Genomic DNA, 44,422 nt, shown 5'->3' with positions numbered 1-44,422 from the left:
GTGCCGGGGTGCGAGGGGCGTGGGGCAGGCTCATGCGTCTCCCGTCGACGGTGTGTGCCCACCAGGGAACCGTCCCCGTCTGGCCGCGGCGTGGCCTGGGGGTGAACGCCTGCGGAAGGCGCGGGCCACAGTCGGTGGCCCGCGCGCCCGGCCGCGCGGTGGAATCGGGGCCGCGAAACCGGTATGCTCGTCAGCCGTGGCCGTTCACGGTCACGTGCCTCCTTAGCTCAGCTGGCCAGAGCAGCTCCCTCGTAAAGAGCAGGTCGCCGGTTCGAATCCGGCAGGGGGCTCCCCCGGACCCCGCCGCGTGATCACGCGGCGGGGTCCTCTCGTCTTCGGGCCGGCCGTCCGGGGCGCGCCGCCGTCAGAGCCCGGCTCCCAGCTCCTCCGCCCGGTCCAGGTGGCCGAGGGTGCGTTCGGCGTGCCGGCCGACCGACTCCGCCGAGCCCTGGCCGAGCCGGTACAGGGCGAGGGCCTGGGCGGTGGCGGCCAGCTCGTGTGCGGCGCGGGAGAGCTCACGGTGGACGTCGGCGGCCTCGGCCGGGATGTGCTCGCCGTCGCCCTCGTGGTCCCGGTGCAGGCGGACGCACAGGGCACGGACCGCGGGGAGCCGTTCCGTGAGGACGTTGCCGGCGTGGACCACGCCGTTGCGCTCCTCGTGGCTCAGCACGTCCGTGCCCCGCTGGCCCTCCAGCACCTGCCAGTAGCGGTCCAGGGCCCGGCCGAGGCGGTCGTGGGCACGGCGCCACAGCCCTGTGCCGAGCTCGCGGTCGTCGGCACGCTCCTGACGGAAGCGTGCGAAGGGCCCCCTCATGCGCGGTCGCCGGACGGCCGGCGCGCATCGGCGGGGTCGGTGACGAGCACGACCTTGCCCGTGCGGGTGGCGGAATCGAACCAGTCGAACGCCTCGGCGGCCTCGGCGAGCGGGAAGCACGCCCCGACGCTCGCGTCGATGCGGCCCGCCGCCACCAGGGGCCACACGGCACGTTCGGCCGCGGCCACGATCCCGGCCTTGTCCACGACCGAGCGGGAGCGGAGCGTCGCCCCCGTGAGCCAGCCGCGCTTGACCACCAGCTTCATGATGTTGAAGTCCTCCGGGACGGCGCCGCCCTGGACCGCGAGCGTCACGATGCGTCCCTCGGGGGCGAGCGCGGACACGTTGGGCGCCAGGTACGGGGCGCCGACGACGTCGAGGATGACGTCCGCGCCGTGGCCGTCCGTGACCTCCTTGACCCACGGGGCGAAGGCACCGGACTCGGCGGCGCGGTGGTCGAACATGTGCTCGGCGCCCAGCCGCCGGCCGAGCGCCACCTTCTCCGGGCCGCCGGCGGTGCCCAGCACCCGTGCACCGAGCGCGGCGAGGAACTGGACGGCGAAGGAGCCGATGCCGCCGGTGGCGCCGTGCACGAGCACCCGGTCCCCGGCCTGCACGCCCGCACGGCCCACGAGCGCCGAGTGCACCGTGCAGGCGACCTCCGGCAGGGCCGCCGCCTCGACGAGGCCGACGCCGTCGGGGACGGCCATGAGCTGGCCCGCCGGCACGGCGACGTACTCGGCGAAGCCCCCGCCGGCCAGGAGCGCGCACACCCGGTCACCGACGGCGAAGCGCCCCTCACCCGGCATCCCGGCCTCGGGTCCCAGCGCCGCCACGGTGCCGGAGACCTCGAGCCCGGGGATCTCGGAGGCGCCGCGCGGCGGCGGATAGCGGCCCTCGCGCTGCGCGATGTCCGCGCGGTTGAGACCCGCGGCGGCCACGTGCACCAGCACCTCGCCCGGGCCGGGGTCCGGCACGGGCTCGTGGCCCACGCGGACGACGCCGTTGTCGCCGGCGCCGGTGAATCGCACGGCGCGCATCTGTGCGGGGACGTCCATGGGGGTCTCCTCCTCTGGTCGGGGGTCGAGGGTCCATCCTCGCGCGCGGGGGGCCGGACTCGCCACCGGTCGCCCGCCGGGCCACGGGCTAGAGTGGGTCCTCGACGCGGCGGCCCACGCCGTCGCGGTCAGGCCCGGGATGGTTGTCCGAGCGGCCGAAGGAGCCGGTCTTGAAAACCGGTGTGCGGTGACCCCGTGCCGAGGGTTCGAATCCCTCACCATCCGCGTGCACACGACGAGAGGCGGCGGGCCGGACGGCCCGCCGCCTCTCGTTCACCTGGGGGCCACCTGGATGTGGTGGACTCGGCGCGTCACCCCGCCGTCCACCGGCGGCGCACCTCTGTCATCACGCATCCCGGGGAGAGCCATGCCCAGCCTGTTCCGCCGCCGTGCCGTCACCACGGCCGCCTGCACCGTCCTCGTCCTCGCGCCCGCGAGCGCGGCGCCCGCCCTGGCCGTCGAGACGGCCGCCGCGGACGAGACCACCATCTCGATCCTGTCCTTCAACGACTTCCACGGCGCGCTGTCCGCGGACTACATCGGCACGCAGTTCGCGGACACCGTGGAGGACTACCGCACCGCGTTCGAGGCCGAGCACGGCGCCGGCTCCACGCTGCTGACCAGCGCCGGCGACCTGATCGGTGGCTCGAAGTCCGTGTCCAACGTGCAGCAGGACAACCCGACGATCGACGTGATGAACGCGCTCGGCCTGGCCTCGCTGACCGCCGGCAACCACGAGTTCGACAAGGGCCTGGACGACCTGCAGGGCCGTGTGGAGTCCCGGGCCCAGTTCCCGGTGCTCTCCGCCAACCTGGTGGACCCGACGAGCAAGGAGCCCGTCCTCACCTCGCACGCCGTCTTCGACGTCGACGGCGTGCGCGTCGCGGTCATCGGCGCCTCCCCCAACGAGCTGTACGCGACCACCACCGGCGCGGGCCTGAAGGGCAACGAGGTCCTCGACGAGGTCGCCGCCGTGAACGCGGTCGCGGACGAGCTGGAGGCCCAGGACGCCGCCGACGTGATCGTGGCCTCGTACCACGACGGCGCCGCCGGCGCGGGCGAGCTGGCCGCCGAGCGGGCGGCCCGGGCCGAGTTCGACCGCATCGTCGGCGAGACCTCCTCCGCCGTGGACCTCATCTTCAACGCCCACACCCACCAGCTCTACCAGTACGACACCGTGGCCGGCGGCGCCCACCGCCCCGTGATCCAGGCGGGCGCCTCCGGCAGCCACCTGACCGCCGTCGAGCTGACCGTGGGCGCCGACGGCGAGGTCACCGGGCTCACCCCGCGCCTGCTGGCCCGGTCCACGCAGGCCCCCGCCGAGGCCGCCGCGGAATCCCCCGTCACCGCCCAGGTGTACGCGATCGAGCAGGAGGCCGTCGCGGTCTTCGAGGACCTGCAGGGCGAGGTCGTGGCCGACCTGTCCGCCTCCATCACCACCGACTACCAGAAGCTCATCGACGCCGGCGGCTCCTGGAAGGCCGGCGGCACGCGCGCCGCCGAGACCACCCTGGGCACCTGGGTGGGCGACGCCGTCAAGCACGCCGCCGAGCAGGCGAACCCCGAGGTGGACCTCGGCGTGACCAACCCCGGCGGCCTGCGCTCCGAGCTGCTGACGGACCGCTTCACCGACGGCGGCGCGTTCCCGGCCAAGCCGGCCGACCTCGTCGGTCGCCTCACCCTGGGCGAGCTGCTCGACATGGCGCCGTTCGGCAACACCATCACCTACTTCGACATCCCGGGCTCCTCCATCAAGCTGGCCCTCGAGGAGAACTGGCGGAACGACGTGCGCAAGTTCACCCTCGGCTGGTCCGAGGAGCTGACCTGGACCTACGACGAGTCCCGCCCGCAGGGGGACAAGGTGACCGGCGTGTGGATCGACGGCGAGCCGCTCCAGGCGGACCGCATGTACACGGTGGCCAGCCAGTCGTTCCTGGCCGACGACACCTGGACGACGCTCGGGGACCCGACCAAGGCCCCCGACGGCTACACCGCCTTCGCGACCGGCCGCCAGAACTTCGTGAACATGGGCCTGTTGGACTCCCAGGCGATCACGGACTACGCCCGCGCCCAGGACGCGGCCCACGGCGCCGTCGCCCCGGACTTCGGCAAGAACGGCGTGCCGGTCACCGACGCCCCCGCCTCGGTCGAGGCCGGGCAGGCCGTCGGCCTGACCCTCGGGGACCTCGTGGTGGACTCCGACGGCGCCCCCGCGGCGACCGCGGTCGACGTCGCCTTCCGCACGGCCGACGGCACCGAGACCGCCCTGGGCACCGTGGCCGTCCCCGCGGGCTCCGAGACCGTCACGCTCTCCGGGATCACCGCCCCCGCCGCGGCGGGCACGGGCGAGCTCGTGATGACCGTGCGCTACGCCGACGGCAGCACGACCGTGGTGCGCCATGCCCTCGAGGTCACCGCGGCCCCGTCCCCCACCGAGCCGGAGCAGCCCGCCCCGACCCACCCGGGCAAGGGTCATGGCAAGGGCCATGACAAGGGCGCCGACCACCCGGGCAAGGGCCGCGTGAAGGGCGAGGACCACCCGGGCAAGGGCCGCGGCGTGCAGCGCGGCGCCGCCACGCACCCCGTCTTCTCCGCCCATGCCTGGCTGACCGCCGCGGGCCTGCCGCGCTGACCCATCGAGAACGAGACCGAGGACGACATGACCCCCCTGCCCCGCTTCGCCGCGCGCACCGCGGTGACCACCGCCGCCCTGGCCCTGCTCGCCCCCGCCGTGGCCCTGCCCTCCCAGGCCAGCCCGGCCGGCGACTCCCTCGTCATCAACGAGGCATACACCAACGGCGGCTCCGCGAACGCCGTGTACACCCACAAGTTCGTGGAGCTCTACAACCCCACCGACCAGCCGATCAACCTCGACGGCTGGTCCCTGCAGTACCGCTCCGCCGCCGGCACGGCCGCGACCCAGGGCACGGTCGCGCTGTCCGGCACGGTGCCCGCGAAGGGCCACTTCCTGGTCTCCGGCGGCTCCAACGGCACCGCGGGCGCGGCCCTGCCGCAGGCAGACCTCGTGGCCGGCGGGGCGTTCAACCCCGCGGGCACCAAGGGCACGATCGTGCTCGCGCGCCAGGCGGGCACCGTGACGGACCTGCCGGTCGGCTCCGTGGTGACCGGCCAGGTGCCGGGCGTCGCGGACGTGCTCGGCTACGGAGCCACGAACACCTTCGAAACAGCGGCTGCCGGCGCCCCCTCGGCCAACTCGGACCCGAAGTCCCTCACCCGCACGAACGGCGTGGACACGGACGACAACAGCGCCGACTTCACCGTCACCGACCAGGTCACCCCGACCAACGCCGCCGCCACCGGCGGCGAGCCGACCCCGGAGCCCGAGCCGCAGCCGACCCCGGCCGAGCGGATCACCATCGCCCAGCTCCAGGGCACCGGCACGGCCACCCCGTACGCCGGGCGCCAGGTGACCACCACCGGCGTCGTCACCGCCGTGTACTCCACGGGCGGCTACGACGGCTACTACATCCAGACCGCCGGCACCGGCGGCGACACCCCCGACGCCACCCCGGGCGCCTCCGACGGCGTGTTCGTGTACTCGCCGGACACGGTCGGCTCCGTGACGCTCGGCGACCACGTCCAGGTCACGGGCGAAGCGGCCGAGCACTACGGCCTCACGCAGATCAAGGTCGCCGCCGGCGGCGTGCTGCCGGTCGCCGAGCCCGGCGCCGTGGCCCCCAAGCCCGTGAAGTTCCCGTTGGAGGAGGCCGACCGTGAGGCGCTCGAGGGCATGGTCCTCGCCCCGCAGGGCGACTGGACGGTCACGGACAACCACCCCCTCAACCAGTACGGCTCCCTCGGCATCGTCCCCGGCACGAAGCCGCTGGACAACCCGACGTCGGTGGCCCGGCCCGGCGCCGAGGCGCAGGCCGTCGCGGCCGCCAACGCGCAGCAGCTGATCGTCCTCGACGACGGGGCCACCACGAACTTCATGCGCTCGCCGGGCAACCAGAACCCGCTGCCGTACCTGGACGCGGACCAGCCGGTGCGCGTGGGCGCGGGCCTGGAGTTCACCACCGGAGTCATCCTCGACTGGCGCTTCGACGCGTGGTCCTTCCAGCCGCTGGGCCACCTCACCGACGCCACGGCGGCCGCCGTCCAGCCCGTGACGATCGAGGACACCCGCCCGGCCGAGGCCGCCCCCGAGACGGTCGGCGGCAACGTCACCGTCGGCAGCTTCAACGTGCTCAACTACTTCACGACCCTGGGCCAGGACGTGGCCGGCTGCAGCGCCTACCGCGACCGCGCCGGCACCCCCGTCACCACGAACGGCTGCCTGCCGCGCGGCGCCTACACCCCCGAGGCGTTCGCCCGCCAGCAGGAGAAGATCGCGGCCGCGATCAACGGCCTCGGCACCTCGGTGGTCGCGCTCGAGGAGATCGAGAACTCCGAGAAGTTCGGCCTCGACCGGGACCACGCGCTGGCCCACCTCGTGGAGGCCCTCAACGCCCAGGCCGGCGAACAGCGCTGGGCCTACGTGGCCTCCCCGGCTACGCGTCCCGCGCTCGCGGACGAGGACGTCATCCGCTCCGCGTTCATCTACCAGCCGGCCGAGGTCACCCCGGTGGGCGAGTCGGTGATCCTGGACGACCAGACGAACTTCGACAACGCCCGTGAGCCGATGGCGCAGCTGTTCCGCGCCGCCGACGGCACGTCCGAGGGGGCGGCCGGCACCGAGTTCGTGGCGATCACCAACCACTTCAAGTCCAAGGGCGGCTCCGGTGCGACCGGGGGCAACGTGGACACGGGCGACGGCCAGGGCGCGTACAACGCGGACCGCGTGGGCCAGGCCGAGGCCCTCGTGGCCTTCGCCGAGCGCATGAAGGCTGAGACCGGCACCGACCGCGTCCTGCTCATGGGCGACTTCAACTCCTACGAGAAGGAGGACCCGATCCGGGTGCTCGAGGCGGCCGGGTACGTCTCGCAGGGGGCGCTCACGGGCGAGTACTCGTACGCGTTCGGCGGCGCCGTCGGCAGCCTGGACGGGATCTACGCCTCCCCGTCGGCGGCGGCGGCGATCACCGGCCAGGACATCTGGATGATCAACGCGAACGAATCCGTGGCACTGGAGTACTCGCGCCACAACTACGTGGCCGAGGACCTGCACTCCGCGGACCAGTGGCGGTCCTCGGACCACAACCCGATCCTGGTGGGCCTCCAGCTCGACGCGCCCGTGACCGAGCCGACCCCGGAGCCGGAGCCCTCCCCGGGCGAGACCTGCGAGGGTGTGACCGATCCGCGCGGCGTGCCGGGCAAGCCCGCGAACTCCGTGCGCGAGTGGCTGCGCTGCGTGGGCGCGACCCCGAGCCACGGCGGCGACCACCCGGGCAAGGGCCACGGTCCGGAGCACCCCGGCAAGGGACGCGGGCCGGTCCGTCCCTGACGGGAGGCGGGGCGTCACCCCCGGCATGACGACGGCGGGGCCGTCCGGGATCCACCCGGGCGGCCCCGCCGTCGTCGTGGAGGCTCAGCCGGCGAGCACGGCCGCTGCGGCGGCGTCGGCGTCGGCGAGGAAGAGGGCACGTCTGGCCGGATCGGCCCCGGCCTCGGCCGCGATCGCGGTGCCCCACTGCACGCCCGAGAGCTGCAGGCCCAGCACGAACACGTCCGCGTGGACCGTGCCGTCCGCGGCCCGCAGCCGGTACGGGCGGGCCGTGACGTCGAAGCCGGTGGCGGGCACGCGCACACCCTCCTCGTCCTCCCACGTCCCGGCCGCGGCGACGCCGTCCGCCAGCATCTGACGGACCAGCGGGGAGGCGGCGGCCTGCACGCGGTTGGGCGGCATCATCGCCTCCACCAGCCAGGCCCCCTCGACGACGGCGGGCCCCAGTGAACCCTGCGCACCCACCTGGGGGCTGCGGGCGGTGAACGCGTGTTCCTCGGCCTCGACCACGGGCGCGGGGCCGGCCCAGGTGAGCAGGCCGGCCCGGTGCACCGCGAGCATCTGCTCGACGCGCCACAGGGGCGGGCCGGAGGCGAGGCCCTCGACGAGCGGCTCGAACCAGCCCTGGACGTCCCGGATGCGGGAGGCCTCGGCGATCCGGCCCTCGGCGATCCACGCCTTGATCCGCAGTCGGCCGGCATGGAGCGCACCGACGGCCATCATGAACGGGGACTCCTCCCCGAGGGCTGCCTCGACGCAGGCCTGCTCCATGAGGTCAGCGACGGCCCGCTGATAGTCCTCATGGGAGGCGAACACGGCGTCCTCGAACGGGGACGCGTAGGCCAGGATGTCGAGGAAGCGGCGCCCGGGGGCGTACCGCTGGAGGAGCTCCTCGGCGTGCGCGGAGGTCACGGGGGCGCCGCGGCCGGCCTCCTCGAGCTGGCCGACGAGCTCCCCGAGGAACCGGCGCGCCTCGACGGGCCCGCCGAGGATCTCGGGCTGGGCTCGGACGAGCGTGGCGTAGTAGTGCCGGACCACGTCGCGGTGCAGCAGCGGCCAGAGGTGCTCGGCGAGGTCCAGGGCCCCGTGCCGGGCGGCCAGGGCGTCGACGGCGGCGTCGGACAGGTAGCTGAGGGTGACGCCGCGGGGCACGAAGGCGTCCACCTCGGCCTTGGGCAGGTACGGGATGCCGCGGCGGGACATCAGGTGCAGGCGCGGCTCGTCCCCCGACGGCTCGTACCGCAGGGCCCGGCCGGGTCCGTCGCCGGTGCGGCGGTACACCCCGCCCCGGCCCTGGGTGAGCTGGGCCAGCAGGTCGAACGCGTTCAGGCCCATGCCCCGCACGAGGACGTCCGCCCCGGCCTCCACGGTCTCCCAGTCCACGTCCGAGGGGATCTGCGGGCCCTGGTAGTGCAGCTCGTCCCGGCTGCGCGCGGCGGCGGCCATCCGGTTCTGGCCGGGGCTGAGCTCCGCCGGCTGATGGCCCAGGCAGAGCACGACGGCGTCCGCGTCGAGCGCGGCGACCGCGCCGTCGGCGTCCCGCAGCTCCAGGCGGGCACCGCCGTCGGGCCGGGGGTGCAGGGCGGTCGCCTCCGCACGGTGCTCGACGACCTCGACGACCTCGGGACGGGCGCGCAGCCCCGCGACGACGTCCTTGTACAGGTGCCGGAGGTAGCGCCCGTAGACCGCCCGGGCCGGGTACTGGTGGCGGCGCACGCCGAGGCTGGCCTCCGGGTGCACGCGACGCCACTGGTCGAAGGTCTGGGCGGCGGTGGAAGGGCGCAGACCGGGGTTGTCGGCGGCGCACGCGGTCGGGAAGAACGCGGGGGTGTTCATGAGGTACAGCTCGGACTGGTCCGTGCGCCACACCCGCCCTGGCCCGGGCGGGTAGGGGTCCACGACGTCGATGCGCAGCCGTCGGGAGTGTGCGTCCGGGGCCGCACCCTCGAGTCGGGCGAGGATCCGCTCCAGCAGCATGACGCCGCGGGGGCCGGCCCCCACCACTGCGAGGCGGCGATCGGCCACCAGGGGCTCGGACATGGGGCCTCCACTCTCCTCGGGATCGTTTTCACGCCGGCGGCGCACTTATTCCACAGAATATCGGGGGTCGTCAAGAGTCGCGGACCGCATGCGCCACACTCCCACCGATCCCCCAGGATCCACAGCAGGCCCGGACGAAGAATCCGCGGAATCATGCGGATCACACCGAGATTCTGGGAGAAGTCTGGGAATTGGGAATCTGGGGGGCCGATGGTTGACGCCACTCGGGCCCATGGGGAATTGTGAATGAGCGTAAGGCAACAAAACACCAATTCAGAAGGAGAATTCCTCATGGACCGCAACGCTCTCGACCAGCTGCAGAACTCCACCGTCTTCGCCACCGACGGCGACAAGATCGGCTCCGTCGGTCAGGTCTACCTCGACGACGTCACCAACGAGCCCACCTTCGTCACGGTGAAGACCGGCCTGTTCGGCGCCCGCGAGACCTTCGTGCCGCTGCAGCAGGCCCAGACCACCGCCGACGGCATCACGGTGCCCTTCGAGAAGTCCTTCGTGAAGGACGCCCCGAACGTGGACGCGGACGGCTCGCTGACCCCCGAGGAGGAGCAGCGCATCTACGAGTACTACTCCATGGAGTACTCCGCCGCGGATCACGACGGCGACGTGCGTCGTGACGACGTGCGCACCGACGCCGGCGCCGCCGGCGTGGCCGGCACCGCGGGTGTGGCCGGCGTGGCCGACCGCCGCGACGAGGCCGTCGTGGACGGCGACCGCCGCGACGTGACCGACCGTGACCGCCGCGACGTGACCGACGCCGACTCCGTCGTCGTCAAGGACGAGCACCTGAACGTCGGCACCGAGCGCCGCGCCTCCGGCCGCGTCCGTCTGCGCAAGCAGGCCTACACCACCACCGAGACCGTCGAGGTGCCCGTCACCCGCGAGGAGGTCGTGGTGGAGCGCGAGTCCGTCGACCCGAACTCCGCCGAGGCCCGCACCGCCGGCCGCGACGGCGACGTCGAGGTCACCACCTACGAGGAGACCCCGGTCGTCAACAAGACCGTGGACGCCGAGAAGGTCTCCCTGGGCAAGCGCCAGGTGCAGGACACCGAGACGGTGACCGAGGAGGTCCGCCACGAGGACGTCAAGGTCGACGGCGACGCCACCGATCGCGACCTCGACGGCCGCAACGACCGCAAGGATCGCATCTGATCTGAACGGACGCGTCGGCCTCAGGCCGGACGGCTGACAGATCACGCGGGGCCCCGGATCCATGGATCCGGGGCCCCGCTCGTGCGCGATGGTGATCCGTCCGTGAGCACGCCGCTCCTTTGCCCTGCCCTGGCCTGGCGCGCTAAACTGAACCGGTCTGACCGCGCGTCGCCCCGTGCGAGGCGCGCCGGATGGAGGAGACGTGCCAGAGCGGCCGAATGGACTTCACTGCTAATGAAGGGCTCGACGAAAGTTGGGCCGGGGGTTCAAATCCCCCCGTCTCCGCCAGAGAGGGCCGGAATCCACGCGATTCCGGCCCTCTTCGCGTCTGTACGCGGGGACCTGACATACCGACCGGCTGGTGACTAGTTGTAAGAGGGCATGACGTTGTTGACTCGGGCCGGGGCCAACGAGGCCGGAGGGGCGTCCCCGCAGGAGGTATGAGGCCGATGGTAGTTGTAGTGGTTCACCCACACGGCCAGCGCCTCACGCCGAGCTGTCTCTGAGGTATACGGGCGGGCGTAGAGGACCTCATCGACCATCAGCCGGTTGTACCGTTCGACCTTCCCGTTATGGCGCGGGGTGTAGGGGCGGATCCGGTGGTGCCGGCCCCCGAGCGAGACCACCTTGGCGGTGAAGTCCACGGCCCGGTAGTTGTTCCCGTTGTCCGTGACCACCCGGTCCACGGTGATGCCGTGGGCGGCGAAGAACGCCCTCGCCCGGCAGAAGAACCCGATCGTGGTCACCGCCTTCTCATCCTCCAACGCTTCGGTGTACGCCAGGCGGGTGTACCCGTCGATCGCCGAGTGCAGGTAGGTGTACCCGACCCGCCGGCCGGCACCACGCTTGGAAGCACGGCCTGCTTCACTTTCACGTCCGTGGGTGCGCCAGCCGCCCCCGTCTGGGATCTTCCCGATCTTCTTCACATCCAGGTGCACCATGTGCCCCGGCCCTCTCGCGGTGATCTTCTGGGGTCGTTGGCGCAGGTCTTCCCCGGCCGGGGTCAGGTCCCGTAACCGGGAGAGCCCGGCCCGGTGCAGCCACCGTCCCACGGTACGAAGACACACCCGGTGGCCCTCGGAGACGAGGTGGTGATGGATCCGGCGGGCCGACCACTTCTCCCTGCGACGCAGGGTCTGGATCTGAGCCACCACCTCGGGATCGAGCTGGGCAGGTGAACGGTGCGGCCGGCTGGGCAGGTCCTGAAGGCCGGCTTCTCCCTGGGCGCGGTAGCGGGCCACCCAGGTGGCCACCGTGGGCCGGCTCACCCGGAACTCGGCGGCGACATGGGCTTGCGGGATGCCGTCGTGCAGGTGGCGGTGGACCATCCTGAGACGGCCGGTGGGAGTCAGGGGTGCATTAGCGTGAGTCATGAGTGGGTCTCTTTGCGCGGATGGGTGGTGTAGGAACTTCCATCCTGCGGGAGAGGCCCACTCGTCTCATCTCAGTCCGGCCCTCGTGCCAAGAACCTCATGACCCGCAACAACTAGCCCTCCCCGCGACGCTCGCGCATGCGGCGCAGCAGCTCGTACGCCTCCGGCACGGAGAGCTCCGAGTGGCTGGACAGCTGGACGGCGGCGGACTCGAGGTTGCCGTCCCGCACCATGGCGGCGAGCTGGTCGCGCAGCCACGGCGGCAGGTCCCGCGAGGAGAGCCGGACGGACTCCGTCCCCCGCATCACCTCGACCTCGAAGGGGAGCTCCTCCTCAGCGGGGGCGGCGGTCCACTCGGCCGGGACGGTCAGGGTCGTCAACTCGTCGGCGGACGGCGCCGTCGGACGCGGCGCGGCCGAGGCGTGGTCGCTGTCCTGCCGGGCGTCGTCCTCGGCCACGGCGTCAGAGGTCTCGCGATCGGGCGTCTGGGCGTCCGGCTCCCCCCGCCCGCTCGAATCCTGTCCGGGCCGCTTCGGCCCGGGGGTGTCGGCCGGGGCCGCGTCGTCCCGATGGGGCTCCCCATGGCCGCCGGGAACGGGCCCCGCGACTCCGGCGGACGTGGCGTCCGGTTCCTGCACCGGCTCGGAGTAGACCTGCGGATGCACGGCGAGGGACTGCACGTCCATGACGGCGTCCTTCAGGCCGCGTCCCGTGTGGGCGCGGTAGTCGCGCACGGCCTCCATCACGCGGCTCTGGGCGATGTGCCCGTACACGCGCCGATGGGCGTCCTCGTCCAGCAGCCCCGCTGCCAGACGCGCCCGCTCCGGTCCGATGTCCAGCCCGCGACCGGACGGCGTGCGCTGGTCCGCCGCCTGACGCGCTCGACCGGCCGACATCCACCGGGCGGCGGCGAACGCGAGGGCGCCGATGACGACCACCGCGAGGACAGGGACGAGATATTCCATGCCTCCAGTCTAGGTGTGGCCCGCGAGGGCCATGTCGGCAGCCGCGGCGCCACATCACAACCTGGTCACAGTTCTGCCGGGGCTCCAGAGTCACCGAGGGCCTCCCCTACGGTGGAACGTGGAGTCCTCCGTGTCTGGTCACGGCGGCCATGGAGGAGACACTCCGCCCGCCACTCGACCGAGCCAGGAGACCGCATGTCCTTCCCCCGCCGGTCCGCCCGCACCGTCGACACCCCCTCGCCCCGGCGACGCCGCTGGTGGGGGACGTCGGTGGCCCTGGCCCTCGTGCTGGCCGGCTGTGCCGCCCCGCAGGGGGACGAGGGGACGGCGGCCGGGTCCTCCGGCGCCACGGACGCGGCCGTCTCGTCGCCCGCATCTGCGGACGGATCGGAGGCCTCGTCGTCGCAGGGACGGTCCTCGGATGCGGCGTCGTCCGGTGAGGGCTCGCCGTCGGCCGCCGCGGACCCCGCGGTCCCCCTGGCCGCCCGCTCCCACGAGGACGTGCCGATGCGGGCCTTCACGGCGGAGGAGCGCCCGCCGCAGTTCGTCCTCTTCTCCTTCGACGGCGGCCGTCAGGATGCTCGCTGGAAGACCTTCCTGGACGCGGCGGCGGACTCCGACGCGAAGTTCACGGTGTTCCAGTCCGCGATCAACCTCATCGAGACCGCCAACCGGGAGAACTACACGGCGCCCGGCAACGAGCCCGGCTACGTGGGCACGGAGTTCGGCGGCGACGAGGCCGAGGTGGCGCAGCGCATCGAGAACATCAACACGGCACACGCCGCCGGCCACGAGATCGGCACCCACTACGCGGGTCACCTGTGCGCGCCCACGAGGTACGGCGCAGACCAGTGGTCCACGGCCGAATGGAAGCAGGAGTACGGCTCGTTCACGGACATCCTCTCCGACCCCGGCGCCTACAACCCGGGCAGCTCCCTGCCGGCGCTGGAGGTCACCCCCGACGACGTCAAGGGCGGACGTCTGCCCTGCCTCGACGGGGAGTGGGACCAGCTCGTCCCGATGTGGAAGGACAACGGACTCGAGTACGACACGTCGCGTGCCGCGGCCGCCTCCGGCGTCGCCTGGCCCTACCAGGAGGACGGGATCTGGGAGTTCGAGATGCCGATGACCTGGTCCCCCGTGCTCGCCGAGAAGGACGCGGCCAGCCCGTTCGTGATGGCGATGGACTACAACTTCTGGATCTCCGGCAACGGCGGCAAGGACATCCCGGAGGACGTCGCCCGACTCACCGACTTCCAGTACCGCACCTACCGCTACATGTACGACTCGGCGTTCGCGGGCAACCGCGCCCCGCTGGTCTTCGGCAACCACTTCAACGACTGGGGTCTCAACGCGTTCAACCCGGCTGTGGAGAAGGTCATGCGCGAGGTCTGCGTCGAGGAGGACACCTACTGCGTGACCTACCAGCAGATGATCGCGTGGCTCGAGCTGCAGGACCCGGAGGTCCTCGCCGCCTGGCGCGACCAGGCCCGGTCCGCCACCGGCACGGATGCCGAGGCCCTCGGCTGGTGACCCGCGGGTCGGCCCGCTGACACCCGCCCCCACGACGGCCCCGGCTCAGCGCGCCGGGGCCGTCCCGCGTCCGCGCAGCACGACGACGGCGCTCACCAGGGCGGTCAGCACCAGGGCCAGGACCATCAGCACCGTCCCCGGCCACCCGTGGGACTCGTGGAACACGCCGCCCAGCCAGCCGAAGAGACTCGAGCCGGCGTAGTACGCGAAGTTGTACAGGGAGGTCGACTGGGCGCGGCCCGTGGGGGCGGCCGTCCCGGACCATGCGGAGGCCACGGCGTGGGCGGCGAAGAACGCGCCCGTCACGAGCACGAGGGCGGGCACCAGCACCGCCGGATGCGGGACCGACGTGAGGGCGACGCCTGCCGCCATGGCCGCCGTCGCACCGGCCAGGACGGGCAGCCGGCCCACCCGCGCGGCCAGCCGACCCGCGCGCGGCGACGACCACGTGCCCGCGAGATAGGCGAGGAAGACGAGGCCGGCCGCCGTCGGCGTCCAGGAGAACGGCGGGTCGAGCAGGCGGTACCCCACGAAGTTGTACAGCGCCACGAACCCGCCCATCAGCAGCGCCCCCTGCAGGTAGACGGCGACGAGCTCCGGCGAGCGCAGGTGACCGCGCACGATGCGCACGAGCGTCGCCGGGGAGGTGGGCGACGGCGTGAAACGCCGGGCGCGCGGCGTGATCGCCAGGAAGCCGACCGTGCACAGCACCCCGACCACGGTGACGGTCAGCATCCCGCCGCGCCACGAGGACGCCTCCGCGACGGGCAGGGCGAGGAGCCGGCCGGAGAGCCCGCCGAGGGTGGTGCCGGCGATGTAGGTGCCGGCGGCAGCCGCGACCGCGTGCGGGACCACCTCCTCCGCCAGCAGCGCCACGGCGAGTCCCGCGACGCCCCCATGCGCCATGCCCTCGAGCAGGCGCAGGCCCAGCATGGCCTCGAACGTGGGTGCGAGGACGCCCGTGAGCGCGCACGCACTGGCGGAGACCATCGAGACCACCATGGCGCGTCGGCGGCCCCACCGGTCCCCGGCCACGGACCACGGCACCACCGACACGGCGAGGCCGAGTGTGCTGGCGGAGACGAGCAGGGCGGCACGGTCCGCGGGGACGCCCAGGTCGTCGCTGACGAGCGGCAGCAGGCCCTGCGGGGAGTAGAGCTGGGCGAACGTGGCCACCCCCGCCAGGAACAGCCCGATCAGCAGCCTGCGGTACGCGGGCTCCCCGGGAGCGGCCGGCGCGGGTCCCGACGGCGGGACGGCCGGGGGCCCCGCGCTCGGGGGCGGAGTGGTCGGGGGCACGCCCTCACTGTATCCAGGCTGTCCACTACGATCGGTCGGGTGACTACCTCGACCCCCTCCCTCGACCTGCACGACTCCTTCAAGGCGTACGACGTCCGCGGCATCGTGGGCGAGTCCATCACGGCGGAGAGCGTCCGCGCGGTGGGCGCGGCCTTCGTGGACGTGCTGGGCCTGGCCGGTCACACCGTGCTGGTCGGCGGGGACATGCGCCCCTCCTCGCCCGCGTTCATGACGGCCTTCGCCGAGGGTGCCACGCGCCGCGGCGCCGACGTCGTCACCCTGGGGCTGATCTCCACGGACATGCTCTACTACGCGGCGGGCGTGAAGCAGGCCGCGGGCGTGGTGTTCACCGCCTCGCACAACCCGGCCGAGTACAACGGCATGAAGATGGCCCAGGCCGGCGCCGTGCCGGTCTCCTCGGACACCGGGCTGTTCGAGATCCGCGACGCGGCCCAGGCCTACCTCGACGCCGGTGAGATCCCCGCCGCCGAGACCGCCGGCACCGTGACGGAGGAGGACATCCTCCCCGGCTACGCCGCATACCTGCGCTCGCTCGTGGACCTGACGGGGGTGCGCCGCCTGAAGGTCGTGGTGGACGCGGGCAACGGCATGGCGGGCAAGACCACCCCGGCCGTCCTCGGCGACGCCGAGCTGGCCGCCCTGCCGCTGGAGATCGAGCCGCTCTACTTCGAGCTGGACGGCACCTTCCCGAACCACCCGGCCAACCCGCTGGAACCGGAGAACCTGCGGGACCTGCAGGCCGCCGTCGTGGAGCACGGCGCGGACATCGGCCTGGCCTTCGACGGCGACGCCGACCGCTGCTTCGTGATCGACGAGCAGGGCGCCCCGGTCTCCCCCTCCGCGGTCACCGCCCTGGTGGCCCGCCGCGAGATCGCCCGCGCGAAGGCCGACGGCGAGCAGACCCCCGTGGTCATCCACAACCTGATCACCTCCCGCGCCGTCCCCGAGCTCGTGGCGGCCGACGGGGGCCGGGCCGTGGAGACCCGCGTGGGCCACTCCTTCATCAAGGCGGTCATGGCCGCCGAGTCCGCCGTCTTCGGCGGCGAACACTCCGCGCACTACTACTTCCGCGACTTCTTCAACGCGGACACCGGCATGCTCGCGGCCATGCACGTGCTGGCGGCCCTGGGCGGCCAGGAGCAGCCGCTGTCCGAGCTGGCCGAGGAGTACGAGCCGTACGTGGCCTCCGGAGAGATCAACTCGCAGGTCGCGGACAAGGACGCCGCCGTGGCCGCGGTGGTGGCGCAGTTCGCCCCCGCCGTGGGCGAGGGCGTCGGCGAGGGCCAGGCCGTGCACGAGGACTTCGCCGGGGTGGCCACCACGGTGACCCGCATGGACGGCACCACGGTCGCCGCCCAGGACGGCACGTGGTGGTTCAACCTCCGCCCGTCCAACACGGAGCCGTTCCTGCGCTACAACGGCGAGGCCCGCACGGCCGCCACCATGGAGGCGCTCCGCGACGCCGTGCTGGCGATCGTCCGCGCGGAGCGCTGACCTCGGCGGCTCATCCGGCCTGGGCCAGGACGAGCGGCAGCACCCCCTGGGCGCCGGCCTCGCGCAGCACCCGCGCAGCCTCGGCGAGCGACCACCGCGAGTCGACGAGGTCGTCGACCAGCAGCACGGGGCCGTGGCGGCCGGCGTCCGGGGCGGTGCGCAACATCTGCGCCATCGCCTCGGGGACGGCGAACCGGCCGTAGACGGACCCGAGCCGGTAGGCGCTGTTGCCGCCCGGCCCGGCCGTGGGGCCGCCGCGCGCGTGCTCGAGCGAGCCGAGGAACGGAAGCCGGCCGATCCGGGCGATCCCCTCGGCGAACGACCCCACCAGCTGCGGGCGGGTGCGCGAGGGCATCGCGACGACGGCGATCGGCCGCGTCCGCCACCCCCAGCCGGCCAGGACGTCGACGGCGCCCCGCAGGACCTCCTCCGGCACCGGGGCGTCCTCCCGGTCCAGCAGGTCCCGCAGGACGGTGCCCCACCCGAGGTCCGTCAGGCGGGCGAGCGCGCGACCCTCCTCGGCCTGTGACTCGGGCGCGATGCGCCCCTTCACGGGCACGCCCAGCCGGTCCATGCCCGAGGGCCACATGCGACGGGGCTCGATCGGCACACCGGTGCGGCGCAGGGCGGCCTCCGCGCGCTCCCGCGCCGCCCCGTCCGATCCCGTCGGGTACCAGGGGCTGGCACAGACGTCGCAGCGGCCGCACGGCGCGGCGGTGGGGTCGTCCAGGGTGCGGGCCAGGAACTCCATGCGGCACCGGTCCGTGGTCTGGTAGTCGAGCATGAGCCGCTCCTCGGCCCGGCGCGCCTCGGCCACGCGGGCGTACCGCTCGGCGTCGTACGTCCACTCCCGCCCGGTGGCGCGCCAGCCGCCGCCCACCCGCTCGACCGCCCCGTCCACGGCGAGGACCTTGAGCAGCAGCTCCAGGGTGGTGCGCTTGATCCGCACGGCCGGCTCGAGCGCCGCCACGGAGAGGGCCCCGCCGTGGTCCGCGAGCGCCCCCAGCACGGCGCGCGCCTGCTCCTCGTCCGGCATGGAGGCGGTGGCGAAGTACTCCCAGATGCGACGGTCCTCGGGCCCGGGCAGCAGGAGCACGTCCGCGTGGTCCGTCCCGCGGCCGGCACGGCCGACCTGCTGGTAGTACGCCACGGGCGAGCCCGGCGCGCCGAAGTGCACCACGAACGTCAGGTCCGGCTTGTCGAAGCCCATGCCGAGCGCCGAGGTGGCCACGACGGCCTTCACCCGGTTGGCCTTGAGGTCCTCCTCGATCTCGGCGCGCCGCTCCGGGTCCGTGCGGCCCGTGTAGGCGACCACCTCGTGCCCCGCCTCGCGCAGGGCGCGCGCCGTGTCCTCGGCGGCGGAGACGGTGAGGGCGTAGACGATCCCGGAGCCCGGCAGGTCCCCGAGGTGGTCGAGGAGCCAGGCCAGGCGCGCGGCCGGGCTGGGCAGGCGCAGCACGCCCAGGCGCAGCGAGGCGCGGGCCAGGGGGCCGCGGAGCACGAACACATCCTGCTCGGAGGCAACGCCGAGCTGCTCCACCACATCCGCCACCACACGGGCGTTGGCCGTGGCGGTGGTGGCCAGCACGGGCACCGCGCGCGGCCCCTCGGCGGGAAGCAGCCCGATCAGGTCCCGGATGCGGCGGTAGTCCGGCCGGAAGTCGTGGCCCCAGTCGGAGATGCAGTGGGCCTCGTCCACCACGAGCAGGCCCATGCGCGCCACGAGGTCCGGCAGCTGCTCGTCCCGGAACCGGGGGTTCGTGAGGCGCTCGGGCGAGATCAGCAGCACGTCCACCTCGTCCGCCGCGAGCCGGGCCCGGACCTCGTCCCACTCCGTGGCGTTCGCCGAGCTCACGGACACCGCGCGCACGCCCGCCCGGGCCGCGGCCGCGACCTGGTCCCGCATGAGCGCGAGCAGCGGGGAGACGATCAGCGTGGGCCCCGCGCCGCGGGCGCGCAGCAGCAGGGAGGCCACGAAGTACACGGCGGACTTGCCCCAGCCGGTGCGCTGCACCACCAGGGCGCGGCGGCGGTGGGCCACGAGCGCCTCGATCGCCTCGAACTGCCCGTCCTTGAATCGCGCGTCCGGCCGGTCCACGAGCCGACGCAGGACGGCCAGGGCCTCCTCGTGCAGCGCGGCGTCGCCCCCCGGTGCGGAGGTCTCGGGGAGGCGGGGGCCGGCGTCGGGGTGCGAGGTGGCGTCCATGGCGTCAGTATGCCAACCGGCCCGGACACCGCAGGCGCGGCGGCGCCGTGCACCGGTGGGATGATGGAGGAATGAAGCTGAGCGCCTACACCGACGTCTGCCTGCGTGTGCTGATGACGCTCGCGGCCGCCGAGGGGGAACGGCTCACCAGCCAGCAGATCGCGGACCGGATCCAGGTGCCCTACAACCACGTGATCAAGGCGGTTGCCGAGCTGCGCCGCCGCGGGACCATCGAGGTGCTGCGCGGTCGGCACGGCGGGGCCATGATCGCCGCGGCCGGTCTGGACCAGCGTGTGGGCGAGCTCGTGCGCTCGCTGAGCAGCCGCGACGAGGTGATCGACTGCGCCGGGCGCGACTCCGGGGTGGCGTGCCCCTACGCCGGCGACTGCCGCCTGCGCGGCGCCCTGCACCGCGCACGCGAGGCCTTCCTCGCCGAGCTCGACACCGTGCGGATCCGGGATCTGGTGAGCGCCGGGCCTGTCGGCGGGCCCGTGCTGCTGGGCCTGCCGGAGATCCCCGTGGCGCACTGAGGGAACGGGCCGGGGGCGAGTTCCCGACGGCGATGGCCGGGTGTAATCTGGCAAAATCAGCGCAAGATTCGCCACCGAGGAGACGGAGACCCCCGTGCTGTCCGAGAAGTCCCGCCCCGTCATCGAGGCCACCGCCGCCGTCGTCGCCGAGCACATGCCGGAGATCACACCCCTGTTCTACGCCCACATGTTCGAGGCCCACCCCAAGCTCCTCGACGGCGTCTTCTCCCGCGCCAACCAGCGCAACGGCGAGCAGGCACAGGCCCTGGCCGGGTCCATCGTGCACTTCGCCGTCCACCTGCTCGAGAACCCGGGCACCCTGCCCGAGGCCGTCCTGTCCCGCATCGCCCACAAGCACACCGCCCTCGGCATCGTCGAGGAGCAGTACCCGATCGTCTACGAGAACCTCTTCTGGGCCATCGGCGAGGTGCTCGGCGACGCCGTCACCCCCGCGGTGGCCGAAGCCTGGGCCGAGGTCTACTGGCTCATGGCCGACGCCCTCATCAAGATCGAGAAGGGCCTCTACGCCCAGCAGGCCAACGACAGGATGTGGACGGACTGGAAGGTCGTCGCGAAGGAGCCCACCGGCAACGCGGCCGTCACCTTCCGCTTCGAGCCGGCCGACGACACCCCGCAGACCCGCGGCAAGGCCGGCGGCTACGTGTCCGTACGACTGAAGGTCGAGGACGGCCTGCGCCAGTGCCGCCAGTACTCCCTCTCCGAGAAGGCCGGGTCCGCCACCGAGCGCGTCATCACCGTGAAGCTGGACGAGGGCGGCGAGGTCTCGCCCACGCTCATCCAGAGCGTGGAGGTCGGCGACGTCATCGAGCTGTCCAACCCCTACGGCGACATCACCCTCGAGGACGAGGACTCCACCGCTCCCCTGGTCCTGGCGACCGCCGGCATCGGCATCACCCCGGCCGCGGCGATCCTGGACACCCTCGCCCAGCAGGGCTCGGACCGCCAGGTCCTCTTCTTCCACGGCGACGCGTCCTGGGAGGCGGTGGCCCTGCGCGAACAGGTGACGGAGTCCCTGGCGGCGCTGCCGCACGGTGACGCCCGCCTCTTCCTCGGGGTGCGGCCCGAACAGGACCCCGAGGGCGTCACGACCGTCGAGGGTGTGATGCACTTCGACGACGTCGAACTGCCCCGCGACGGGCACTACATCCTGTGCGGCCCGCTCGCGTTCATGCAGTCCACCCGCTCGAAGCTGATCGACGCCGGCGTGCCCGCGACGTCCATCCGCTACGAGATCTTCGGCCCGGACCTCTGGCTCGCCGCCTGATCCGGCCCCGGAACGCGGAACGGCCCGCACCCCTCACGGGGTGCGGGCCGTTCCGCGTGCGGCGGGGCTCAGGCCTGGGCGAACCGGGCCTTCTGCGCCTCGAAGCGCTCGCGCACGACGGCGGGCAGCGACTCGCCGAACCGGCCGAGCCACTGCTCGATGAGCTCGTTCTCCTCGGCCCACTCCGCGGCGTCGACCTTGAGGGCGTCCTCGAGGTCCTCGGCCGACACCTCGATGCCGGACAGGTCGAGCGAGCCCGCGGCCGGCACGAGACCGATCGGGGTCTCCTCGGCCTCGGCCTTGCCCTCGAGGCGCTCCACGACCCACTTCAGGACGCGCGAGTTCTCGCCGAAGCCGGGCCAGGCGAAGCCGCCGTCGCGGTTGCGGCGGAACCAGTTGACCAGGTAGATGCGCGGCAGCTTCTCCGGGTCGGCCTTGCCGGACTCCCTGACCCAGTGGGCCAGGTAGTCGCCGGCGTCGTAGCCGAGGAACGGCAGCATGGCCATCGGGTCGCGACGCACGACGCCCACGGCACCGGCGGCGGCCGCGGTGGTCTCCGAGGAGAGGGTGGCGCCCTTGAGGATGCCGTCCTCCCAGTCGAAGGCCTCGGTCACCAGCGGAACGGTGGTCTTGCGGCGGCCGCCGAACAGGATGGCGTCCAGCTTCACGCCCCGCGGGTCGCGGTACTCGTCGGCCAGCATGTCCGTCTGCTCGATGGGCGTGCAGAACCGGGAGTTCGGGTGGGCGGCCGGGGTGCCGGACTCGGGCGTCCAGTCGTTGCCGCGCCAGTCGGTGAGGTGCTCGGGGACCTCGTCCGTCATGCCCTCCCACCACACGCCGCCGTCGTCGGTGAGGGCGACGTTGGTGAAGATGGAGTTGCCCTTGGAGATCGCGCGCATGGCGTTCGGGTTGGTGGACCAGCCGGTGCCGGGGGCGACGCCGAAGTAGCCGGTCTCCGGGTTGATCACGCGGAACTCGCCGTCCTTGCCGGCGCGGATCCAGGTGATGTCGTCGCCCAGGGTCTCGGCCTTCCAGCCCTCGATCGTGGGGTCGATGAGGGCGAGGTTGGTCTTGCCGCAGGCCGACGGGAAGGCGCCGGTGATGTGGTAGGACCGGCCCTCGGGGTTGGTCAGCTTGAGGATCAGCATGTGCTCGGCGAGCCAGGCCTCGTCCCGGGCCATCACGGAGGCGATGCGCAGCGCGTAGCACTTCTTGCCGAGCAGGGCATTGCCGCCGTAGCCGGAGCCGAAGGACCAGATGGAGCGCTCCTCGGGGAAGTGCACGATCCACTTGGTCTCGTTGCACGGCCACGGCACGTCCTGCTCGCCCGGCTCCAGCGGGGCGCCCACGGAGTGCACGGCCGGCACGTAGAAGGCCTGCTCGCGGGACATCTTGTCCAGCACGTCCTGGCCGATGCGGGCCATGATGCGCATCGACAGGACCACGTAGGCGGAGTCGGTGATCTCCACGCCGTACTTCGGGTCCTCGGCGTCGAGGTGGCCCATCACGAACGGGATCACGTACATGGTGCGGCCGCGCATGGCGCCGGTGAACGCGTCGTCGAGGATGCCGTGCATCTTCGCCGGGTCCATCCAGTTGTTGGTGAAGCCGGCGTCCTCCTCCTTCTCGGAGCAGATGAAGGTGCGGTCCTCCACGCGTGCGACGTCGGCGGGATCGGAGAACGCGGCGAAGGAGTTGGGGAACTTGTCCTCGGCCAGGCGGGTCAGGGTGCCCGCCGCCACGAGCTCGTCCGCGAGGCGGTCGCGCTCCTCCTCGGAGCCGTCGACCCACTGGACGGAGTCCGGCTGCGTCAGCTCTGCAATCTGAGCGACCCACTCGCGCAGCTGGGCGTAGTCCGTGGGCGCGTCCGCCAGGGCGCGATCCGCGAACGAGGTGGTGGCGTTGTCAGCCATGGTGGAGAGTCCTCCCATTGGGGTCCGGGGCCGTTCCGTCCCGTCCACTCCGATGCGTGCACCGCCGAAGCGCGCACCACATCGTTGTGGCCGCACGGTCCTGCCATGGTACCCGAGCCCGGCTATCATGGCCGCGCCCCCGCCACACCCCCGACACAGACCGCCGCAGACCGTCGATTTGCACTTCGCCGGAGAGGTCCTGTAGTGTTCTACGAGTTCGAGCCGCTCCGGCGGATCGGATGATGCGCCCATAGCTCAGCTGGATAGAGCGTCTGTCTACGGAACAGAAGGTCAGGGGTTCGAATCCCTTTGGGCGCACGATCGGAAGGCCCCGCTCCTGCTGGAGCGGGGCCTTCGTCATGTCGGCGCGCCTCTGCCACGCGCGCCGCCGCGGAGGTCAGCGCCCCGGAACCACGAAGTGCGTCAGGGCGGCGTCGCGGCCGTCGAGCTCGGCCCACGGCTTCTCCACCCGGAACACCTGCATCCCGAGCGTCGGGTAGTGCTCGCTCATGCGCAGCGCCGCGTCCTGGTCCGAGTCCAGGCTCATCAGCCGCATGCCCAGCTCCTGCACCCACGGCATGTGGCCCACCACCAGCAGCCGTCGCGTGGTCTCCTCCGTCTCGTTGACGACGGCCAGGGCCCGCGCCGCGTCGGCGCCGTAGAGCCGCGGGTCCAGGTAGGGCGTGGGTGCCAGCTCGCCCAGGCGCTCGCACACCCACACGCACGTCTGACGGGTGCGCAGCGCATCGGAGCACACGACGGCGTCCGGGACGAGGTCGTGCTCGCGGAGCCAGTCGCCGGCGGCGGGCGCCTGGGCGTGGCCTCGCTCGGCGAGCGGGCGGGCATGGTCGTCGGCCGCGTCGGGCCAGCCGGCCTTGGCGTGCCGGAGGACGATCAGGGTCTTCGCGTCGGCGGTGCTCATGCGGCCAGGCTACGGCGACGGCCCCCGCTCGGGTGAGCGGGGGCCGTCGTCGGACACGGGCGGGCGCGGGTCAGATGCTGTACTCCGGCGCCGCCCACACGACCACCTCGGGGTGGCGGTAGAAGCGGTAGCCCTGGCCGCGCACGGTGCGCACGGTGTTCGCGAGGCGGCCGAGCTTGGCGCGCAGGCGGCGGATGTGCACGTCGATGGTGCGCTCGTTGGGCACCTCGTCGGCGTTGCGCCACAGGGCGTCGAGCAGCTCCTCGCGGCCGACGGTGCGCTCGCCGTTCTCCACGAGGTAGTTCAGGAGCTCGAACTCCTTGAAGGTGAGGTTCAGCGACTCACCGTCCAGCTGCACCTCGCGCCGGGACAGATCGATCAGCACACCGGGCTGGCGCGTGGACACGGGGGCCGGCGCCTGCGCCAGGTCGGGACGGGTGCCGCCCTGCACGGTCGGGTCGCCGAGCACCTGGCGCACGACCTCGATGTCGCGGCCCTCCGCGCCGGCGGGGGCCAGGGCGACGGCGGCGTGCGACTCCGCCCCGGGGACGAGGGACTCCACGTAGTGGCGCAGCTCATTGGCCAGCCGCGTGAGGGAGGTGCCGGCGGCCGAGGCGGCCAGCTCGTCCATGCCCACGTAGATGACGAACCCACGGGCCTCGTTCTCCCGGGCCACCGCCTGGGGACCCGGGATGCCGTTCGGCGCCAGGACCGGCGTCGGCGCCGTCTGGGAGTCGGGGGCGTCGGTGCCACCGGCCAGGCGCAGGCCTGCGCGGGCCTGGCCTCGGCGGGACATGCCGTCGGCCCGGCGCTGCGCGTTGCGGACGGAGATGTGCACGTATCCGGCGGACTGACCCATGGCCACCACTCCTCTTTCGGCTCATGGCCCCTCCACCGCTCGGTCGGTGCGGCGGACGAGGCGTCACATGACAAGAATGTGACTTCACCGAGGGGACTGGCAAGTAACGTTCGCACTTTTGTCTCATTATTTGAGAAGAAGAGTCCTGAATGTGCTCAACATCACTATTCGCGGATCGGAATAGCGTCGCGCCGTCGCTCGGCTCGCCCGCGTGACTCTCTCATTGTTCAACAGGTGGGAGCGCGCCGCAGGACCAATGAGTATGCGGAATATTTATGCAGGAGACTGCCAGGTTTTCCATGTGACGCCATGATGACGGGTCACAGCGGGTCGTGACGTCCACTAGATGGACGACACATTGGCGGCCCCGCTTGACGTCCCCGCCGGAGACGCTCCCGTGAGACGACCACGGCCCCCGCCGGGTGGGGGCGGGGGCCGTGGTCGTCTCGTGGCGGACGCGGAGGTCCGATCAGGTCATTCCGCCAGACCGTAGAGCCGGTCGCCGGCGTCGCCGAGGCCGGGGACGATGTAGGACCGCTCGTCCAGGCGCTCGTCGACGGCGGCCAGGTACAGGTCCACCTCGACGTCGCCCAGCGAGGCCTCCAACCGCTCGATGCCCTCGGGCGCTCCGAGCAGGCAGAGGCACGTGACCCGCGCCGCGCCGCGCTGGTAGAGGAAGCGGATGGCCTCGATCAGCGTGCCTCCCGTGGCCAGCATGGGGTCCAGGACGAACACGTGACGCCCGGACAGGTCGGCCGGCAGCCGCTCCGCGTAGGTGACGATGTCCAGCGTCTCCTCATTGCGGGCCATGCCGAGGAACCCGACCTCGGCGGACGGCGCCATCTTGGTCATCCCCTCCAGCATCCCGAGCCCCGCGCGCAGGATCGGCACGACCAGCGGACGCGGCCGGGCCAGCCGGAAGCCGGTGGTCTCGGTCACCGGGGTCTCGATCCGCACCTCCTCCATGGCCACGTCGCGCGTCGCCTCGTAGGCGAGCAGCATCACGAGCTCCTCCGTGAGCTGCCGGAAGATCATGGACGGGGTCTTCTTGTCCCGCAGGACGCTGAGCTTGTGGGCCACGAGCGGGTGGTCGACGATGTGGACGCGCATGGCGCCCACGGTACCGCCCACGCGCGCCCCTGCGCCCGTCCCCGCGCCCGCGGGGGCGCCGACACCGCCGCTAGGCTGGCCGCGTGTCCGCCCCCGTCCCCTCCCCCGCGCCCACGGCCGAGCAGGAGCACGCGTGGATGGGCCTGGCACTCCGGGCCGCCCGCGTGGCCGGAGCGGCCGGCGACGTGCCGATCGGAGCCGCCCTCGTGGCCGGCGACGGGGCCGTCCTGGCCGTCGTCGGGAACGAGCGCGAGCAGCACCACGACCCCACCGCCCACGCCGAGGTCCTCGCGCTGCGCCGCGGGGCGGAGCTGCGGGCCGCCGCCGGGGCGGGCGACGGCTGGCGCCTGACGGACTGCACCCTCGTGGTGACCCTGGAGCCCTGCCCCATGTGCGCCGGTGCGCTGCTGCTGGCCCGCATCCCGCGCGTCGTGTTCGGGGCATGGGACCCGAAGGCGGGCGCGTGCGGCTCGGTGCTGGACGTGGTCCGCGACCCCCGCTTCAACCACCAGGTGCAGGTCCGCGCCGGCGTCCGCGCCGAGGAGAGCGCGGCGCTGCTGCGGGAGTTCTTCGCGGCACAGCGCGGCTGAACGCGCCCGCGCCCGACGACGGCGGGCGGCCGGTTTGGGCGCGCCGCCGCGGCTCGGGTAGGGTGTCCTGGTCTGGTGACGTGTCCGAGCGGCCGAAGGTGCAGCACTCGAAATGCTGTGTACGGTAACCCCGTACCGTGGGTTCAAATCCCACCGTCACCGCCAGATGTGCAGCCCGGGAGCCTCGTGCTCCCGGGCTTTCGCCATGCCGGGGCGGGTCCGGCCGCCGCCTCAGCGCGGCAGGACCGCGTCCAGGAACGAGGCCACCGCGGACCACGAGATGGAGGCGTGCACGGCGCTGGCCGGCACACCGGTGCGGAGCACCTCCGCGCTGCGGGTCTTCGCGGTCATCATGCCCAGGTCGTGGCCGCCCTCGGCCACCGAGTAGAACGCGGTGCGCAGTCCGGCGGCCTCGGCGGCCCGGTACAGCTCGAGGCTCTGTCCCCACGGGACCGTGACGTCCTTGCGCCCGTGGACGACCAGCAGGGGCGGCGAGTCCGGGCGCACGTGCGTGATCGGGGAGGCCAGCCGGGTCAGGCCGCCCGAGGCCAGGACGGGCACCCCCAGCATGTCCGACTTGGTGCTGCGGTCGTCGAGGTGGCAGTGCTTCAGCCGGTTCGCGCGGTTGTAGTCCGCGCACGCGCCCGGGAGCATCTGGCGGTTCATCGTCAGGAAGTCCGTGGGGCCGAAGAAGTCCACGATCGCGTGGACGCGGTCCTCCTCCGGGATCGCGTGGCCGCCGTCGGGCACCTCCCGGCCGGGCGGCGGCACCTGCTCGCGGTCCAGGTCCTGTCCGCCCGTGAGGCCGGCCATGAGGGCGTTCCAGCCGCCCGACGACGAGCCGGCCACGGCCACCCGCCCCGCGTCCAGCTGCAGGCCCGGGGCGTTGCGTCGTACCCAGCGGACCGCCGCCGTCGCGTCCTCCACCTGGGCGGGGAACGTGCCCTGCTTGGAGCTGCGCACCGAGAACGCGGCGACGGCGTAGCCGTGCGGGACCAGGCCGCGGGCGACGTCGACACCGTCGCTGTAGCCGCGATCGCTGCGCCAGCCGGAGCCCGCGTTCCACACGAGGACCGGGAACGGGCCCTGGCCCGGCGGCCGGTGCACGTCGATGCGTCCGGCGCGCCCGGGCAGGGCCGCGTACGTGTGCCCGGTGGAGCTGCGCATGCCGTACAGGGCCGTCGCGTTGGCGCCCAGCGGCCCGGCGGGCGCGCCGGCCAGGTCGGTGACGACGGCCACCCCGCCCACCGCGAGGGCGCCGACCCCGAGGCCGAGCGCGGCGCGGCGGGACACCCGCGGGGACCGTGCGGTCGACGTCATGGGCCCCCTTCCGGTGCGGAGCTAGGCACCCCGCCCCGGCGAGCGTAGCCGAGCGGCGGGGGCCGACCCCCGTACCGTGTCCGCGGCCGGTGCGATCATGGGGCCATGTCTGTTCGGGTGCTGGCCATCGGCAAGAAGCATGAGGCGTGGGTCGTCGACGGGATCGACCGCTACGAGCGGCGTCTCAAGAAGCCCTACGACCTCTCGTGGCGTCTGCTGCCGCACTCCGCGCGGCAGGAGGAGGCGGCGCGCACGGAGGAGTCGGACCGGATCCTGGGCGCGGTCGGCGCGGACGAGCACCTGATCCTGCTGGACGAGCGGGGGACGGCGTTCGACTCGCCGGGCCTGGCGCGGCACCTGCAGGGCCGGTTCGACGTCGGCGCCCCGGTGACGATGGTCATCGGAGGCGCGTACGGGGTGGACGCCCGGGTCCACGCCCGCGCGGACCGCGTCTGGTCCCTGTCCCCGCTCGTCTTCCCGCACCAGCTCGTCCGGCTGATCCTGGCGGAGCAGGTCTACCGAGCCCAGGAGATCTCCGCCGGCCGACCGTACCACCACGCATGAGCGGGCCCGCGGAGACCGCAGCGGGCACGGCCACTCCCGCGGCCGACGTCGTCCTGGGCCGGTTCACCGAACCCACGCGCGCCTGGTTCACGGGCGCGTTCGAGGCCCCGACGCCGGCCCAGCTCGGCGCGTGGGACGCGATCTCCTCCGGGCGGCACGCCCTGGTGATCGCGCCGACCGGCTCGGGCAAGACCCTCTCCTCCTTCCTCTGGGCGCTCGACTCGTTCGTGCGCGAGCCCGCCGCCGAGGGGACGGCGGCCACCCGCGTCCTCTACGTCTCGCCGCTGAAGGCGCTCGGCGTGGATGTGGAGCGGAACCTGCGGGCCCCGCTGGTGGGCATCACGCAGACCGCCGCGCACCAGGGCAGGCCCGTGCCGCGCGTCCGGGTGGGTGTGCGCTCCGGAGACACCCCGGCGGCCGAGCGGCGGCGCCTGCAGCAGGATCCGCCGGACATCCTCATCACCACGCCCGAGTCGCTGTACCTCATGCTCACCTCGCAGGCCCGCGCGGCGCTGACCGGGGTCCGCACGGTGATCGTGGACGAGGTGCACGCCGTGGCCGGGACCAAGCGCGGCGCCCACCTGGCCGTCTCCCTCGAGCGCCTGGACGCCCTGCTGGACGCGCCCGTGCAGCGGATCGGCCTGTCCGCCACGGTCGAGCCGGCCGCCGAGGTGGCCCGGTTCCTCGGCGGCACCCAGCCGGTGACGGTGGTGCGGCCCGCCTCGGCCAAGCGCTGGGACCTGACGGTCACGGTGCCGGTGCCGGACCTGACGGACCTCTCCTCCCCCGCCGCAGCCCACGACCTGGGGCCCGGCTCCTCGACGGGCGGGCTCGGTGACGAGGGCGCGGTGACGGGCGGGTCCATCTGGCCGCACGTCGAGGAGCGGATCGTGGACCTGGTGGCCGAGCGGCGCTCCACACTCGTGTTCGCCAACTCCCGGCGCCTGGCCGAGCGGCTCACCGGTCGGCTCAACGAGATCTGGGAGGCCCGCGCCGAGGCGGCCGCCGCGGCCGAGCACCCGGACGCCGTCCCCGGCTTCCGCACGCCGGACCCGACCGGCTTCCACGGCCCCGCCCAGGTGGCCGGGCAGACCGGCACCGGATCGGGCACCGTCTCCGACTTCGCCCGCGCCCACCACGGCTCCGTGTCCAAGGAGCAGCGCGCCATCGTCGAGGAGGCGCTGAAGACCGGCCAGATCCGCTGCGTCGTGGCCACGAGCTCGCTCGAGCTGGGCATCGACATGGGCGCGGTGGACCAGGTGATCCAGGTGGAGTCGCCGCCCTCGGTGGCCTCCGGTCTGCAGCGCGTGGGCCGCGCCGGCCACCAGGTGGGCGAGGTCTCCCGCGGCGTGTTCTTCCCCAAGCACCGGGGCGACCTCGTGGACACCGCCGTCGTGGCCGAGCGCATGACGGCCGGGCGCATCGAGTCGCTGCGGATCCCCGCCAACCCGCTGGACATCCTCGCCCAGCAGACCGTGGCCGCCGTCGCCGTCGCGGACCTGGACGCACAGGAGTGGTTCGACCTCGTGCGCCGGTCCGCGCCGTTCGCGACGCTGCCGTTCTCCGCCTACGAGTCCGTGCTCGACCTGCTGGCCGGCCGCTACCCCTCGGACGAGTTCGCCGAGCTGCGCCCGCGCATCCTGTGGGACCGGGAGAACGGCACGCTCGCCGCCCGCCCCGGCGCGCAGCGCCTCGCAGTCACCTCGGGCGGCACCATCCCGGACCGCGGCCTGTTCGGGGTGTTCCTGGCCTCCGACGGCGGCGCGGACGGCACCCCCGGCGGCGCGGCGGCCGGGGACACGGCCGAGTCGGCGGGCTCCGCGTCCGCGGGCTCGGCCCGCTCCGGCGGGCGCCGGGTCGGCGAGCTCGACGAGGAGATGGTCTACGAGTCCCGCGTGGGGGACGTCATCCTGCTGGGCGCCACGAGCTGGCGCATCGTGGACATCACCGCGGACCGCGTCCTGGTGCTGCCCGCCTACGGGCAGCCCGGCAAGCTCCCGTTCTGGCGGGGCGACGCCGCGGGCCGGCCGGCGGAGCTGGGCGACGCCGTCGGGCGCTTCCGCCGCGAGCTGGACGCGGACCCCGAGGCCGGCCGCACCCGCCTGGCCGCCGCGGGCCTGGACCCGTGGGCGCAGGACAACCTGCTGGCCTACCTGAAGGACCAGCGCGAGGCCACCGGGGTGCTGCCCACCGAGCAGACGCTCGTGGTGGAGCGGTTCACGGACGAGCTCGGCGACTGGCGCGTGGTGCTGCACTCCCCCTACGGCATGGCGGTGCACGCCCCGTGGGCGCTCGCGGTGGGGGCGCGGCTGGCGCAGCGGTACGGGCTGGAGACCGGCTCGGGCGCGGCGATGGCGGCCGACGACGGGATCGTGCTGCGCATCCCGCTGATGGACGCGGAGCCGCCGGGCGCGGAACTGTTCGAGTTCACGGCCGAGGAGCTGGACGAGATCGTCACGGCGGAAGTCGGCGGGTCCGCGCTGTTCGCGGCCCGGTTCCGGGAGAACGCGGCCCGGTCCCTGCTGCTGCCGCGCCGTGACCCCGGGCGACGGACCCCCCTGTGGCAGCAGCGGCAGCGGTCCGCGCAGCTGCTGGACGTGGCACGGAAGCACCCGCGGTTCCCCGTGATCCTGGAGACCGTGCGCGAGGTGCTCCAGGACGTCTACGACCTCCCGGCGCTCAAGGAGCTCGCGGGGCGGGTGTCCTCACGGGCCGTCCGGCTCGTGGAGGTCACGACGACGGCGCCCTCGCCGTTCAGCCAGTCCATCCTGTTCGGCTACATCGCCCAGTTCATCTACGAGGGCGACTCCCCGCTGGCCGAGCGCCGCGCCGCCGCGCTCTCCCTCGACCCGGCGCTGCTGTCCGAGCTGCTGGGCACGGAGGAGCTGCGCGAGCTGCTGGACGCCGGGGTCATCGCCGAGGTCGAGGCCCAGCTGCAGCGGCTCGCACCCGACCGGCGCGCCCGCGGGGCCGAGGGCGTGGCGGACCTGCTGCGCCTGCTGGGGCCGCTATCCGTGGCCGAGGCCGCGCGGCGCACACGGGCCGAAGGGGAGACGGAGGAGGCCGCGGACGAGGCCGCCGTCGCCGGGATGCTGGCGGAGCTCGAGCGCGCCGGCCGCGCGTTCCGCCTGCGCCAGGACGGGGTCGAGCGGTTCGCCGCCGTCGAGGACGCCGCCCGCCTGCGGGACGCGCTCGGCACGCCGATCCCCCACGGGGTGCCCACCGCGTTCCTCGACCCGGTCGACGACCCGCTCGGGGACCTCGTGGGCCGCTATGCCCGCACCCACGGCCCCTTCACCGCGGCCGAGGCGGGGGCCGCGCTGGGGCTGGGGGGCGCCGTCGTGCTCTCGGTGCTGCAGCGCCTGGCCACCGAGCGCCGCGTGAGCACGGGCGCGTTCCGGCCGGAGGGCACCCCCGGGGCCACCGGCCTGGACGCCGAGTGGTGCGACGCCGAGGTGCTGCGGCGGATCCGCATGCGCTCCCTCGCCGCGCTGCGCGCCGAGGTCGAGCCGGTGGACCAGGCCGCGTACGCCCGGTTCCTCGCCGACTGGCAGCACCTGCGGCCGCGGGCGGGGCGCGACGGGGCCTGGCGGCCGCCGGCCACGCTCGAGGGCGTGGACGGGGTGGCCACCGTCCTGGACCAGCTGGCCGGCACGCCCCTGCCCGCGAGCGCGTGGGAGTCCCTCGTGCTGCCCGCCCGCGTGCGGGACTACGCCCCCGCCCTGCTCGACGAGCTGCTGGCCACGGGCGAATACGTGTGGTCGGGCGTCGGGGAGGCCGCCGGCAACGACGGCTGGGTGGCCCTGCACCCCGCCGACGCCGTGGACCTCACGCTGCGCCTGCCCGAGCCCGCCGAGGCGACGCCGGCCGACGCCGCCCTGCGCGCGGCCGTGCTGGAGGTGCTCGCCGGCGGTGGGGCCTGGTTCTTCCCGCAGCTCGTGGAGCGGGTGCGGGCGGCGCAGGCGGCGGGCGACGACGGCGACGCGGGTGGCGCAGGCGGGGCGGGCGGGCCCGACCCGCACCGCGACCCGGCCGACCTGGCCCGCGGCCCCGCGGTGCTGGGCGCGCTGTGGGGCCTGGTGTGGGACGGCCGGGTCGGCAACGACACGTTCGCCCCCGTCCGCGGCCTGCTCTCGCTCGGCAAGACCGCGCACCGCACCGGGCGGCAGACGCCGCGGGCCCGCACCGCGCGGACGGGCGGGGCCGCGGGGGCGGCGGCCGGGCGCGGGCTCGGCGGACGGCTGGCCGGGGTGCGCGGGCGTGGCCGGTACGCGGGGCTCGCCTCGCCCGAGGGCGGCGCCCGGGGCTCGGCCGGTCTCACGGCGGGGACCGTCGGGCTCTCGGCCGCCGAGCAGGCCCGCTCGGCCGGCCGCTGGTCCCTGCTGCCCGCCGCCGAGCAGGACCCCACGATCCGCGCCCACGCCACCGCCGAGCTGCTGCTGGACCGGTACGGCGTGATCACGCGCGGCTCCGTGGTGGCCGAGGAGGTCCCCGGCGGGTTCGCGGGGCAGTACCGGCTGCTCACCCGAATGGAGGACGCGGGCCAGGTGCGCCGCGGCCACTTCGTCGACGGGCTGGGCGGCGCGCAGTTCTCCACCGGCGCGGTGGTGGATCGGCTGCGCGGGTTCCAGCGGGACGAGGAGGACGCCGCCGTCGACGCCGCCCCGCTCGCCCTCGCCCTGGCCGCGACGGATCCGGCGAACCCCTACGGCGCCGCGCTGGACTGGCCGTCCGTGCCGGCCGGGCCGGACGGCGTCGTGCCCACGGGCCATCGCCCGGGCCGGAAGGCGGGCGCCGTCGTCGTGCTGATCGCGGGGCGGCTGGCCCTCTACATGGAGCGTGGCGGGCGCACGCTGCTCGCGTTCACGGAGGAGCCGGGCGAGCTGCGGGCCGCGGCGGAGGCGCTCGTGTGGGCGCTGCGCACCGGCCGCACCGAGCGGCTGAGCCTGGAGAAGGTCAACGGCGGGCCCGTGCTCGGCACGCCGCTGGCCGAGGCGCTGCTGGCCGCGGGGTTCTACTCGAGCCCATCGGGCATTCGGTTCCGGAACTGAGAACCCACGTCCGTCCGTCCTTCCGTCCGTCCGCAACGCGGGTTGAGTTGTCGCGGGTCCCGCCGTCGAACACCCGCGACAACTCAACCCGCGTTGCCCGGGGTGGCCCTGTCGCGGAGGCGGGGCCCGGGGGTAGGTTCGGCCCATGAGCATCGACGCCGCCCCGCCCGAGGACGTGGGCACCGCCCCCGAGGCCCTCGAGCACTCCCTGCCGCACCCCTCGGACCCCTCCGTCACCCCGTTCCTCCTGTTCGAGGGTGACGCCGGTGCGGCCATGGACGCCTACCTCACCGCGTTCGTGGAGCACCTGCCGGTCACCGAGGTCCGCCGCGACCTCTTCGACGACTCCTCCCCGCGCGGCGCCGAATGGGCGGGCAAGGTCCTGCACGGCGAGCTCGAGATCGCCGGCCAACGGCTGCGGTTCTTCGACTCCTTCACCCCGCACGGGTTCACGTTCACCCCGGCCATCAGTCTGTTCGTCGAGCTGCCGGACGCCACCGCGGTGGACGCGATCCACGACGCGCTCCTCGCCGACGGTGGCCGTGACTACATGCCGCCCGACGACTACGGCTTCTCCCGCCGCTTCGCGTGGGTCGGGGACCGCTTCGGCGTGACCTGGCAGCTCAACGCGGCCTGAGCCGGTGACGGCCCGTGCCTGAAGGCGACTCCCTCGTCCGCGTCGCGCACCGGCTCCGCCCCGTGCTCGAGGGCCGGGTCCTGACGCACGCGGATCTGCGCGTGCCCCGCCACGCCACCGCGGACCTGACCGGCTGGACGGTGGCCGAGGTCCTGCCGCGCGCCAAGTACCTGCTGATGCGGCTGACCCCGCCCGCGGCCCGCCCCGGCGCCCGTGCGCTCACCCTGATCTCGCACCTGAAGATGGAGGGGCGCTGGCTCGTCTCGGCCGTCGACGCGCGGTGGGACGCCCCCGCCTGGCAGGTGCGGGCGGTGCTGGAGACGGCGGAGCACCGCGTGCTCGGCGCCCAGCTGGGCCTCCTCACCCTCGTGCCCACCGCCGACGAGGCCGCCGTCCTCGGCTACCTCGGCCCCGACCTGCTGGACCCGGCCTGGGACACGCCCGACGACGGCGCCGCCCTGCTCGCCGAGGGCGTGCGGCGGCTCACGGCCCGGCCCGAGCGGCCGGTCGGCCTGGCCCTGCTCGACCAGCGGCTCGTCTCCGGGATCGGCAACATCTACCGCTGCGAGACCCTCCTGCTGGCCGGCATCGACCCGCACCGGCCGATCGGCGAGGTCGGCGACGTCGCCGGACTCGTGCTGCTCGCCCGGGACCTGCTGCGCGCCAACGTCCCGCCCGCCGCCCCCGCCACGGGTGCCCGGCGCCGGACCACGGGCGTGCGCCCGAACCCGGGGCGACCCTTCGGGGTCGAGGTGCTGGTCCCGTCCGGCCCGCCACCCGGCACGGCACCCGGCCGGACGCCGTCGTCCTGGGTCTACGGGCACGACCGCGCCCCCTGCCTGCGCTGCCGCGGCCCCGTCCGCCAGGAGGACTACGGCTCCCCCGAGGACGACGCGCGGCGGCTGTGGTGGTGCCCGCACTGCCAGCGCTGACCCGGACGCACCCGAGCGGTGGCCACGTGTCCTCCCCGCTCCCTACGCTGAACCCGCCCCGACCCGAGGAGAAGTCATGGCCGACCCGTTCCCGAAGGACCCGGAGGGCGCCGTCGTCGCGCTCGTGCTGGCCGGTGGCACCGGCGGCCGCCTCATGCCGCTCACCGCGGCCCGCGCCAAGCCGATGGTGCCGCTGGCGGGCCAGTACCGGCTGATCGACGTCGTCCTGTCCAACCTGACCCACTCGCGCCTGCGGGACGTGTGGGTCGTGGAGCAGTACCGCCCCTTCACGCTCAACCAGCACCTGGCCGGCGGCCGGCCGTGGGATCTCGACGGCACCCGCCACGGCCTGCGGCTCCTGCCCCCCGCGCAGGGCCGCGCCGAGGAGGGCTTCGCCCGCGGCAACGGCCACGCGATCGCCCAGCAGCTGCCGCTGCTGGAGCAGTTCGGCGCCGAGACCGTCGTCGTGCTCTCCGCGGACCACCTGTACCAGCTGGACCTGCGCCGCGTGCTGGCCGAGCACGCCCGCTCCGGCGCCGAGCTCACCGTGGTCACCACCGAGACGGACGAGGACCCCTCACGCTTCGGCGTCGTGCGGGTGGACGACGACGGCGCCGTGACCGACTACGCCTACAAGCCGGAGGACCCGGCGGGCACGCTCGTGGCCACCGAGGTGTTCGTGTTCGACGTCGCCGCGCTCTCCGAGGTGGTCGGCGACCTCGTGGCGGGCGAGGACGAGGCGGCCACCAAGGACGAGGGCGAGACCGATGAGGACGGCGACCCCGTGGGCTCCTCCCTCGGCGACTACGGGGAGAGCATCATCCCGGCGTTCGTGGCGCGGGGGCGCGTGCGGGAGCACCGCCTCGTCGGGTACTGGCGGGACATCGGCACCCTGGACGCGTACGTCCGCGCCCACCGGGAGATCCTCGAGGGCACCGGCCTGGACGTCGCCGCCGAGGGCTGGCCGCTGATCACCAACCCCCACCAGGCGCCGCCGGCGTGGGTGGCCCCGGACGCCCGCGTCTCCGGCTCGCTGCTCAGCCCGGGCTGCCGGATCGAGGGCGAGGTCTCGGACAGCGTGGTCGGCCCCGGGGTGGTCGTGGCGGCCGGCGCCACGGTGCGCGGCAGCCTCCTGCTCGGCGACTGCGAGGTCCCCGCGGGCGCGGTGCTGGACACCGTGGTGGTCGACGTCGGCGGGGCGGTCCCGGCGCACGAGGTGACGGGGCGCGCCGCGCCGGCCGAGGAGGTCGTGGTGCTCACCCCGCAGGACCGCGGCCCGGCCGAGGACGAGACCACCGGCTCCGGCCGGCCCGGCCGGTCGGACTGAGCGGCGCCGGTCGGACGCAGCCGCGCCGGGCTGGGAGGATGGACCCGTGGCCGTCCCCTCTCCCCTCCCCCCGCGCAACGGCGTCAACGCCACGCGCCTGCGCCTGCCCACCTCCGGCTGGCCCACCGCGCAGGACTACGTGCTGCACCGGTTCGGCCACGTGGACCCGGACGGCATCCGCGCGCGCTTCGCCCGCGGCGAGGTGGTGGCCGCGGACGGCACCGCCCTGACCCCGACGACGCCGCTCGGCGTCCACGACGACCTCTGGTACTACCGGGACGTCCCCCACGAGGAGCCCCTGCCGGTGGCGCACACGCTCCTGCACCGCGACGAGCACCTCGTGGTCATCCACAAGCCACACTTCCTGCCCACCACCCCGGGCGGCCGCTTCGTCCAGGAGACCGCGCTGGTGCGGCTGCGCAACGAGCTCGGCCTCGATGACCTCGTGCCCCTGCACCGGCTCGACCGGGCGACGGCGGGCGTCGTGATGTTCTCCGCGAACCCGGCCACCCGCGGCGCCTACCACCTGCTCTTCGAGCGGCGTGCCGTGGCCAAGACCTACGAGGCCGTGGTGCTCCTGCCGGACGCCCCCGACGACGGCGCCCGCCGCCCCGGTGCCCCGGCCGACCCCGTCCTGGGGCGATTCCCGCTGACCGTGCGCAGCCGGATCCGCAAGGACAAGGGGGTCCTGCGCTCCGTGGTGGAGGAGATCCCACCGGCCGCATCGGGACGCCGGGCGGGCGCGCCGGTGCGGACCCGGCGGGCGAACCGGCCCCACGCCGGGGCGAACGCGGAGTCCCGGGTAGAGCTGCTGGGCGTCGGCGTCTCCGCCGGGACGCTGGCGGGGCGGCGCGTGGCGCACCTGCGACTCACCCCGCGCACGGGCCGCACCCACCAGCTGCGCATCCACCTGGCCGCCCTGGGCCTGGGCATCGCGTTCGACCCGTTCTACCCGGAGCTGCTCGACCTCGCCCCGGACGACATCGCCCGGCCCCTGCAGCTGCTCTCCCGGTCGCTGCGCTTCACGGACCCGGTGACGGGCGAGGAGCGGGAGTTCACCTCCCCCGCCCAGCTGCAGGAGCGACCGCGGTGACGGGCGGGGATCCGGCCGCCCTGATGGACGCGCTCGGAGTGTGGTTCCATCCGCTCACCGCGCTGCTCGTGGCCCTGGACGCCCCGATCCCGCCCGTCCCGTCGGAGGTGGTGGTCATCGGCTCGGGGGCGCTCGCGGCCGAGGGCCGGGTCTCCCCCGTGGCCGCGGTGCTGGCGGCGTGGCTGGGCTGCTGGGCCGGGGACGTCGGCCTCTACGCGCTGTTCCGCCACGGCCTCGCCGACCGCCTGGACCGTTGGGCGTGGTGGCGTCGGATCCACCGGGGGATCCGGAGCCTGCTGGTGCGGGTGGGCCCGGCGGGCAGCCTGGCGGGGCTGTCCGTGCTGCGGTTCGTCTCGGGCGGACGGACGGCGTCGATGGCGGCGGCCGGGATCGGCGGGATCCGCTGGCCCGTGTTCCTGTGGCTGTCCGGGGCGGGCTCGCTCGCATGGTCCGGGTCCATGGTGGGGCTCGGCTGGATCACCGGCCGGGCCACCGGCCTGCCGTGGTGGGCGTCCGCGGTGGTCGGCATGGTGTTCGGTACCCTTGCAGGGTTGATGATCGCGGGGATCGTGGCCCACCGTCGCCGGGGCCGGAAGGGGTGAGCATGCAGGACGCGTCCTCCGAGTCCCGCGCCGCCCTCGAGCGCCTCCGGGGCGCCTCAGCGCCCCGTCCCGACGACGACGCGACGCGTGCCCCCGCGGCGCGCCCCCGCCGCGCCCTGGCCGCGCCCGGGGAGATCTCCCGCCGCGATCTGCGCCGTCACGAGCGCGCCCTGCGCTCGGGCCGACCCGAGACCGCCGCCGGGCGCCGCGTGCGCGAGGACCGCCGCGCGGACGTGCACCGCGCCATGGACCGCCTGCGCACTCCGGGCGCTCCCGCCGAGCAGCGCCCACGCCGGGACCTCAGCGAGATCCTGGACCGCCTCGGCAGCCCGGACCTCGCCCGTTTCACCGACCCGCTCGTCGGCACGGTCGAGCGCATCCTCCCCGCCCCGGGGCGGGACCCGGAGAAGGCCGCGGAGGCCGCACGCCGCCGCACTGCGGCCGAGGAGCGCCGGCGGGCCCGCCTGCGAGCCGGCCGGGAGCGCGCCGCCGAGGCCGCCCGTCGCCGGGCCGCCGAGCACGAGCGGCTCGCCGCCGAGGCCGCCGCCGCCGCCCAGGCCCGCGATGCCGCCCGGGCTCGCGACGCCGCCGCCCTCCAGGCCCGCCTCGACGAGGAGGCCCGCCGGGCCCAGGCCGCGCGGGTGGCCCGCCGCCGCCGCGAGGAGGAGAAGCAGCGCCGTCGGCGTGAAGCCGAGCGGCGCCGTCGGGTGGCGGCCGAGGAGAAGGCCCGTGCCGCCGCCGAAGCGGAGGCCCGCCGCCGGGAGCGGGAGGAACGGCGCCGCCGGGAGGCGGAGGTCGCCGCCGAGCGCGCCCGCGTGCAGGCGGAGCGGCGGGCCCGCGAGGAGGCCGCGCTCGCCGAGCGGGAGCGGCTCCGGCTCGAGGCGGAGGCGGAGGCGGAGCGCCGTCGGCAGGCGGCCGAGGCCGAACGCCGTCGCCTCGAGGCCGAACGCGTCGAGGCCGAGCGGCGCCGTCGGGCCGAGGAGGCCGAGCGGCGCCGTCGCGAGGCGGAGGAGGCCGCCCGCCGCGAGGCCGAGCGACGTCGTCGCCAGGCCGCACGCGTCCGCGCCCACACCGTGCTGCACGCCGAACGCGCCCTCGCCCAGGCTCGGCTCCTCGAGGACCGCGCCCGGGAGGCCGAGCGCCGCGCGGCGGAGGACGCCGCCCGCCGCCGTCGCGAGCACGAGGAGCGGGAGTCCCGCGCGCTCGCCCGGGCCGCGCGCGAGCTCGAGGGCCTCGAGGTCTTCCCGGCCGCCGCCGACCGGCCGCTGCTGTCCGACCCGGAGGAGCGGCTCACCGATGAGGAGCTGTTCGCCCGGGCCCGGGTGGCCCTGCCCGAGTGGCGGCGGCGGCAGCGGCTCTCCACGAAGGCGCAGGCAGTCCAGGCCGAGGCCACCGCCCACTCCTCGGCGGGGCCGGTCACGGGCGCCCTTCCCCTGATCCCCGGCTACACCCCCGCCCCGCCCGAGGAGCCGGCCGGCTCACCGACCCCTGCGGACCGACGCGGCCAGACGCTGCTGACCGTCGCGTGGGCGCTGTTCGTGCTCTCCAGTGCGTGGGGCCTCGGTCTGGCCGGCCGCGTCCCCGGGCTCGGCGCGCTCGATGCCGGCGCGTACCCGCTCACCGCCGACGGCAGGCACGGCCCCGGCGCGAGCGTGTTCGGACTGTTCCCGCTGCATGCGGCGATCTGGCCGGTGCTGTGGCTGCTGACCGGGATGTACGCGCTCCGGCAGTGGGGGCCGGGCCAGGGCGCGGCGCCGCGGCACCGCCGTATCCGGGGCGCGGTCGCGGGGGCCCTGCTGGCGCTGGCGCTGTGGTTCCCCCTGGCCGTCCTGGCGCCCTGGGGCCTCGAGGTCATCCCGTGGCTGTTCGCCCTGGTCCTCATGCTCGGTGTGGTCCGGCGACTCGGGGCCCACCCGACGGCCCGCCGCGTCGCACGGGTGGCCGAGGACGGCGCGCTCGGGGTGCTGCTGGGCACCCTCCTCGCCGGCGCGCCCACCGCGGTGGGCGCCGCCCTCCACGCCTGGGGCGTGCACGTGGACTGGTTCCCGACCGAGCTGCTCGCCCTGTTCGTGCTGGTGGCCCTGCTGCTGGCGGCCCTGCGCCTCGTGCTCGGCGGGCGCGGCCGCATGGGTGTGGCCCTGGGCATGGCCTGGACCCTGCTCTGCCTCGCCCTGCCCCGTCTGCTGCCCAGCCCGCTCGGGACGGAGCAGAGCGTGTGGGTGGGCTTCGCGGCCGCCTTCGGGGCGCTGCTGCTGGTCACCACCGCGGCCGTGCGCCGCTCCTGGGCCCGCCAGATCGAGCGCGACGCCGCCCGCATGCCCGCCCCGTCCAGCGCCTGAGCCTGGCCCCACTCAGCGCCCGGGTGCGCCCGGCACCGGGACCCACCGGCCGCCCTCGCGCCGGAGCACGTCCAGCCGGCCCGTCACGGCGACGCCGGCCACCGCCTCCGCCATCCGCCGCGCCACCTCGGCGGCCTCGGCGTCCTCGCCGGCCCGGTGCGAGCCGGGCACCGTGAAGCGCAGCACGATCCGCGGGACGCGCGCCACGACCTCGATGTCCTTGGCCGCGAGCACGTGCGTGGCCTGGACGGCCGCCTCGGCCAGGTCCATGACCTCTTCGGGCCGGTGGCCGGGCAGGAGGTCGCCGATCTGCAGGCGGGCGCGGTAGGAGGGCATGAGCCCAGGGTAGGGGTGGCCGCAGCAACGGTGACGACTTCCCTCGTCGCACGGGCCGGGCCCACCCTTCCGCCCGCGGCGGACGCGAGCCCTCCCGTGTCCGGACCCGCTCGTAGGGTGGGGCGCATGACTCAGACCGCCACCCCGCAGACCGACGCCCCCGCCGTGCCCGCGATCTTCGAACCGATCGAGATCAACGGCGTGCGCGTGCGCAACCGCCTGATCCTGCCGCCGATGTGCCAGTACTCGTGCGAGGCGCGCGACGGCGTCCCCCACGGCTGGCACTTCCAGCACCTGGGCGCCCGCGCGGCCGGCGGCTTCGGGATCGTGGTGGCCGAGGCCACCGCCGTCACACCCGAGGGACGCATCTCCGCGTGGGACACCGGCCTGTGGAACGACGAGCAGCGGGACGCGTGGGCGCCGATCGCCGCGTTCATCGCCTCCCAGGGCGCCCTGCCCGCCATCCAGCTCGGCCACGCCGGCGCCAAGGCCTCGACCGTCCCCATGCACCCGGGCGCGGCCGCCGGGCAGCCGATCCTCGAGGGCCCCGACTCCTGGGAGACCTTCTCCCCCTCCGGCGTGGCCACCAACTCCATGGAGATCCGCACCCACGCGATGCGGGTGGACGAGATCCGGGAGACCGTCCAGGCCTTCGCCGACGCCGCCGAGCGCGCCGACCGTGCCGGCTTCGGCGCCGTGCAGCTGCACGCCGCCCACGGCTACCTCATCCACCAGTTCCTCTCGCCGCTGACCAACACCCGGACCGACGAGTACGGCGGGGACTTCGAGGGCCGCACCCGCTTCCTCAAGGAGGTCGTGGCGGCCGTGCGCGAGGTGTGGCCCGCGGACAAGGTCCTCGGTATCCGCATCTCCGGCTCGGACTGGGTCGAGGGCGGCTGGAGCATCGAGGAGACCGTCCGCCTGGCGCAGGAGCTGCAGGGGCAGGTGCACTGGTTCGACCTGTCCTCCGCGGGCATCGGGGACACCTACGAGGGCCCCCAGGGCCCCGGTTATCAGGTGCCGCTGGCCACCGCCGTGAAGGAGGGCACCGAGGGGATCGTGGTGTCCGCCGTCGGCTCGCTGACCGGCGCCGAGGAGGTCGCGGCCGTGGTGGACGAGGACCGCGCCGACGCCGTCTGTGTGGGTCGCGCCGCCCTGGCGAACCCGAACTGGCCGACCGCGGCCGCCCTCGCCCTCGACGTCCCCTCGGAGCAGGTGCCGATGGCCCGGCAGTACTTCCGCGCCAAGTGGTGAGCGGAACACGCGGGACCTGGTGTGCCCCCGGCGCGGAACTCCGGTAGAACAGAACCATGAGCGTGCGCACCCCCGACCCGAATCCGGGCTGGCTGTCCGACGAGGACCTCTACGAGGCCCGGCGTCGGCTGCCCATGGTGTATGTGGAGGCCATCCCGGTGCGGCTGGACTCCCTCGGCTACGTCACCGAGATCGGCTTGCTCTACGTGGCGGACGAGACCGGCACGTTCCAGCGGACGTTCGTCTCCGGCCGCGTCCAGTACCGGGAGACCATCCGCGCCGCGCTGATGCGCCACCTGGAGAAGGACCTCGGCCCGCTCGCGTTCCCGCAGCTGCCGCCGTCGGTGGTCCCCTGCACCGTCGCCGAGTACTTCCCGGCGCCGTCCGAGACCGGGCTGACGGACGACCGCCAGCACGCCGTGGCCCTGGTGTACGTGGTGCCGGTGACGGGTGAGTGCCAGCCGCGCCAGAACGCGCTCGAGCTGACCTGGCTCACCCCCGAGGAGGCCCTCGGCGAGGACATCCAGGCCGAGTTCATCGGTGGCCGCGGGGACCTGGTGCGCCAGGCCCTCGCCCACGTGGGATGGGGGCGCTGAGCATGGCACCGGTCGTCGGCGGCTACCTCCGCCATCTGAAGTCCCAGGACGTGCAGCCCGGGGACAGCTTCCTGACCCGCCGCGGCGAGCCCGCCCCGCCCGTGGCCTCGACCCGGGTGATGCGGGACGACTTCGGCACCCCCGCGCTCGTGATCGCCACCCTCGAGGGCGGCCGGGAGGTCAAGATCGCCCACGGCTCCGTGATCCGGGTCCGCACGGACCGCCCGGAGGAGCGCAGGGCCGTCCCGGACACCACCTTCTCCCCCGTGGACGCGGGGTCCCCCGAGGAGCGGATCGTCACCGTCGGCAAGCGCCACCTCGACGACACCGAGCTGACCGCCACCGCGGCCCGGCTCTCCCACGGGTTGAACCTGCGCTCCGGCTCCCAGCTGGAGGACGTGTTCGGCATGGCCGAGCGGCTCTACCTGCTGCACGAGGACACCGAGGGCACGCTCGCCACCCTGGGCCTGCTGACGAACCTGCCGTGGGACGGGGCCGTGGGGCGGTGGAAGTCCATCCAAGCCGCGCTGTCCCTGGCGTCGCTGATCCTGCGCGAGGAGGGCGAGCACATCGCCGCCGCCAACCTCGGTCGGCGCCTGCTCGAGGCGGACGAGGTCCCCTCCGAGCCGGGCCGGGCGTCCCGCGTGCTCGAAGTGCGCCAGCGTCAGCTCAACGAGCCGCCGCTCTACGACCGGGAGATCTCCCGCGCCCTGCAGGCCCGCGACGCCGAGGCCGAGTATCAGTGGCGCCGGGCCCGGTTCGGCCAGCTGCTCTACCTGCGTGCCCGCGGCGGCTCGGAGACGCTCACGGACGCCGACCTGGATTCCCGGATCGCCCGGGAGCTCGGCACGCTGCGCACCCTCGCCGACGAGCTCGAGGCGAAGGCAGCCACGCGCCGGTGAGGCCCAGCCGCGGGACGGGCGTCGAGAGCCGGCCCCGTCCCCGGTGACCCGCCCTCCGGGGTGCGGCTCGTGTGGCGCACCTCACTTTCCAGCCCCTGTCGGGGCCATGCTCCCGACATGACCGGCTCCGCACCCGCTCAGCTCCGCCCCCTCCGCTCCACGGACGCGCCCGCCGTCCTGGCGGCCTTCCACGCGGGCACCGTCGGCATGGCCGACCCCGGGGAGGTCACCGACGAGGCCTCGGCCCGCGCCTACGTCGACGGACTGGTCCAGGCGGAGGGGACGGACGCCGTCGCCGTGGTGGAGCGCGGGACGGACACGCTGATCGGCCTGGTCGCCGTCGTGCGCGACGAGGCGCACGGCACCGGCGCGCTCACCGCCTGGCTGCATCAGGGCTGGCGCGGGGACGCGATCATGTCGCGTGCGGCGACCACCGTGGCGGACGCCGAACTGGCCGAGGGAGGCCTCGAGCGGATCGAACTGGCCCACCGGGCGGACAGCCCGACGGCGGGGGCCGTCGCCCGGGCCGCCGGGCTCCGACACGAAGGCACGCAGCGCGGCCGCCTCCGCGCGGGCGGGCGACGGCTCGACGTGCACCGCGACGGCCGGCTGGCCACGGACCCGCTGCCCGAGGAGCGCGTCCGTCCCCTGCCGTGGGCCTCCGACGCCCGTCCCTGGGCCGACCGCTGACCGCGGCCCGCCCCCGACGACGCCCCACGACGCCGCCGCGCCCTCCCAGCCCGATGCCCCGCTAGTTGTAAGAGGTCATGACGTTGTTGACTCGGGCCGGGGCCAACGAGGCCGGAGGGGCGTCCCCGCAGGAGGTATGAGGCCGATGGTAGTTGTAGTGGTTCACCCACACGGCCAGCGCCTCACGCCGAGC

Annotated in this window: 34 protein-coding genes and 5 tRNA genes; 25 read left to right on the top strand and 14 right to left on the bottom strand. The window is 74.4% G+C overall.

Features of this window, described 5'->3' with window-relative positions; translation table 11 throughout:
- Positions 1-216 precede the first annotated feature (216 nt).
- Positions 217-290 (top strand) — tRNA-Thr (locus FLM69_RS04815).
- 74 nt (positions 291-364) lie between these two features.
- Here the strand turns inward: FLM69_RS04815 and FLM69_RS04810 are convergent.
- Complete coding sequence (locus FLM69_RS04810; RefSeq protein WP_049145163.1) at positions 365-814, bottom strand: hypothetical protein; 450 nt, start codon at positions 812-814, stop codon at positions 365-367.
- Positions 811-1,872: an NAD(P)H-quinone oxidoreductase gene (locus tag FLM69_RS04805; RefSeq protein ID WP_081097720.1), complete on the bottom strand. Its 1,062-nt coding sequence runs from the start codon at positions 1,870-1,872 to the stop codon at positions 811-813. Before FLM69_RS04805 ends, FLM69_RS04810 begins: the two co-directional genes overlap by 4 nt.
- A 137-nt stretch (positions 1,873-2,009) precedes the next feature.
- On the opposite strand from FLM69_RS04805, the gene FLM69_RS04800 reads away from it, so the two are divergent.
- From FLM69_RS04800 to FLM69_RS04790, 3 genes are all read left to right on the top strand, one after another.
- A tRNA-Ser gene (locus FLM69_RS04800) sits at positions 2,010-2,097 on the top strand.
- A gap of 142 nt (positions 2,098-2,239) precedes the next feature.
- Positions 2,240-4,504, top strand: a complete 2,265-nt coding sequence (locus FLM69_RS04795) for a bifunctional UDP-sugar hydrolase/5'-nucleotidase (protein ID WP_141843291.1) — start codon at positions 2,240-2,242, stop codon at positions 4,502-4,504.
- A 27-nt stretch (positions 4,505-4,531) separates the two neighbouring features.
- Positions 4,532-7,276, top strand: a complete 2,745-nt coding sequence (locus FLM69_RS04790) for an ExeM/NucH family extracellular endonuclease (protein ID WP_181743485.1) — start codon at positions 4,532-4,534, stop codon at positions 7,274-7,276.
- Between the two features lie 84 nt (positions 7,277-7,360).
- On the opposite strand, the gene FLM69_RS04785 is transcribed toward FLM69_RS04790, so the two are convergent.
- Positions 7,361-9,316, bottom strand: coding sequence for an FAD/NAD(P)-binding domain-containing protein (locus FLM69_RS04785; protein ID WP_063189340.1), 1,956 nt, complete (start codon positions 9,314-9,316; stop codon positions 7,361-7,363).
- A gap of 291 nt (positions 9,317-9,607) precedes the next feature.
- Between FLM69_RS04785 and FLM69_RS04780 the strand changes: the two genes are divergently transcribed.
- Together FLM69_RS04780 and FLM69_RS04775 are read left to right on the top strand one after the other, a co-directional pair.
- On the top strand, positions 9,608-10,486 hold the full coding sequence (locus tag FLM69_RS04780; protein ID WP_049146144.1) for a PRC and DUF2382 domain-containing protein: 879 nt from the start codon (positions 9,608-9,610) through the stop codon (positions 10,484-10,486).
- 196 nt (positions 10,487-10,682) lie between these two features.
- Positions 10,683-10,774: transfer RNA gene (locus tag FLM69_RS04775), tRNA-Ser, on the top strand.
- Positions 10,775-10,851: 77 nt separating this feature from the next.
- Here FLM69_RS04775 and FLM69_RS04770 read toward each other — a convergent pair.
- Positions 10,852-11,859 carry an IS481 family transposase gene (locus FLM69_RS04770; RefSeq protein ID WP_101967259.1) on the bottom strand — a complete coding sequence of 336 codons (1,008 nt, stop codon included), beginning with the start codon at positions 11,857-11,859 and terminating at the stop codon, positions 10,852-10,854.
- Positions 11,860-11,972: 113 nt separating this feature from the next.
- Positions 11,973-12,824, bottom strand: coding sequence for a hypothetical protein (locus FLM69_RS04765; RefSeq protein ID WP_036316053.1), 852 nt, complete (start codon positions 12,822-12,824; stop codon positions 11,973-11,975).
- A gap of 195 nt (positions 12,825-13,019) precedes the next feature.
- Between FLM69_RS04765 and FLM69_RS04760 the strand changes: the two genes are divergently transcribed.
- The gene (locus FLM69_RS04760; protein WP_063189905.1) at positions 13,020-14,357 is read left to right on the top strand and encodes a hypothetical protein; all 1,338 of its coding nucleotides are present in this window, start codon (positions 13,020-13,022) and stop codon (positions 14,355-14,357) included.
- Between the two features lie 45 nt (positions 14,358-14,402).
- Here FLM69_RS04760 and FLM69_RS04755 read toward each other — a convergent pair whose 3' ends face one another.
- Positions 14,403-15,554: an MFS transporter gene (locus FLM69_RS04755; protein WP_255421448.1), complete on the bottom strand. Its 1,152-nt coding sequence runs from the start codon at positions 15,552-15,554 to the stop codon at positions 14,403-14,405.
- Positions 15,555-15,695: 141 nt separating this feature from the next.
- Here FLM69_RS04755 and FLM69_RS04750 point away from each other — a divergent pair, with 141 nt between their 5' ends.
- Entirely contained in the window at positions 15,696-17,171 is a 1,476-nt protein-coding gene (locus FLM69_RS04750) for a phosphomannomutase/phosphoglucomutase (protein WP_063189907.1), read from the top strand.
- A gap of 10 nt (positions 17,172-17,181) precedes the next feature.
- On the opposite strand, the gene FLM69_RS04745 is transcribed toward FLM69_RS04750, so the two are convergent.
- Positions 17,182-19,377 (bottom strand): RecQ family ATP-dependent DNA helicase, encoded by a 2,196-nt coding sequence (locus FLM69_RS04745; RefSeq protein WP_095347586.1) that lies wholly within the window; start codon positions 19,375-19,377, stop codon positions 17,182-17,184.
- A 71-nt stretch (positions 19,378-19,448) separates the two neighbouring features.
- Between FLM69_RS04745 and FLM69_RS04740 the strand changes: the two genes are divergently transcribed.
- Entirely contained in the window at positions 19,449-19,907 is a 459-nt protein-coding gene (locus tag FLM69_RS04740; RefSeq protein ID WP_002858036.1) for an Rrf2 family transcriptional regulator, read from the top strand.
- 94 nt (positions 19,908-20,001) lie between these two features.
- On the top strand, positions 20,002-21,192 hold the full coding sequence (locus tag FLM69_RS04735; RefSeq protein WP_063189910.1) for a globin domain-containing protein: 1,191 nt from the start codon (positions 20,002-20,004) through the stop codon (positions 21,190-21,192).
- Between the two features lie 68 nt (positions 21,193-21,260).
- Here FLM69_RS04735 and FLM69_RS04730 read toward each other — a convergent pair whose 3' ends face one another.
- The gene (locus tag FLM69_RS04730) at positions 21,261-23,105 is read right to left on the bottom strand and encodes a phosphoenolpyruvate carboxykinase (GTP) (RefSeq protein WP_049147908.1); all 1,845 of its coding nucleotides are present in this window, start codon (positions 23,103-23,105) and stop codon (positions 21,261-21,263) included.
- A gap of 244 nt (positions 23,106-23,349) precedes the next feature.
- Between FLM69_RS04730 and FLM69_RS04725 the strand changes: the two genes are divergently transcribed.
- A tRNA-Arg gene (locus FLM69_RS04725) sits at positions 23,350-23,423 on the top strand.
- A 79-nt stretch (positions 23,424-23,502) separates the two neighbouring features.
- Here FLM69_RS04725 and FLM69_RS04720 read toward each other — a convergent pair.
- The 3 genes from FLM69_RS04720 to upp form a co-directional block, all read right to left on the bottom strand.
- Positions 23,503-24,027, bottom strand: a complete 525-nt coding sequence (locus tag FLM69_RS04720) for a histidine phosphatase family protein (protein ID WP_002854135.1) — start codon at positions 24,025-24,027, stop codon at positions 23,503-23,505.
- A gap of 70 nt (positions 24,028-24,097) precedes the next feature.
- Positions 24,098-24,886 carry a winged helix-turn-helix domain-containing protein gene (locus FLM69_RS04715; protein ID WP_036316068.1) on the bottom strand — a complete coding sequence of 263 codons (789 nt, stop codon included), beginning with the start codon at positions 24,884-24,886 and terminating at the stop codon, positions 24,098-24,100.
- Between the two features lie 474 nt (positions 24,887-25,360).
- Entirely contained in the window at positions 25,361-25,996 is a 636-nt protein-coding gene (gene upp, locus FLM69_RS04710; protein WP_010079486.1) for a uracil phosphoribosyltransferase, read from the bottom strand.
- An 83-nt stretch (positions 25,997-26,079) separates the two neighbouring features.
- Here upp and tadA point away from each other — a divergent pair, with 83 nt between their 5' ends.
- Together tadA and FLM69_RS04700 are read left to right on the top strand one after the other, a co-directional pair.
- Entirely contained in the window at positions 26,080-26,586 is a 507-nt protein-coding gene (gene tadA, locus FLM69_RS04705; protein ID WP_063189914.1) for a tRNA adenosine(34) deaminase TadA, read from the top strand.
- Positions 26,587-26,660: 74 nt separating this feature from the next.
- Positions 26,661-26,751 (top strand) — tRNA-Ser (locus FLM69_RS04700).
- A gap of 66 nt (positions 26,752-26,817) precedes the next feature.
- Here FLM69_RS04700 and FLM69_RS04695 read toward each other — a convergent pair.
- Positions 26,818-27,906, bottom strand: a complete 1,089-nt coding sequence (locus FLM69_RS04695; protein ID WP_063189916.1) for an alpha/beta hydrolase — start codon at positions 27,904-27,906, stop codon at positions 26,818-26,820.
- Positions 27,907-28,011: 105 nt separating this feature from the next.
- Here FLM69_RS04695 and FLM69_RS04690 point away from each other — a divergent pair, with 105 nt between their 5' ends.
- From FLM69_RS04690 to FLM69_RS04655, 8 genes are all read left to right on the top strand, one after another.
- Positions 28,012-28,470, top strand: a complete 459-nt coding sequence (locus tag FLM69_RS04690) for a 23S rRNA (pseudouridine(1915)-N(3))-methyltransferase RlmH (protein WP_181161581.1) — start codon at positions 28,012-28,014, stop codon at positions 28,468-28,470.
- Positions 28,467-33,521, top strand: a complete 5,055-nt coding sequence (locus tag FLM69_RS04685; RefSeq protein WP_063189920.1) for an ATP-dependent helicase — start codon at positions 28,467-28,469, stop codon at positions 33,519-33,521. The genes FLM69_RS04690 and FLM69_RS04685 overlap by 4 nt, the downstream gene beginning before the upstream one ends.
- A 145-nt stretch (positions 33,522-33,666) precedes the next feature.
- On the top strand, positions 33,667-34,158 hold the full coding sequence (locus FLM69_RS04680) for a VOC family protein (protein ID WP_052007061.1): 492 nt from the start codon (positions 33,667-33,669) through the stop codon (positions 34,156-34,158).
- A 14-nt stretch (positions 34,159-34,172) separates the two neighbouring features.
- Positions 34,173-35,090: a DNA-formamidopyrimidine glycosylase family protein gene (locus tag FLM69_RS04675; RefSeq protein ID WP_141843290.1), complete on the top strand. Its 918-nt coding sequence runs from the start codon at positions 34,173-34,175 to the stop codon at positions 35,088-35,090.
- Positions 35,091-35,166: 76 nt separating this feature from the next.
- The gene (locus FLM69_RS04670; protein ID WP_141843288.1) at positions 35,167-36,417 is read left to right on the top strand and encodes a glucose-1-phosphate adenylyltransferase family protein; all 1,251 of its coding nucleotides are present in this window, start codon (positions 35,167-35,169) and stop codon (positions 36,415-36,417) included.
- 46 nt (positions 36,418-36,463) lie between these two features.
- Entirely contained in the window at positions 36,464-37,510 is a 1,047-nt protein-coding gene (locus tag FLM69_RS04665) for a pseudouridine synthase (RefSeq protein ID WP_141843286.1), read from the top strand.
- A complete protein-coding gene (locus FLM69_RS04660; RefSeq protein ID WP_141843284.1) occupies positions 37,507-38,112 on the top strand; it encodes a DedA family protein in 606 nt (201 codons plus the stop codon). Before FLM69_RS04665 ends, FLM69_RS04660 begins: the two co-directional genes overlap by 4 nt.
- Positions 38,113-38,114: 2 nt before the next feature.
- Positions 38,115-40,451 (top strand): hypothetical protein, encoded by a 2,337-nt coding sequence (locus FLM69_RS04655; protein WP_141843282.1) that lies wholly within the window; start codon positions 38,115-38,117, stop codon positions 40,449-40,451.
- A gap of 12 nt (positions 40,452-40,463) precedes the next feature.
- Here FLM69_RS04655 and FLM69_RS04650 read toward each other — a convergent pair whose 3' ends face one another.
- The gene (locus FLM69_RS04650; RefSeq protein ID WP_141843280.1) at positions 40,464-40,787 is read right to left on the bottom strand and encodes a hypothetical protein; all 324 of its coding nucleotides are present in this window, start codon (positions 40,785-40,787) and stop codon (positions 40,464-40,466) included.
- Positions 40,788-40,913: 126 nt separating this feature from the next.
- Between FLM69_RS04650 and FLM69_RS04645 the strand changes: the two genes are divergently transcribed.
- The 4 genes from FLM69_RS04645 (at position 40,914) to FLM69_RS04630 (ending at position 44,229) form a co-directional block, all read left to right on the top strand.
- A complete protein-coding gene (locus tag FLM69_RS04645; protein ID WP_141843278.1) occupies positions 40,914-42,041 on the top strand; it encodes an NADH:flavin oxidoreductase/NADH oxidase in 1,128 nt (375 codons plus the stop codon).
- A 56-nt stretch (positions 42,042-42,097) separates the two neighbouring features.
- Positions 42,098-42,637, top strand: a complete 540-nt coding sequence (locus FLM69_RS04640; RefSeq protein ID WP_036316089.1) for an NUDIX hydrolase family protein — start codon at positions 42,098-42,100, stop codon at positions 42,635-42,637.
- A 2-nt stretch (positions 42,638-42,639) separates the two neighbouring features.
- Positions 42,640-43,539, top strand: coding sequence for a DUF6707 family protein (locus FLM69_RS04635; RefSeq protein ID WP_255502714.1), 900 nt, complete (start codon positions 42,640-42,642; stop codon positions 43,537-43,539).
- A gap of 117 nt (positions 43,540-43,656) precedes the next feature.
- Positions 43,657-44,229 carry a GNAT family N-acetyltransferase gene (locus FLM69_RS04630; protein ID WP_141843274.1) on the top strand — a complete coding sequence of 191 codons (573 nt, stop codon included), beginning with the start codon at positions 43,657-43,659 and terminating at the stop codon, positions 44,227-44,229.
- Between the two features lie 61 nt (positions 44,230-44,290).
- Here FLM69_RS04630 and FLM69_RS04625 read toward each other — a convergent pair.
- A partial coding sequence (locus FLM69_RS04625; protein ID WP_141843272.1) for an integrase core domain-containing protein occupies positions 44,291-44,422 on the bottom strand: 132 nt, incomplete at its 5' end.

Origin of the sequence: Micrococcus sp. R8502A1, from assembly GCF_006704135.1 — a bacterium.
GTDB classification, from domain to species: Bacteria; Actinomycetota; Actinomycetes; order Actinomycetales; family Micrococcaceae; genus Micrococcus; species Micrococcus luteus.
The sequence above is the reverse complement of the archived record's forward strand: the minus strand, read 5'-3'. Positions and strand labels throughout refer to the sequence as shown.

What these genes read in the sequence shown, in the direction of transcription:
- FLM69_RS04810 (WP_049145163.1), bottom strand. Translation starts at nt 814, where the DNA reads ATGAGGGGGCCCTTCGCACGCTTCCGTCAGGAGCGTGCCGACGACCGC.
- FLM69_RS04805 (WP_081097720.1), bottom strand. Translation starts at nt 1,872, where the DNA reads ATGGACGTCCCCGCACAGATGCGCGCCGTGCGATTCACCGGCGCCGGC.
- FLM69_RS04795 (WP_141843291.1), top strand. Translation starts at nt 2,240, where the DNA reads ATGCCCAGCCTGTTCCGCCGCCGTGCCGTCACCACGGCCGCCTGCACC.
- FLM69_RS04790 (WP_181743485.1), top strand. Translation starts at nt 4,532, where the DNA reads ATGACCCCCCTGCCCCGCTTCGCCGCGCGCACCGCGGTGACCACCGCC.
- FLM69_RS04785 (WP_063189340.1), bottom strand. Translation starts at nt 9,316, where the DNA reads ATGTCCGAGCCCCTGGTGGCCGATCGCCGCCTCGCAGTGGTGGGGGCC.
- FLM69_RS04780 (WP_049146144.1), top strand. Translation starts at nt 9,608, where the DNA reads ATGGACCGCAACGCTCTCGACCAGCTGCAGAACTCCACCGTCTTCGCC.
- FLM69_RS04770 (WP_101967259.1), bottom strand. Translation starts at nt 11,859, where the DNA reads ATGACTCACGCTAATGCACCCCTGACTCCCACCGGCCGTCTCAGGATG.
- FLM69_RS04765 (WP_036316053.1), bottom strand. Translation starts at nt 12,824, where the DNA reads ATGGAATATCTCGTCCCTGTCCTCGCGGTGGTCGTCATCGGCGCCCTC.
- FLM69_RS04760 (WP_063189905.1), top strand. Translation starts at nt 13,020, where the DNA reads ATGTCCTTCCCCCGCCGGTCCGCCCGCACCGTCGACACCCCCTCGCCC.
- FLM69_RS04745 (WP_095347586.1), bottom strand. Translation starts at nt 19,377, where the DNA reads ATGGACGCCACCTCGCACCCCGACGCCGGCCCCCGCCTCCCCGAGACC.
- FLM69_RS04740 (WP_002858036.1), top strand. Translation starts at nt 19,449, where the DNA reads ATGAAGCTGAGCGCCTACACCGACGTCTGCCTGCGTGTGCTGATGACG.
- FLM69_RS04730 (WP_049147908.1), bottom strand. Translation starts at nt 23,105, where the DNA reads ATGGCTGACAACGCCACCACCTCGTTCGCGGATCGCGCCCTGGCGGAC.
- FLM69_RS04720 (WP_002854135.1), bottom strand. Translation starts at nt 24,027, where the DNA reads ATGAGCACCGCCGACGCGAAGACCCTGATCGTCCTCCGGCACGCCAAG.
- FLM69_RS04715 (WP_036316068.1), bottom strand. Translation starts at nt 24,886, where the DNA reads ATGGGTCAGTCCGCCGGATACGTGCACATCTCCGTCCGCAACGCGCAG.
- upp (WP_010079486.1), bottom strand. Translation starts at nt 25,996, where the DNA reads ATGCGCGTCCACATCGTCGACCACCCGCTCGTGGCCCACAAGCTCAGC.
- FLM69_RS04695 (WP_063189916.1), bottom strand. Translation starts at nt 27,906, where the DNA reads ATGACGTCGACCGCACGGTCCCCGCGGGTGTCCCGCCGCGCCGCGCTC.
- FLM69_RS04690 (WP_181161581.1), top strand. Translation starts at nt 28,012, where the DNA reads ATGTCTGTTCGGGTGCTGGCCATCGGCAAGAAGCATGAGGCGTGGGTC.
- FLM69_RS04685 (WP_063189920.1), top strand. Translation starts at nt 28,467, where the DNA reads ATGAGCGGGCCCGCGGAGACCGCAGCGGGCACGGCCACTCCCGCGGCC.
- FLM69_RS04680 (WP_052007061.1), top strand. Translation starts at nt 33,667, where the DNA reads ATGAGCATCGACGCCGCCCCGCCCGAGGACGTGGGCACCGCCCCCGAG.
- FLM69_RS04670 (WP_141843288.1), top strand. Translation starts at nt 35,167, where the DNA reads ATGGCCGACCCGTTCCCGAAGGACCCGGAGGGCGCCGTCGTCGCGCTC.
- FLM69_RS04655 (WP_141843282.1), top strand. Translation starts at nt 38,115, where the DNA reads ATGCAGGACGCGTCCTCCGAGTCCCGCGCCGCCCTCGAGCGCCTCCGG.
- FLM69_RS04650 (WP_141843280.1), bottom strand. Translation starts at nt 40,787, where the DNA reads ATGCCCTCCTACCGCGCCCGCCTGCAGATCGGCGACCTCCTGCCCGGC.
- FLM69_RS04645 (WP_141843278.1), top strand. Translation starts at nt 40,914, where the DNA reads ATGACTCAGACCGCCACCCCGCAGACCGACGCCCCCGCCGTGCCCGCG.
- FLM69_RS04640 (WP_036316089.1), top strand. Translation starts at nt 42,098, where the DNA reads ATGAGCGTGCGCACCCCCGACCCGAATCCGGGCTGGCTGTCCGACGAG.
- FLM69_RS04635 (WP_255502714.1), top strand. Translation starts at nt 42,640, where the DNA reads ATGGCACCGGTCGTCGGCGGCTACCTCCGCCATCTGAAGTCCCAGGAC.
- FLM69_RS04630 (WP_141843274.1), top strand. Translation starts at nt 43,657, where the DNA reads ATGACCGGCTCCGCACCCGCTCAGCTCCGCCCCCTCCGCTCCACGGAC.